This is a genomic window from Exiguobacterium sp. BMC-KP, from assembly GCF_001275385.1.
Lineage (GTDB): Bacteria > Bacillota > Bacilli > Exiguobacteriales > Exiguobacteriaceae > Exiguobacterium_A.
Map to the genome: position 1 here is coordinate 287183 of NZ_LGIW01000015.1, position 56553 is coordinate 343735.

At 46.6% G+C, this 56553-nt stretch carries 63 protein-coding genes (2 of these 63 only partly in view); 43 read left to right on the forward strand and 20 right to left on the reverse strand.

The features are described 5' to 3' along the window. The 7 genes from ADM98_RS06960 to ADM98_RS06990 form a co-directional block, all read left to right on the forward strand. Positions 1-378: the end of a class I SAM-dependent methyltransferase gene (locus ADM98_RS06960; protein ID WP_053452833.1), read on the forward strand. It extends 807 nt beyond the left edge of the window; the window shows 378 of its 1185 coding nt (coding positions 808-1185); its start codon lies beyond the left edge, outside the window; its stop codon occupies positions 376-378. 30 nt (positions 379-408) lie between these two features. Beyond that, the gene (locus ADM98_RS06965; RefSeq protein WP_053452834.1) at positions 409-834 is read left to right on the forward strand and encodes a BrxA/BrxB family bacilliredoxin; all 426 of its coding nucleotides are present in this window, start codon (positions 409-411) and stop codon (positions 832-834) included. 286 nt (positions 835-1120) lie between these two features. Then, positions 1121-1894, forward strand: coding sequence for a transporter substrate-binding domain-containing protein (locus ADM98_RS06970; RefSeq protein WP_053452835.1), 774 nt, complete (start codon positions 1121-1123; stop codon positions 1892-1894). A gap of 57 nt (positions 1895-1951) precedes the next feature. Continuing rightward, on the forward strand, positions 1952-2611 hold the full coding sequence (locus ADM98_RS06975) for an amino acid ABC transporter permease (protein ID WP_041255309.1): 660 nt from the start codon (positions 1952-1954) through the stop codon (positions 2609-2611). A gap of 13 nt (positions 2612-2624) precedes the next feature. Then, on the forward strand, positions 2625-3347 hold the full coding sequence (locus tag ADM98_RS06980) for an amino acid ABC transporter ATP-binding protein (RefSeq protein ID WP_053454500.1): 723 nt from the start codon (positions 2625-2627) through the stop codon (positions 3345-3347). Positions 3348-3413: 66 nt separating this feature from the next. After that, a complete protein-coding gene (locus ADM98_RS06985; RefSeq protein WP_053452836.1) occupies positions 3414-3950 on the forward strand; it encodes a GNAT family N-acetyltransferase in 537 nt (178 codons plus the stop codon). Next, positions 3932-4558, forward strand: a complete 627-nt coding sequence (locus tag ADM98_RS06990) for an HD domain-containing protein (protein ID WP_053452837.1) — start codon at positions 3932-3934, stop codon at positions 4556-4558. The genes ADM98_RS06985 and ADM98_RS06990 overlap by 19 nt, the downstream gene beginning before the upstream one ends. A 75-nt stretch (positions 4559-4633) precedes the next feature. Here ADM98_RS06990 and ADM98_RS06995 read toward each other — a convergent pair whose 3' ends face one another. From ADM98_RS06995 to ADM98_RS07010, 4 genes are all read right to left on the reverse strand, one after another. Further along, positions 4634-5347, reverse strand: a complete 714-nt coding sequence (locus ADM98_RS06995; protein WP_053452838.1) for a ZIP family metal transporter — start codon at positions 5345-5347, stop codon at positions 4634-4636. Positions 5348-5426: 79 nt separating this feature from the next. Beyond that, the gene (gene fadH / locus ADM98_RS07000) at positions 5427-6191 is read right to left on the reverse strand and encodes a 2,4-dienoyl-CoA reductase (RefSeq protein ID WP_053452839.1); all 765 of its coding nucleotides are present in this window, start codon (positions 6189-6191) and stop codon (positions 5427-5429) included. Positions 6192-6275: 84 nt separating this feature from the next. Further along, positions 6276-7211, reverse strand: coding sequence for a manganese-dependent inorganic pyrophosphatase (locus ADM98_RS07005; RefSeq protein WP_053452840.1), 936 nt, complete (start codon positions 7209-7211; stop codon positions 6276-6278). A 57-nt stretch (positions 7212-7268) separates the two neighbouring features. Then, on the reverse strand, positions 7269-8345 hold the full coding sequence (locus ADM98_RS07010; RefSeq protein WP_053452841.1) for an N-acetylglucosaminidase: 1077 nt from the start codon (positions 8343-8345) through the stop codon (positions 7269-7271). Positions 8346-8430: 85 nt separating this feature from the next. Between ADM98_RS07010 and ADM98_RS07015 the strand changes: the two genes are divergently transcribed. Together ADM98_RS07015 and ADM98_RS07020 are read left to right on the forward strand one after the other, a co-directional pair. Continuing rightward, the gene (locus tag ADM98_RS07015; protein ID WP_053452842.1) at positions 8431-9384 is read left to right on the forward strand and encodes an aromatic acid exporter family protein; all 954 of its coding nucleotides are present in this window, start codon (positions 8431-8433) and stop codon (positions 9382-9384) included. A gap of 229 nt (positions 9385-9613) precedes the next feature. Continuing rightward, positions 9614-10738: a M20/M25/M40 family metallo-hydrolase gene (locus tag ADM98_RS07020; RefSeq protein WP_053452843.1), complete on the forward strand. Its 1125-nt coding sequence runs from the start codon at positions 9614-9616 to the stop codon at positions 10736-10738. A 62-nt stretch (positions 10739-10800) separates the two neighbouring features. Here the strand turns inward: ADM98_RS07020 and ADM98_RS07025 are convergent, their stop codons facing one another. Then, the gene (locus tag ADM98_RS07025; RefSeq protein ID WP_023467629.1) at positions 10801-10980 is read right to left on the reverse strand and encodes a hypothetical protein; all 180 of its coding nucleotides are present in this window, start codon (positions 10978-10980) and stop codon (positions 10801-10803) included. 108 nt (positions 10981-11088) lie between these two features. On the opposite strand from ADM98_RS07025, the gene rnz reads away from it, so the two are divergent. Genes rnz through ADM98_RS07060 form a run of 7 tightly spaced genes read left to right on the forward strand, consistent with a single transcriptional unit; the run spans position 11089 to position 15839 of the window. After that, positions 11089-11994, forward strand: a complete 906-nt coding sequence (gene rnz / locus ADM98_RS07030; RefSeq protein WP_053452844.1) for a ribonuclease Z — start codon at positions 11089-11091, stop codon at positions 11992-11994. A 3-nt stretch (positions 11995-11997) separates the two neighbouring features. Next, a complete protein-coding gene (locus tag ADM98_RS07035; RefSeq protein ID WP_053452845.1) occupies positions 11998-12894 on the forward strand; it encodes a hypothetical protein in 897 nt (298 codons plus the stop codon). Beyond that, the gene (locus ADM98_RS07040; protein WP_053452846.1) at positions 12891-13295 is read left to right on the forward strand and encodes a DUF4430 domain-containing protein; all 405 of its coding nucleotides are present in this window, start codon (positions 12891-12893) and stop codon (positions 13293-13295) included. The genes ADM98_RS07035 and ADM98_RS07040 overlap by 4 nt, the downstream gene beginning before the upstream one ends. Beyond that, positions 13273-13992, forward strand: coding sequence for a hypothetical protein (locus ADM98_RS07045; RefSeq protein ID WP_053452847.1), 720 nt, complete (start codon positions 13273-13275; stop codon positions 13990-13992). Before ADM98_RS07040 ends, ADM98_RS07045 begins: the two co-directional genes overlap by 23 nt. Beyond that, positions 13928-14881, forward strand: coding sequence for an ATP-binding cassette domain-containing protein (locus ADM98_RS07050; RefSeq protein ID WP_235504845.1), 954 nt, complete (start codon positions 13928-13930; stop codon positions 14879-14881). Before ADM98_RS07045 ends, ADM98_RS07050 begins: the two co-directional genes overlap by 65 nt. Continuing rightward, positions 14878-15441, forward strand: a complete 564-nt coding sequence (locus ADM98_RS07055) for an ECF transporter S component (protein WP_152910959.1) — start codon at positions 14878-14880, stop codon at positions 15439-15441. Before ADM98_RS07050 ends, ADM98_RS07055 begins: the two co-directional genes overlap by 4 nt. A 26-nt stretch (positions 15442-15467) precedes the next feature. Continuing rightward, positions 15468-15839: a hypothetical protein gene (locus ADM98_RS07060; protein WP_053452849.1), complete on the forward strand. Its 372-nt coding sequence runs from the start codon at positions 15468-15470 to the stop codon at positions 15837-15839. A 44-nt stretch (positions 15840-15883) separates the two neighbouring features. On the opposite strand, the gene ADM98_RS07065 is transcribed toward ADM98_RS07060, so the two are convergent. Further along, entirely contained in the window at positions 15884-16699 is an 816-nt protein-coding gene (locus tag ADM98_RS07065; RefSeq protein ID WP_053452850.1) for an SDR family NAD(P)-dependent oxidoreductase, read from the reverse strand. Between the two features lie 145 nt (positions 16700-16844). Here ADM98_RS07065 and ADM98_RS07070 point away from each other — a divergent pair, with 145 nt between their 5' ends. After that, positions 16845-18305, forward strand: coding sequence for an MDR family MFS transporter (locus tag ADM98_RS07070; protein WP_053452851.1), 1461 nt, complete (start codon positions 16845-16847; stop codon positions 18303-18305). Positions 18306-18350: 45 nt separating this feature from the next. Here the strand turns inward: ADM98_RS07070 and ADM98_RS07075 are convergent, their stop codons facing one another. Further along, a complete protein-coding gene (locus tag ADM98_RS07075) occupies positions 18351-19247 on the reverse strand; it encodes a DMT family transporter (RefSeq protein WP_053452852.1) in 897 nt (298 codons plus the stop codon). Positions 19248-19282: 35 nt separating this feature from the next. Here ADM98_RS07075 and ADM98_RS07080 point away from each other — a divergent pair, with 35 nt between their 5' ends. The 5 genes from ADM98_RS07080 (at position 19283) to ADM98_RS07100 (ending at position 26373) form a co-directional block, all read left to right on the forward strand. Further along, entirely contained in the window at positions 19283-21409 is a 2127-nt protein-coding gene (locus ADM98_RS07080) for a DNA topoisomerase III (protein WP_326933866.1), read from the forward strand. Continuing rightward, positions 21409-21828, forward strand: coding sequence for a hypothetical protein (locus ADM98_RS07085; protein ID WP_053452854.1), 420 nt, complete (start codon positions 21409-21411; stop codon positions 21826-21828). Before ADM98_RS07080 ends, ADM98_RS07085 begins: the two co-directional genes overlap by 1 nt. A 71-nt stretch (positions 21829-21899) precedes the next feature. Next, on the forward strand, positions 21900-22352 hold the full coding sequence (locus tag ADM98_RS07090; protein ID WP_053452855.1) for a hypothetical protein: 453 nt from the start codon (positions 21900-21902) through the stop codon (positions 22350-22352). A 206-nt stretch (positions 22353-22558) separates the two neighbouring features. Continuing rightward, the gene (locus ADM98_RS07095; protein WP_053452856.1) at positions 22559-25114 is read left to right on the forward strand and encodes a sensor histidine kinase; all 2556 of its coding nucleotides are present in this window, start codon (positions 22559-22561) and stop codon (positions 25112-25114) included. 164 nt (positions 25115-25278) lie between these two features. Then, on the forward strand, positions 25279-26373 hold the full coding sequence (locus tag ADM98_RS07100; RefSeq protein ID WP_053452857.1) for an MFS transporter: 1095 nt from the start codon (positions 25279-25281) through the stop codon (positions 26371-26373). 50 nt (positions 26374-26423) lie between these two features. Here ADM98_RS07100 and ADM98_RS07105 read toward each other — a convergent pair whose 3' ends face one another. The 6 genes from ADM98_RS07105 to ADM98_RS07130 all read right to left on the reverse strand — a co-directional run bounded on the left by ADM98_RS07105 (position 26424) and on the right by ADM98_RS07130 (position 32335). Next, positions 26424-27596, reverse strand: coding sequence for an MFS transporter (locus ADM98_RS07105; RefSeq protein ID WP_053452858.1), 1173 nt, complete (start codon positions 27594-27596; stop codon positions 26424-26426). 114 nt (positions 27597-27710) lie between these two features. After that, complete coding sequence (locus ADM98_RS07110) at positions 27711-28739, reverse strand: ABC transporter permease subunit (protein WP_053452859.1); 1029 nt, start codon at positions 28737-28739, stop codon at positions 27711-27713. Further along, a complete protein-coding gene (locus ADM98_RS07115; protein ID WP_053452860.1) occupies positions 28739-29599 on the reverse strand; it encodes an ABC transporter permease subunit in 861 nt (286 codons plus the stop codon). The genes ADM98_RS07110 and ADM98_RS07115 overlap by 1 nt, the downstream gene beginning before the upstream one ends. A 28-nt stretch (positions 29600-29627) precedes the next feature. Beyond that, on the reverse strand, positions 29628-30695 hold the full coding sequence (locus ADM98_RS07120) for a DUF58 domain-containing protein (RefSeq protein ID WP_053452861.1): 1068 nt from the start codon (positions 30693-30695) through the stop codon (positions 29628-29630). A 6-nt stretch (positions 30696-30701) separates the two neighbouring features. Next, complete coding sequence (locus ADM98_RS07125; protein WP_053452862.1) at positions 30702-31625, reverse strand: AAA family ATPase; 924 nt, start codon at positions 31623-31625, stop codon at positions 30702-30704. Between the two features lie 17 nt (positions 31626-31642). Further along, entirely contained in the window at positions 31643-32335 is a 693-nt protein-coding gene (locus ADM98_RS07130) for a hypothetical protein (RefSeq protein ID WP_053452863.1), read from the reverse strand. A 183-nt stretch (positions 32336-32518) separates the two neighbouring features. Here ADM98_RS07130 and ADM98_RS07135 point away from each other — a divergent pair, with 183 nt between their 5' ends. Beyond that, complete coding sequence (locus ADM98_RS07135) at positions 32519-33133, forward strand: NAD(P)-dependent oxidoreductase (protein WP_053452864.1); 615 nt, start codon at positions 32519-32521, stop codon at positions 33131-33133. Between the two features lie 48 nt (positions 33134-33181). Here the strand turns inward: ADM98_RS07135 and amyS are convergent, their stop codons facing one another. Next, on the reverse strand, positions 33182-34705 hold the full coding sequence (gene amyS / locus ADM98_RS07140) for an alpha-amylase (RefSeq protein WP_442855421.1): 1524 nt from the start codon (positions 34703-34705) through the stop codon (positions 33182-33184). 355 nt (positions 34706-35060) lie between these two features. Here amyS and ADM98_RS07145 point away from each other — a divergent pair, with 355 nt between their 5' ends. Beyond that, the gene (locus tag ADM98_RS07145; protein WP_050678504.1) at positions 35061-35885 is read left to right on the forward strand and encodes an endonuclease I family protein; all 825 of its coding nucleotides are present in this window, start codon (positions 35061-35063) and stop codon (positions 35883-35885) included. 159 nt (positions 35886-36044) lie between these two features. Then, a complete protein-coding gene (locus ADM98_RS07150; RefSeq protein WP_053452866.1) occupies positions 36045-36629 on the forward strand; it encodes a YdcF family protein in 585 nt (194 codons plus the stop codon). A 53-nt stretch (positions 36630-36682) separates the two neighbouring features. Here ADM98_RS07150 and ADM98_RS07155 read toward each other — a convergent pair whose 3' ends face one another. Beyond that, positions 36683-37234 (reverse strand): hypothetical protein, encoded by a 552-nt coding sequence (locus ADM98_RS07155; RefSeq protein ID WP_053452867.1) that lies wholly within the window; start codon positions 37232-37234, stop codon positions 36683-36685. Between the two features lie 133 nt (positions 37235-37367). Then, positions 37368-37541 (reverse strand): YtzI protein, encoded by a 174-nt coding sequence (gene ytzI / locus ADM98_RS17245; protein ID WP_023467656.1) that lies wholly within the window; start codon positions 37539-37541, stop codon positions 37368-37370. Between the two features lie 126 nt (positions 37542-37667). Here ytzI and ADM98_RS07160 point away from each other — a divergent pair, with 126 nt between their 5' ends. Beyond that, positions 37668-38771 (forward strand): PP2C family protein-serine/threonine phosphatase, encoded by a 1104-nt coding sequence (locus ADM98_RS07160; protein ID WP_053452868.1) that lies wholly within the window; start codon positions 37668-37670, stop codon positions 38769-38771. A gap of 71 nt (positions 38772-38842) precedes the next feature. On the opposite strand, the gene ADM98_RS07165 is transcribed toward ADM98_RS07160, so the two are convergent. Next, positions 38843-39778, reverse strand: coding sequence for a magnesium transporter CorA family protein (locus tag ADM98_RS07165; RefSeq protein ID WP_029341164.1), 936 nt, complete (start codon positions 39776-39778; stop codon positions 38843-38845). A gap of 122 nt (positions 39779-39900) precedes the next feature. Here ADM98_RS07165 and ADM98_RS07170 point away from each other — a divergent pair, with 122 nt between their 5' ends. Further along, positions 39901-40269, forward strand: coding sequence for an Hpt domain-containing protein (locus tag ADM98_RS07170; protein ID WP_053452869.1), 369 nt, complete (start codon positions 39901-39903; stop codon positions 40267-40269). A gap of 48 nt (positions 40270-40317) precedes the next feature. On the opposite strand, the gene ADM98_RS07175 is transcribed toward ADM98_RS07170, so the two are convergent. Further along, complete coding sequence (locus ADM98_RS07175) at positions 40318-41196, reverse strand: chemotaxis protein CheV (RefSeq protein ID WP_053452870.1); 879 nt, start codon at positions 41194-41196, stop codon at positions 40318-40320. A gap of 218 nt (positions 41197-41414) precedes the next feature. Between ADM98_RS07175 and ADM98_RS07180 the strand changes: the two genes are divergently transcribed. The 11 genes from ADM98_RS07180 to ADM98_RS07230 all read left to right on the forward strand — a co-directional run bounded on the left by ADM98_RS07180 (position 41415) and on the right by ADM98_RS07230 (position 50882). After that, positions 41415-42854, forward strand: a complete 1440-nt coding sequence (locus ADM98_RS07180) for an NADP-dependent glyceraldehyde-3-phosphate dehydrogenase (protein WP_053452871.1) — start codon at positions 41415-41417, stop codon at positions 42852-42854. A 173-nt stretch (positions 42855-43027) separates the two neighbouring features. After that, complete coding sequence (locus ADM98_RS07185) at positions 43028-43999, forward strand: MBL fold metallo-hydrolase (RefSeq protein WP_053452872.1); 972 nt, start codon at positions 43028-43030, stop codon at positions 43997-43999. Continuing rightward, positions 43999-44757: an SDR family NAD(P)-dependent oxidoreductase gene (locus ADM98_RS07190; RefSeq protein WP_053452873.1), complete on the forward strand. Its 759-nt coding sequence runs from the start codon at positions 43999-44001 to the stop codon at positions 44755-44757. The genes ADM98_RS07185 and ADM98_RS07190 overlap by 1 nt, the downstream gene beginning before the upstream one ends. Before the next feature lie 19 nt (positions 44758-44776). Further along, entirely contained in the window at positions 44777-45973 is a 1197-nt protein-coding gene (locus ADM98_RS07195) for an ABC transporter substrate-binding protein (protein ID WP_053452874.1), read from the forward strand. Then, the gene (locus ADM98_RS07200; protein ID WP_053452875.1) at positions 45960-46718 is read left to right on the forward strand and encodes an ABC transporter permease; all 759 of its coding nucleotides are present in this window, start codon (positions 45960-45962) and stop codon (positions 46716-46718) included. Before ADM98_RS07195 ends, ADM98_RS07200 begins: the two co-directional genes overlap by 14 nt. After that, positions 46715-47461 (forward strand): ABC transporter permease, encoded by a 747-nt coding sequence (locus tag ADM98_RS07205; RefSeq protein ID WP_053452876.1) that lies wholly within the window; start codon positions 46715-46717, stop codon positions 47459-47461. The genes ADM98_RS07200 and ADM98_RS07205 overlap by 4 nt, the downstream gene beginning before the upstream one ends. Next, on the forward strand, positions 47433-48320 hold the full coding sequence (locus ADM98_RS07210; RefSeq protein WP_053452877.1) for an ABC transporter ATP-binding protein: 888 nt from the start codon (positions 47433-47435) through the stop codon (positions 48318-48320). The genes ADM98_RS07205 and ADM98_RS07210 overlap by 29 nt, the downstream gene beginning before the upstream one ends. A 1-nt stretch (position 48321) precedes the next feature. Then, positions 48322-48903: a CDP-alcohol phosphatidyltransferase family protein gene (locus ADM98_RS07215; protein WP_053452878.1), complete on the forward strand. Its 582-nt coding sequence runs from the start codon at positions 48322-48324 to the stop codon at positions 48901-48903. Then, a complete protein-coding gene (locus ADM98_RS07220; RefSeq protein WP_053452879.1) occupies positions 48900-49496 on the forward strand; it encodes an NUDIX hydrolase in 597 nt (198 codons plus the stop codon). Before ADM98_RS07215 ends, ADM98_RS07220 begins: the two co-directional genes overlap by 4 nt. 151 nt (positions 49497-49647) lie before the next feature. Further along, positions 49648-50184, forward strand: coding sequence for a PadR family transcriptional regulator (locus ADM98_RS07225; protein WP_053452880.1), 537 nt, complete (start codon positions 49648-49650; stop codon positions 50182-50184). A gap of 80 nt (positions 50185-50264) precedes the next feature. Beyond that, positions 50265-50882, forward strand: a complete 618-nt coding sequence (locus ADM98_RS07230; RefSeq protein ID WP_053452881.1) for a hypothetical protein — start codon at positions 50265-50267, stop codon at positions 50880-50882. 67 nt (positions 50883-50949) lie between these two features. Here ADM98_RS07230 and ADM98_RS07235 read toward each other — a convergent pair whose 3' ends face one another. Together ADM98_RS07235 and ADM98_RS07240 are read right to left on the reverse strand one after the other, a co-directional pair. Continuing rightward, positions 50950-51609: a type 1 glutamine amidotransferase domain-containing protein gene (locus ADM98_RS07235; protein WP_053452882.1), complete on the reverse strand. Its 660-nt coding sequence runs from the start codon at positions 51607-51609 to the stop codon at positions 50950-50952. Positions 51610-51676: 67 nt separating this feature from the next. Continuing rightward, a complete protein-coding gene (locus ADM98_RS07240; protein WP_053452883.1) occupies positions 51677-52531 on the reverse strand; it encodes an aldo/keto reductase in 855 nt (284 codons plus the stop codon). 167 nt (positions 52532-52698) lie between these two features. On the opposite strand from ADM98_RS07240, the gene ADM98_RS07245 reads away from it, so the two are divergent. The 5 genes from ADM98_RS07245 to ADM98_RS07265 form a co-directional block, all read left to right on the forward strand. Beyond that, positions 52699-53229: an NUDIX domain-containing protein gene (locus ADM98_RS07245; RefSeq protein ID WP_082318585.1), complete on the forward strand. Its 531-nt coding sequence runs from the start codon at positions 52699-52701 to the stop codon at positions 53227-53229. Positions 53230-53330: 101 nt separating this feature from the next. Then, positions 53331-53813: a ferric iron uptake transcriptional regulator gene (gene fur, locus ADM98_RS07250; RefSeq protein WP_023467675.1), complete on the forward strand. Its 483-nt coding sequence runs from the start codon at positions 53331-53333 to the stop codon at positions 53811-53813. A 124-nt stretch (positions 53814-53937) separates the two neighbouring features. Beyond that, complete coding sequence (gene xerD / locus ADM98_RS07255) at positions 53938-54822, forward strand: site-specific tyrosine recombinase XerD (protein ID WP_053452885.1); 885 nt, start codon at positions 53938-53940, stop codon at positions 54820-54822. A gap of 117 nt (positions 54823-54939) precedes the next feature. After that, positions 54940-56112, forward strand: a complete 1173-nt coding sequence (gene deoB, locus ADM98_RS07260) for a phosphopentomutase (protein WP_053452886.1) — start codon at positions 54940-54942, stop codon at positions 56110-56112. Positions 56113-56130: 18 nt separating this feature from the next. After that, positions 56131-56553, forward strand: partial view of a purine-nucleoside phosphorylase gene (locus ADM98_RS07265; protein WP_029341181.1) — the 5' portion only. It continues 390 nt past the right edge of the window; only the first 423 of its 813 coding nucleotides appear in the window; it begins with the start codon at positions 56131-56133; the stop codon falls past the right edge of the window.

Consider the following 56553-nt stretch of genomic DNA (forward strand, 5'->3'; position numbering starts at 1 on the left):
GCTGTCGACTGGAATGCATCGGTCATTCTGAGCGTACCGTGCTGCCAAAAGGAATTGAACCGTCAACTCGATTGTTCTCCACTTGACGTCATGTTGCAACATGGATTGATCAAAGAAAAATTTGCATCACTTGCTACGGATTCGTTACGAGCGGAATTACTGACACTTGTCGGTTATGAAGCACAATTACTCGAATTCATCGATCTTGAGCATACACCGAAAAACGTCTTGATTCGGGCATACAAACAAAACAAACGACCAATGGAAGAGAAAATCGACCGTTACATCGCTTTCCGTGATTTGTTACACGCGCGACCGTTTTTAGAAAATGAATTGAGCGACAGACTTGGACAGATTTCACCGAAACTCGTACAATAAGAAGGAGAACGAATCAAAGGAGGCAATACGATGGATTTCCAAATGTATTTTGAAGATGTCGTCCAAACAGCCCGCAAAGAAGCAAACGCTGCTGGATTTGAAGAATTAACGACGCCAGAGAGCGTTGATGAAGCAATGAAACGCGAAGGATTAACACTTGTTCTTGTCAACTCAGTGTGTGGATGTGCTGGCGGGATCGCCCGTCCTGCTGCAGCGTACGTCAACCGGAAAGAGGGCATTAAGCCTGATCATTTCGTTACAGTATTTGCTGGACAAGATCGCGAAGCAACAGACCGAGCACGAGAGTACTTCGAAGGATATCCACCTTCATCTCCATCATTCGCATTAATGCAAGATGGAAACATCCTCTCGATGGTCGAGCGGTTCGATATCGAGTCATTCACGGCAGAAGAAGTCGTCGAGAAACTCGAATCATTGATTGAAATTTACGCATAAGCGAAAAAGACTCCTGAAAAAGGGGTCTTTTTTGTACATTCATGAGATTAGCATAATAAATTTTATTTTTGAAAGCGTTTGCAAAAATGTATAAAAAGTCATTTATGCATGATTTATGAATAGAAAATAAAAAAATTTTATATATTTATGCTTTACAGTGAATAAATATTCGTATATCCTAAAAGCAATAGAACAGGTCAGGCTTTTCGGTATTGAATTGGACATACACATAAGTCATACTATTGTTAAAGTTCTGACAATTGAGCGTTGGAAGGGGAAAACTCGAATGAAAAAATTATTAGCAACGGCAATGGCAGGCATTCTGGCAGTCACGATGGCAGCATGTGGCGCGTCGGAAGAATCAACAGGTGGATCAAGTAACAGCGATAAAGTGTTGACGATGGGAACGTCAGCGGATTACTTCCCATTTGAATACATCGATACGAAAAAAGGAGAAGACATCGTCGGGTTCGACGTTGCGATCGCCAAGGAAGTCACAAAAAATCTTGGCTATGACTTAAAAATTGAAGACATGGAGTTCGGAAGCCTACTTGGTGCTCTTAGCTCAGGTCGTGTTGATTTCGTCATGGCAGGGATGACACCAACTGAAGAACGGAAGAAAAACGCCGACTTCACAGATATCTACTTCGAATCAAAGAACTTAGTCATGACAAAAGATAAGGCCATTAGTTCAGAAGATGAACTCAAAGGTAAAAAAATCGGTGTCCAGCTTGGTTCAATCCAAGAGGGACTTGCGAAGGATCGTTTCAAGGATAGTGAAGCCGTTCCATTAAACAAAATTCCAGAAATCATTCAAGAATTGAATACAGGACGGATCGATGCCCTCATCATCGAGGACGCGGTTGCTGTTAAATACATGGATCAAGATGCATCTCTGAAAACGTACCAGATTAAAGAAGATGGTCCAGCTGGTTCAGCAGTCGCCTTCAAAAAAGGGGACAAGATGCGTGACGACTTCAACAAAGAGCTGAAAAAGATGATCGACAGTGGTGAAATCGATAAATTAGCGGAAGAATGGTTCCAAAAAGAAGCAAAATAAGTCAAGTGCATGGGGGTGGGGGTAACCTCATCCCTTTTGTGCGACGTTAGGAGATTGATTATGATAGACTTTACAAAGATTCAAGATTCAATTCCATATATTCTCGAGGGGATTCCGGTCCTCTTCCAAGTTGTCATCGTAGCGGCTATCGCTGGGATGCTGATTGGAATCGTCGTCGCGGCACTAAAAATCACGAAGAGTCGTTTCCTCCGTTTCATCGGTCATGCGTATACAGCCATTTTCCGGGGAACACCATTGATCTTACAACTCGCGATCGTTCACTTTGGTTTACCGCAATTAACAGGGTATGTCACGACAGGGTACCAATCGGCGATCATCGCCTTCTCCTTGAACTCTGGAGCCTATATTTCGGAAATCATTCGGGCAGGGATTCAAGCTGTTGATCGTGGGCAATGGGAAGCAGCAGATGCACTTGGTATTTCGTATTTCAAACAACTACGTTCGATCATTTTGCCGCAAGCCTTTAAAAATATCCTTCCTGCGATCATGAACGAATTGATCACGTTGACGAAGGAGTCGGCACTCGTCTCGACGGTTGGTGTTCTCGATGTCATGCGTCGCGCTCAAATCGTCGGAGGAGAAAAGGCGATTTATTTTGAACCGTTATTGTTTGCCGGATTCGTGTATTTTGTTCTCGTCATGGGATTGAGCTTGATAGGCCAACAAGTCGAAAAAGCTATGAGAAAGAGTGGGTAATCAGATGGAACCTATGATCCAAGTCACCGATTTGCATAAGCAGTTCGGAAAATTAGAAGTATTAAAAGGTATCTCGACGACGGTTACGCGCGGAGAAGTCGTCGCTGTCATCGGACCGTCGGGGTCTGGTAAATCAACATTCTTACGTTGTATCAACTTACTTGAACAACCAACGAGTGGAACGATCATCGTTGATGGTTTCGAACTGACGAAACCAAAGGCGAATATCTCAAAAGCACGTCAGAACATCGGGATGGTATTCCAACAATTCAACTTATTCCCGCATAAGTCTGTCCTCGATAACCTGACGTATGCACCAATCAACGTCCTCGGTATCTCAAAGGACGAAGCAATCAAACGAGCGGAGACGTTACTGGATCGTGTCGGTCTAGCCGAAAAACGCGATAATTATCCGAACCAGTTGTCAGGTGGACAAAAACAACGGGTCGCGATTGCGCGCGCCCTTGCGATGGAACCGAACGTCATGCTATTCGATGAACCGACATCAGCCCTTGACCCAGAGATGGTCAACGAAGTGCTTGATGTCATGAAGCAGCTTGCTGAGAGTGGAATGACGATGGTAATCGTCACGCACGAGATGGGCTTTGCAAAAGAAGTCGCGGATCGTGTCCTCTTCCTCGATGAAGGAATTCTGATGGAAGAAGGTTCACCGGTTGAACTCTTCGACAATCCGAAAACAGACCGAGCGAAAAAGTTCCTCGAAAAAGTTTTATGATCACAGTGCGCTAACTCTGAAAAAGAGTTAGCGTTTTTCGGTTTTTAGTATAAAGGGGGAAAATCGATGAAAAAACTACTTGAAGGTCATCACACTCGTCTGACGCGCTTTCAATCGGAAGATACCGAAGTGATGCAACGGTTGCTTGACGATGCGACGTTTGCCCGCCAGTTCAGTGCGACACCATATCGTCATTTATCGACGGACAAGATTGAAAAGATGATGGCGACGGATGCACCGGAGACATTCCGATTTGCGATTCGTAATTTTGAAGATGAACGGATGATCGGCGTCGTTGCACTAGAAGATATTCTATTTACACATGGAACGGCCTGGCTGATGATTGGCATCGATCCGGATTGTGAAGGGCAAGGATATGCAACGGATGCGATGGAGACACTGCTTGATTATGCTTTCTTAGAGCTGAATCTGTACCGGATTCAATTGACGGTCTTTGAGTATAATACGCGTGCGATTGAATTATATGAACGGCTTGGATTCGTCCAAGAAGGGAGATACCGGTCTTTTTTACGACGAGACGGAGAGCGGCATGACATGTTACTGTATGGACTACTTGAACCAGAATGGAGGGGACGACAATGATTCAAGAAACGGAAGCGTTCGTCAAATCATTTCACGCGACAGACTTTTCAGGCCATGATTATGCCCACATTGAACGGGTTCGTCGTTTAGCGTTACATATTGCAAAACAAGAAGGTGGGAATACTCGGATCATCGAATTAGCAGCCTTACTTCATGACGTAGCAGATAGCAAACTCGGGGGAACGGTTGAAACGGTCGCAACCTTTTTACAAGGAAAAGTAACGGAGCAGGAACAGGAACAGATTCTAGCCATTATCACGAGTCTGTCGTATAAAGACGGTACACGTCCACCAATTGATACAATCGAAGGGCAAGTCGTTCAGGATGCCGACCGCCTTGATGCGATTGGGGCAATCGGAATTGCGCGAACGTTTCAGTTTGCTGGTCGGTTCGGGGAACCTATGCATGTACCTGGACTAGCACCGCGAGAGCCAGGTAACCGGACAGGGGAGACGAGTGCTTTGAATCATTTTGAAGAGAAGCTATTTCGACTCAAAGATTTAATGAATACGAAAACAGCACGTCAGTTAGCCGAGGAGCGCCACCGCTATATGCAGGAGTTCGTTGTTCGTTTTAAAGAGGAGTGGGACGGCGTTATATCCAGCTAAGACTTGTTTTCGAAGTAACTAAAAACAATGCGCGTTTCCGATGAAGCTTACGGAGAACGCGCATTCTTTTTGTCATTAACTAAGGATAATCGCTGTAATCAGACCGAGGGCGGCGAACAGACCAACGATCGCGCCACCTTCTTCATGGGCTTCCGGCATCATCGTCGAGGCGAGCATCGCAATGATTCCACCGCTTGCAAATCCACCAATCATCGCAAACTGCATGTCTGGTAGTTCGGCGAGGATCGTATAACCGGCAAGAGAGGCGAAAGCGGAGATTAACCAGACGATGCCCCACATCAGTAGGACTTTGTTCTTTGAGAATCCATCTTTTCGCAAGCCCGTCGTACTCGATAAGCCTTCCGGGATATTGCTGACGAAAATGGCTGCAACGAGTGCCGCGCTGACATTTCCGGATAACAGACTGGCACCGATCATGATGGATTCCGGAATCGCATCCAGAATCGTCCCGAAGAAAATCGCTGTTCCTGTGCCTTCATTCCCACCAGATGAGCGTTTCCGTTTACTCGCGCCGCGTGACGAAACGAATAGGTCGAAACCAGTGAAGACGAGTGCTCCGACGATAAAGGAGACCGCAACGACAAGCGTCGTTGACTTCTTTAAGGCTTCATCTAGTAATTCGAATGTCGCTGCTCCAATCAAGATTCCAGTCCCAAACGACATGATGTAACCGATTAGTCGTTGTTTTAGCGGTAAGTATAGTCCAAACAGAGCACCGATCACGACGGCACCACCTGCTAGTGCACCCCAACCGAACGCTTCCCACATACGATCACCTCCTTCTTGTCCTTTGTACCTGTTCTAGATAATTCATAAACATAGCAAAAGGAATGGAGCGATCAAAAGATTAGAAGGGTTGTTTATTTAACCAATGACCACCGTCAAGAGCGATACATTCTCCGTTTAAGTACCGTGCTTGATCCGATACCATCCAGGTAGCGAGTGTCGCGATCTCTTCGGGTGTACCAAATCGACCGAGCGGCACATTGCGACGAATCCGTTCTGCATGTTCCGGTGATAAAGCGAGTTTATCAGCACCACCCGTTCGTTCGATCGGTCCTGGACTGATTGCATTAACACGGGCTTGGTATTTATAACCCCACTCGACGGCTAGCGTACGCGTCAAGTTCAGGACGCCAGCTTTTGCAGCGGCACTCGGAGCGACACCAGCACCTGCCTGCCAGGCATAAGAGGCAACGATGTTGACGATTTGTCCGCCAACGACCTGATCTTCTTGCCAGCCTTTGACAAGCGCGTGACAGCAGTTGAATGTCCCGTTGAGGACGATGTCGATGACGGTCTTCCAACCATTCGGCGATAATTCATCCGTCGGACAGATGAAGTTCCCAGCAGCATTGTTGATTAATGCTTCAAGACGACCGAAACGTTCGCGTGCTTGATTAACTGCTGCGAGACAAGCATCTGCGTCACGGACATCCATCTGAATCGTCAAGTGTTCGCCTTTAATTTGTGCTAATGCTTCATCCATGAGTTGCAAACGTTCCGCGTCTCGTCCCGTGACGACAACATTCCAGCCGGCTTCCTTTAAGGCAAGCGCCATCGCTTTCCCCATACCGTTTGTTCCACCCGTTACCATGATTGTTTGTGTCATATTGCTTCCTCCTTTATGTAATGAATGAACAGCCATTCATATTCTTTATTCAAAAAAGAAGGAGCGAACTCCTTCTTTTTTTACTTATTGTGTTGCAAGAGCTGTATCTGTTAAAACAGGAACGACTTGTTTTTTACGTGAGACGACACCTTCGAGGTAGACAAGGTTATTCGTCGCTTCAAGACCGTAAGCACGCTCGACAAGGTTTGCTTCTTTACCGAGAACGAGTCCAACAGAGTTGTTCGTCAAGATATCTGTGACGATGAATACGAACAGATCAAGTCCTTTTGCAAGAATGACTTCGTTGATTGCGGTTTCGAGCTCTTCTTGACGAAGCAAGACTTCAGCCGTATCGACTGTGTTGACCTGAGCGATTTCGACTTTGAGTGTTCCCATCGTGAATTCTTTCGCGTCAAGAGAAATCAATTCCGGAACAGTTTTCTTCGAGAGGTCAGCTCCGGCTTTAAGCATCTCAAGACCGTAGACATTTGCATCGACACCAGCGATTTCTGCAAGTTCACGCGCAGCGATGATGTCTTGCTCCGTGCAAGTCGGTGATTTGAACAGGAGCGAGTCGGAAATGATTGCTGACAGCATCAGACCAGCAATTTCTGGTTTGATTGCAACACCATGCTCTTTGTAAAGCTTGTTAAGGATTGTTGCTGTACAACCGACTGGTTCTGCCCGATAGTAGACAGGATCTGATGTTTCGAAGTTTGCGATCCGGTGATGATCGATGACTTCCGTTACGGTAACGGCATCGATATCGTTCGCACTTTGTTGACGTTCGTTGTGGTCGACTAAGATGACGTGTGACGCTTCCGTCGCAACTTCTGTCACTAGACGTGGAGCTGTCACTTTGAACGTATCGAGCGCGAATAACGTTTCATCGTTCATCTCACCAAGGCGGATTGCTTCGGCATTGACACCGAGTGCTTTCTTTAATTCTGCATAAGCGATTGCCGATGTGATCGTATCGGTATCAGGATTTTTGTGACCAAATACTAAAACTTTTTCCATGACGTGTTCACTCCTCAATGATTGTTGTCTCGCCCTATAGTGTATCATATCTCTGATTTAGAAAGCGTTCATTTTCACCATGATACCAGCGATTTTTTCACTCCAGAAGGGGTCAGACGCGTAAAAGACGTTCATTCCTTTTTGTTTGTTTCCGAGGTATGCGCCACGGTAATAACGACCGTCCCGATTGAGATAGTCGTTTGCGATGAAGCGACCGGTTTGCTGGATCGAGTCCGTCAAGGATTTATAGACGGTCGCATCTTCTCCGGGTGCGGAATCGGTCGCATTGACGCCAAACAGGTTGTTTTTCTCGCGGGCAATCTCAGACCGTCCATAATCGGATTCGTGGATGGCGTGTGCAAGCAGATAAGCAGCGTTAACCCGATATTTCTTTTCAACGGATTTGAAAACTTTCCCTTTACCGATCAGAGGGCTATCCGGTGCTTGATCCTTGATGAATGCGTCGAGTTGTTTAGCGCTGAGCCGCGTCGGTTTCGTCAAATCACGCGTTAGTGTCTTCGATTCAACATATTTCGTCGTCCGAGACGTCGCGTTCGTCGCTTCACCAGCGACAATCAATCCACCGAGCCCACTGTCCGCAACGATATAGTGAAGGAGGCGATCACCCTTCGTCTGATAGTAGGATGCGTTCGAGACACGTTCTGCAGGGAACGGGCGTAAGCGATCTGTTGGTACATGACCCGTCACACCGGCAATGCTGACGCGACTCGTCTTTTCCCCGAACTCAAGCAACTGGACGCGTGTTCCGGAAGCGACGTAGGTGAGTCGTTTCTTCAAATCAGCATCGCGATGAATCGACAGAATACCGCGATCGTCGACGATTCCAGTCCCTTGTCCACCGAGGTAGACATAACGATCATCTGACGAACGTTTGACAGCACCGTTCTCTCCGGCGTGCGCCTTCGCTTCCGCAAACGTCTGGAAGTCTTGTTCGCTAATCTTACCCTTATCATATCGTTCTGCCGTGTACGGTGCCGGTGGTGTTAAGACGGTCTTCGGCTCATCACGGAGCCAAAAGAATAAGAGAACACCGATGAGGAAGAAGAAAAGTAATCCTTTTAGTGAACCGGTCCGGCGCACTGGGCGACCGGGACGGATAGTGCGTGTCGTCAAAGAAAATCACGTCCTTTAAAAAGCAATGGACATTCACGTCCAACGTAGGTAGTCTAACAAAGAAAAATAAAAGGGGGTGAACCTGATGCAAATCGGTTATCGTACACTGAAGACAGCGGTCGCTGCCGCGCTCGCGATGTGGATTGCGGAACGACTCAAACTTGATTATTACGTCTTCGCAGCTATCATCGCCATCTTGAGCATCCAGTCGACGCGAAAGAAGACGTTTCGGTCTTCTTACGAACGGATCATGGCATCGTTACTTGCCATCGTACTTGGATTCATTCTATTCGAAGTCATCGGCTACCGTCCGGTTACGTTATTGATCTATTTCATTTTATTCCTTCCATCCGTTCAACGCCTCCGACTTCAGGACGGTTTCATCACGAGTGTCGTCATTCTGACACATTTATACACGGAACGACAACTCAACGCACACATCTTGTTGAATGAATCCTTACTGCTTGGCATCGGTGTTGGTGTCGGAATGCTTGTCAACATGTATATGCCAAGTCTCGATTTATTGATCGATGATCGACGAGAAAAGATCGATCAACGGATCGCCGCCTTATTTTTTGAAGTCGCGGCTGCAATAGAGACAGGGCGGGTCAATCATCATGCGTTGACGCTTGACGAGACAGAACGTCTGCTACGTGAAGGAAAGGATGCTGCCTTAAAACGGATGGGGAACGCAATCGGTCGTCGCAATGACGATGAGGATTACGCCTATTTCCGGATGCGCGAGCAACAATTCGAACTTTTACGTGGCATCGTCCATCACGCTGAAGAACTTGTCCTTGTCGTCGAAGAAGGAAAAAAAGTCGCCGACTTCTTTCGGACGATTGGTGACAATGTCCGACCTGAAGCCGACGCAATGGTGTACATTTCAGAACTAGAAGCATTATTGACACGTTTTCGTGCCTCTGCCTTACCCGTCACGCGGGAGGAGTTCGAGGTCCGCTCCGCGTTGCTACACATGCTACAAGAAGCGGAACAATACTTGCGTCTCAAACAACGCTACGTCAATCAAAAGAAATAAAACATCGTCGAAGCGAACGTACCAATCAGAAAGATTGCTAAAATCCCGATTGTCGTCCATTTAATGATGCGTTGTTGTTTCGATGGTTTTGCCATATCCACTACTCCTCTCTTACATCAACTGATTACTGCCATTGTACAAACAACCTTTCAGAAGTGCAAATGACGATGGGGATGGTATACTAATAAAGCGCTAGTGGATTGATGAATATTAGAGGAGGGGTTTTGTCATGGTCAATGAACAACGAGTATTAGATACGTTTTTGGAGCTTGTCCAAATCGATTCGGAATCAAAAGAAGAAGCACGTATTTGTGCTCATCTGAAAAAAACGTTTGAGGATCTCGGATGTGACGTGTTTGAAGATGACGCTTCGTCGAAGACGGAACATAAAGGAAATAACTTGATCGTTACGCTTCCAGCAACAAAAGAAGGCGTCGACAAAATTTATTTCACTTCCCATATGGATACTGTTTTCCCGGGGCAAGGAATCAAACCAATCATCGAGAATGGTTACGTCAAGACGGACGGAACAACGATTCTTGGGGCAGATGATAAAACAGGGCTTGCATCCCTAATCGAACTCGTGCATGTATTGAATGAAACGAAACAACCACACGGGAAAATTCAGTTCGTCATCACAGTCGGTGAAGAATCAGGACTCGTTGGGGCGATGGTCCTTGATCCATCGAAAATCGATGCTGATTACGGCTTTGCACTCGATTCAGATGGAAAAGTGGGAGACATCATTACGGCTGCTCCAACGCAAGCAAAAGTCAATGCGAAGATTTTTGGGAAAACAGCACATGCTGGTGTAGCACCTGAAAAAGGCGTTTCAGCGATTACGATCGCGTCAAAAGCGATCGCGAAGATGCCGCTCGGTCGAATCGATGAAGAGACGACAGCGAACATCGGACGATTCAGCGGCGGTGGTCCGTCGACGAATATCGTTTGCGACTATGTAGAAATCTTTGCAGAAGCACGGTCGCTCGTCGCTCCGAAGATGGAAGCACAGACAGAGAAGATGAAAGCGGCGTTCGAAGAAGCGGCAGCAGAGCTTGGTGGTCGTGCTGAAGTCGAAGTCAAAGTCATGTACCCAGGCTTTAAGTTCGAGGATGGCGATCAAGTCGTTGAAGTCGCGAAAGCAGCGATCACTCAACTCGGGCGGACACCACGCCTCTTACATTCTGGTGGCGGATCAGATGCCAATGTCATCGCTGGTTTTGGTATCCCAACGGTCAACTTGGCTGTCGGATATGAAGATATCCACACGACGAATGAGAAGATGCCAATCGAAGAACTCGTCAAAACAGCGGAACTTTGCGTGACGTTAGTCGATTACATCACGAACAAATAAGCCGATGAAACACAAAAAAGAGTGTACCGCAACATTGCGGTACACTCTTTATCATTGTACGATTAAACTACTTGAGGACGATCAACATATTCCATAGACTCTAGAACGAGTTCTTCTGTACATAATAAGGTCGAAGCGATTTCATCAATTTGAATCGACTTTCCGTATTTTTGCCGGTAACTCTCGTTCAGTTTGCGGGCTTCCCGGACGATGCGGGCATAGGTCCGTTCAATCTTAGTCATGGAAAAAACCACCTTCCAAATCTGAATAGGTACAGTTTACCATGCTTCAACAGAAGAAAGGTGTATTTTGTGTATAAAAAATGCTAATTTTACGAAAAGGGGAAAAAGATGGAATTTTATTTTTTAGGGACAGGAGCCGGTATGCCGTCGAAACAACGGAACGTCACATCGATTGCCTTGTTACACCCCAAAATGACGTGGCTATTCGATTGTGGTGAGGCGACACAACATCAAATCTTACACAGTCCGATCAAACCACGCAAAGTCAACGCGATTTTCATTACCCACTTGCATGGGGATCATATCTTTGGGCTGCCAGGTTTCATCAGCACAAGGGCAGCGTTAGAAGGAACGACACCATTGACGATTTATGGACCGACAGGGATTAAGGAATGGATGGATGCAACATTGCGCATCACAGGAACGTATTTGCGATATCCACTGCGGATTGTTGAAGTCGAAGACGGTCAAACCTATGAACAAGATGGGTTCCGCGTGACGGCCCGATTACTTGAGCACCGTTTTCCGGCATTCGGATATCGACTAGAAGGACCAGAAGAGCGAGGCGCATTACGTGTCGATGCCTTGCAAGCGTTAGGAGTACCATCTGGTCCGCTCTATCGCCGAATCACACTCGAAGAAACATTTGAGTTCGATGGTATGACTTATGCATCATCCGACTTTTTAGAAGCACCAAAACCAGGGATCAAGCTAGCAGTTCTTGGTGATACGATGCCATGCGAAGCGGCGATTGAACTCGCGCGAGACGTCGATGTGTTAGTTCATGAAGCAACGTTTGCAGACAGTGAAGTCGAACACGCCGGACGCTTTGGTCATTCAACCGCCCGTCAGGCAGCCGAAATCGCGGATACGGCACAGGTGAAAAAACTTCTGTTGACGCATGTATCTGCCCGTTATGTCGACCAAGAAGAAGTACTCGAACAAGAGGCACGAGAACTATTCGCGAACAGTCATCTCATGTATGATCACCGGGTCGTCCCGGTCAAAGGATAGGCGATGGACTTTCTCATTTTATGGGCGCTCTTTTTACTGGCTGCTAGCGGCTTAGGCTTTTTACTCGAGCGTCGGACGGAAAAAGAAAAATATTTGTACATGAAGTTCGTTTTTTATGCGTGTCTTGGTGCCGTGTCGTTTCCCGTTTATGATATTCAGCTACCGCTCGGCATTATTATTTTCTTGATTGTCCTGCACCCCAAAAAGAACTCGCGTTATAAACGATATATGGCACTTTTTGGATTCTTGTTCTTCTTATTCCAACTCTTTCTCGGTCCGTTTGACGCTGGGATGTTGCGGGAAGAAACGCAACAGATTGGTCGCGTGACCATCACGGATGATTCATTTGACAGTTTTCTCGCACAAGTCGAACGACGTGTCGGAGAAGATGGTCTGCGTATGGAACAAAGTCAGTTGATGTTTGATCGCGGTGGAAATCTCCGGAATGCTTCGTTTGAGATGCTCGTTCAAACACCGAAACGTTTTATTCGATATGATGTCAGTTATCAAGAACTGACGGGAACGATCTCCTATCGACCGCGTGAAGAGTTGACGACAAAATCACTGACCTCGTACTATCAAAAGTTGATCGATGCTGAACAATCGTTTGAAATGTTACGAAAGCTCTCGATTCACGAAATCTTACATGATTCGAAAACACCGTACATCGAGATGGATCTCGATGGTCTATACGAAACGTTCAGTCTGCAAGATGCGACGGTCTTTTTGATTGATGACAAAGGGAAGTTGATTCCATACGTCAATACCGGAGACGATGTCTTAGCGAATGCAATCCGTCTGACATATTACCGTTCTGATGGTCAATCACTGCGAGATAAAACCATTCTTTTATACAATTACAGCTTTGAGACATCAAGGCGAAAAGGAGTCGTACGATGAAAAAATGGCTATTTGCCGCAAGTATCGTGTTACTTGCCGGTTGTGCAGAAGCAAAAGAGGAGCAACAAACAGCGTCATGTGATGCGGAAGTCAAAGTATCGGTCGTCGATCATGTTAAGGATAAGACGTTGTTTGATAAAGACGTTTGTCTTAATAAAGAAGACACGGCACTTGATGCGCTCGAAGATACGACACTCGATGTCGTCAAAACAGGTAAAGGTGAGATGGCATACGTCACGGCAGTCGATGGGATTCGTGAAAAGTCAGCCGGTGCAGGAAGTGGCTGGGTCTTCGGTGTCAATGGCAAACCGGGTGAAGTCGGTGCCGGAAGCTATGAACTGAAAAAAGGAGATCGTCTCGAATGGCGGTTTGAAAAAGATGCAATGGCTTATTTTGAGTAAACCAGAACGGGAGCGACTTCACCCAGTGAACGTCGCTCTCTTTTTCATCGGGATGATCATGATCCCGTTCGTCCTCACTCGTGACCAAACGACCATCGTCGTCTATCACTTCCTGTTATTTTTATTCGTTCAAGAACGAAGTGTGTTTCGTTACTTAGTGCTTCCAGCCCTTTATGCGGTCATGATGTGTGTACCACTTTTGTATGGAGCGAGTATCGATACAGTGGCGATTTATGAGACGACGATTCAGGTGACGCTATTCATCACCTCGAGTCAATGGATTTTCACATTGGTTCGACTCGATCAGATGGGACCGCTGTTTCGCTTCTTACCTCGACTGACACGATTGACAGGTATGGTACTAGCGTTAATTCCGTCTTTCTTACGAACTTGGCCGGAAGTCAAGATGAGTCATCCGGATGCGTCGCTTGCCGTTCGACTAGAGCGGATGGCAGCGTATCATATTTTACCGATTGAAGCAGCACCATCTCGCTTAAGACACGTCACGCGACGAGATGTGCAGACCGGAATGCTGCTTACAGTTGGTTTGGTGCTCTGTTTTACACCATGGGCAATCATTACAGCGGTTATTTTACCCGTATCGCTATTATTCACAAAAGGAGGAATCCGGGATGCCTATCATGTATACCGACACCGATCGAGAAGATCGATTGCGGAACCAAGCAAACGAACATGATCAAGCTGTTTTGACGCCTGAGCGACTACTACATGGACGTGTCCGGGATCTTCTTGCAACCGTCTCGTTATTTCGAGCTGGAGAACTCGCGACCTTACTTGGTCTAGAAGCTTTTTTTGAAGCGGAGTCGAGTGAACTCTCAGCCGGAGAGCAACAGCTCGTTGCGCTCGGTCATGCCTTGTCTTCGTCGCCGAGAACGCTTTTTTTGTCAGAACCGTTTCTTTTTCTTGATCATGTCCGGCGGAAGCGATTGATGGGGTTACTGGAAGAAATCGAACGACGGTTTGATTGTCAAATCCATTGTTCGATGACGAGACAATCCGACCTCACGTGTACAAGTGAGCCGGTCAAAACGACAGGACGTCTCCTAGACCAGATCGAAAACGTCCAGCATCGTTATCCGTTACAGGCGCGTTATGCGCTGGTGACAGGGAAATTATCGTTTCATCAAGGCGATCGGATTGCGATCGTTGGTGCAAATGGAAGTGGGAAATCGACGTTACTGCGACTTGTACTTGGAGTTGAGCGACCACTTTACGGCAAAGTCAGACGGTCGGGGGTCACGCAATATGTACCAGCTCATCCGATGCTCGCACCATTAAACGATCGAAGTGGTAGTTTTGCTATACAAAAAAAACGTCTTTTAGACGACATCGATTGGAGCAAGGATAGCTATTACTTTGATGAACCGACGGCTGGTCTTGAAGACACAGCGCGGATGGCTTTCATCGATTCGTGGAAGATGAATCCGGCGGCACTCATCGTCATGGCGACACATGATCCAGCCCTTATTCGCGCAGCGCGACGGATCATTTATCTCGTACACGGAGAAATTGCCTTTGACGGACCGACAGAGCAATTTTTACAGGAAAGTCGGCTATTTTTATGATCGTAACAACGATTCTGATTGTCTGTCTGCTCTTGATTCTCTTTGAGAAACTGCCGATGACGGATCAACGATTACGGTTCATCGCGATTGTTACGGCAGCGGCGATCGTCGGGCGGCTGTTGTTTTCTAGTTTGCCTAATATCCAGCCGGCAACGGCACTCATCTTATTATTGGCTGTCTTCGTCCATCCAATCGTCGGAGCGATCGCTGGAATGCTCGTCGTCGTGTTGACAAGTTTGTTCCTCGGAAGCGGTCCGTTCGTTCTTTTTCAGGCGCTAGCCTATGCGACGATTGCTAGTCTTGGCTTTGTACCGATTCTCCGCTACCGGATTTTATTGACGGGGTATGCCTTTTTTGCTGGTTTTTTATATGGTTGGGTGAGTAACCTAGGGTTCTTAGTGTTGACCGACTTTTCGTGGCAGGCTTTCTTCACCTTGCTAGTGACCGGAGGGACGTTTGATTTGCTTCACGGATTAAGTAACGCCATTTTCATTTGGATATTATTCCCGATTTTTTTGCGGATTTTGCATTCATTCGATGAAAAGAAGGGTACAGAATAATAACATACGAACAGGAGGGAAGGCATATGCTGGGATCATCGATTTCGCTTGCTTATGTCGTCATGTTGCTCATCGTCTCGAGTGTTGGTTTAGTATTCGGCAGTATTCTGTTGATGAAAGGTACGATTAGAGGACGTTATGCTGCTTGTTACTTACTCGCTGCCGCTATTTTTCCTAGTGCTATGTTGATTACCTCGTCAGAAGGATTGCTGTTTCAACATTTACGGTTCGAGAGCTCTTGGTTCCTTACGATTGTCTCCTGGTTACTCGTCTTATCGGCGGGTTACATCGTCTCGATTACGGGTGCACTGATCGTTCGTTATCTGTACCGGTATACGACGACGTTTGATCGCGTCAAACGTTACGCGACGCGACGATTCCGTCATCATGAAGCATAAACAAAAATCCGGAAGAACCAGGCATCTGGCTCTTCCGGATTTTTTTATGAGTTGGCGTACAGGAGATCTTCTTCGGTTGATCCTTCTTGTTGGCGAGTCGGGTCCTGGATCCGACCTGTCACTTCTGTTAGCAGGCGACGTGGTAAGAGACGAGACAAGGAAACCATTGCTCGGTTGCTTGCACCTGGAACGACGACGCGGCGACCTTTGAGCATGCCACGATATCCAGCAAAAGCTACGAGGTGAGACGGCATACTCTTGAACGGTAGCGTGATGTTCGCTCGATCGAAGAAGTTCGTATCAGTTGGTCCCGGACAGAGGCATGTCACGCTGACGCCAGAGCCGTCGACTTCCGTTGCAAGTGCTTCGGAGAATGAGAGGACATAGGCTTTTGTCGCATAGTACACACTCATGTAAGGTCCTGGCATGAAGGCGGCAACAGACGCGACATTCAAGATGCGTCCAAAACCACGTTCGACCATTCCCGGTAAGAGCCGTTTCGTCAAGTCCGTTAAGGCGACGACATTGACTTGGATTGAGTTGATATCTTCTGTTGGATCAATTTCTGCAAAGCGTCCCGATGTGGCGAAGCCGGCGTTATTGAACAGCAGATCAACCGTCAACTCTTGCTCCTCTAAGTACTGCACAAGGCGATCAACACTATCGTTTAGTGATAAATCAGCAGCAAATACATACACTTTAATCTGATAGCGTTTTTCGAGGACTTGTTGCAGTTCCTTCAACTTTTTTTCATTGCGGGCAACGAGGACACAATCAAAACCATCGCGCGCTGCAAGGACAGCGAGGTCGAGTCCGATTCCACCCGATGCACCGGTAATCAGGGCTGTTTTTCGTAACATAGGACATTCCTCCATTCGAAATCGTGAATCTGAGTCTAGTGTATACCATTCCATACCGTTCCCGCGAATCCTATCTCGTAAGCATTTACTTTTCTTATCACTGGTCCAACCAGTATGATAGAACAGGAGAGAGGAAGTGGAACAAATGAGGAAAAAAGTAACTGTCGCGCTGTTGCTCGCAACGTTTTTAGCCGCGATCGAGGGGACGATCGTCGCAACGGCAACACCTGTCATGGCGAGTGAGCTGAACGGGGCAAAATTAGTCAGTTGGATTTTTGCCGGCTTCTTGTTGTTCATGGCTGTCTCGACACCGATTTATGGAAAAATGGCCGATTTATATGGACGAAAACGCGTCCTGTTGTTCGGGATTGGTGTCTTTACGGTGGCTTCGTTAGCCTGTGGACTCGCTCAATCGATGGAGATGTTAATCGTCTTCCGTGCCGTTCAAGGGATTGGAGCAGGGGCCGTGTTACCGATTGCGATGACGATTATCGGTGATTTGTATACATATGAGGAACGCGGGAAAATCCAAGGGGTTCTCAGTGCAGTATGGGGGATTTCGGGTGTCGCCGGACCACTCGTCGGTGGGTTCCTTGTTGAATCACTCTCATGGCGCTATATCTTCTTGTTGAACGTGCCGTTTGCGTTATTGTCCTTTTTCATGATTGTCGTGTACTACAAAGAGACGGTCCGCGAAACGGAGCGGAAAATTGATTATCGGGGTGCGTTACTGTTTGCGCTCGGGATGAGTGCATTTCTGTATGGCTTATTATCAGGCAGTGAATCGGAGACATTCTTACGTCCAGTCATTCTAGCCAGCTTTTTCATTAGTTTCGTTTTACTGTTTACGTTTTATCGTGTTGAGAAAAAGGCAAGCGATCCGCTGTTGCCGCCAGCGGTCATTCGTCATCCTGTCATTCTTGTGATTAACTTGGCGGTCTTCTTTTCCGCCTGGGTGCTCGTCTCAATGTCGGCGTATATTCCGATCTTTGCCCAAGGCGTGCTCGGAAAGAGTCCGACCGAAGCCGGGTTCATGTTGATGCCACTGTCTCTTTTTTGGACGCTAACGGCAATCATTGGTGGACGCACGATTGGTGTCGCTTCACCCCGATACCGGACGATGACCGGGATGGGATTGCTGATCGTCGGTACGACGATTTTATCGTTGATTACGCGAGAGTCGAGTGATGTCTTCATCTATCTTGCCGTTTCACTAATCGGAATCGGCTTTGGTCTCTCGCAACCGGTCTTCATGGTTGTGCTCCAGACGTCCGTTGATTGGTCACTTCGTGGATCAGCAACAGCTGTTAACTCGTTCCTGAGTACGACAGGACAGACGCTTGGTGTAGCGATCTTTGGGACAATCTTTAACTTATCGATTCTCCGTTCGTTTGCAGCGTCGGATAAACTTTCCGATTACGCGATTGATCCCTTTTTCCAATCAAGTACGGCAAAAATGTTTGGACAAGACGTGCAGTATGCAGCAGAAATCGCATTGTCTCACGGTTTGCGTTACGTCTTCATCGGTGGAATCATTTGCGCTGTTCTCGCGTTCGCTATGACATGGCGTTTACCAAAAGTCCGACCTGAGGACCCACGATCATAATGAAAAGCGGACCAGGATTATGTTCATCCTGGTCCGCTTTTCATATTAGGAAGAGTGACTGCTCGCACTCTCGCGCTGAGCAATCTGTTCACGAATATCGCGTTCATTGCGTCGGAGGAACAATCCGATTCCGATCAACAGTAAAGCCGCACCTGTGATTTGAATCCATGTCAACTTTTCATCAAACAGATAATAACCAAAAATCATGCCCCAAACCGCTTCACCGAGGATCGTGATGCTGACGATACTGGCGCTGACGCGCGCGAGTGCCCAGTTGAACAAATTGTGACCGAGTAACGTCGGGAAGACGGCGAGAAGAATATAGAGCCACCAGTCCTGTTGGAACGAAGCAACAAGATTCGTCGATTGAATCAATGATAGTAAGAGCAAGACAATTGACGCGACGGCATAGACACCAAACGAATAGAGGTTCGTTGAGACACTCGTCCGAACGTGTTGTCCGAGCAGCCAGTAACCGGCGACGAGAATCGTTGCTAGTAAAGCAAGACCGTCTCCAATCAAGGCACGCATGCCGACAGCGATATCACCATAAGCGACTAGTCCGCCACCGAACAATGCGACGGCGACAAACAGAAGTGCTTTACGCGACGGATGTTGTTTGAAAAATAGCGCGTTACCAGCGAGGACGAAAATCGGACTTGCTGTCACGAAGAGCGTCGAGCTCGCAACTGTCGTATAATCAAGAGAGAGGAACCACAGCCAAAAATGACCGGCGAGCAAAACGCCACTTAGTAGCATGTGTCGAATCGTCGACGAACTGAGTTGCAAAAGTTCCTTCAATCGAATGAGCGGAAGCAACAACAAGGTCGAGAACAACATGCGGTAAAACGCGACAGCCTCAATCGGGGTCTCCGCCCACTTAACGAAGATTGCCGATGTTGAAATAAAGAATAAAGCCATGAATAACGTAAAATAGGGCATGGGTACCTCCACATGTCTGAAGTAAGGAAATGAGGGTGAAGCGTGTGCAATTGATTATTGCTGAAAAACCAAAACAAGCTGAAAAACTGGCGGCTCCGTACCCGTCCGTGAAACGAGACGGCTACATTGAAATCAAGCCCTGCGATCGGTTTCCGCAAGGTGCAAAACTCGCCTATGCGGTCGGACACTTGTGCGAACTCCAAGAGCCAGCGCATTACGACGCCAAATGGAAGCGCTGGAACTATGACCATTTGCCGATTATTCCGGAACGATTTGATTACCGACTAGCAAAGGGCAAGAGCAAACCGTATCAAGTCATCAAAAAATTATTAAACGAGCGGACGACGACTTCCATCATTATAGCATCGGATGCCGAACGAGAGGGAGAGGCAATCGTACGGTTGATTTTACGTCTTGCAAACAATGCGAAACCACTGCAACGACTTTGGATTTCCAGCCTAACGCCGCAAGCCGTCGATCATGGTTTTGCGAATCTACTTGATGGTAAGGAAACGGAAAACATTTTCCACGAGGCGATGAGTCGCGCTTGCGCTGACTGGTTGATTGGGATGAATGCGTCCCGTGCCTATACGACGTTACTGAAAAAGAAAGGCATTGCAGACGTCTTTTCGCTCGGACGGGTCCAAACACCGACGCTCGCTTTGATCGTCGAACGAGAAAAACAGATCGAGAATTTCCAACCGGAGACGTATTATGAAGTCGAAGCAGATTTTACTCGTTACAAAGGGAAATACATCAATGCGAAGAAACAGACGAAACTGAGTGATCGGGAGCTCGCCCAAGCGATTGTCGATCGGACGAAAGGAACAGGCATCGTCGCCTCAATCGAGAAAAAAAGGCAAACGGAACGTCCACCGTTTTGGTTCAGTTTGTCACTTTTACAAACGGAAGCGAGCCGACGCTTTGGACTCGGTGCCAAAGAGACGCTCGATATCGCACAAAAACTCTACATTCGCGGATGGATCAGTTATCCGCGAACAGACTCGTCTTTCGTGACGAAAGAGGAAGCAGGTCAGTTCCCGATCATACTCAATCGGTTACTAAAACAAGCCGAGTACAGCCCAATCAAAGATATCCTGACGAATAATCCGGCAAATGATAAACGCTACGTCAATCCGGCGAAAGTCAGCGACCACTATGCGATCATTCCGACAGAAGAGGCGGGTGCCGTCGCTAAGTTATCGGGTCGCGATGCCCAAGTCTACGATTTGATCGTTCGACGTTTTCTAGCAGCATTTGCACCAGACGCGGTCTCAGAGAAAACAGAAATCGTAACGACGCGTGAGATGGATCGTTTCCTGACACGCGGTAGTCGAACGATTGATCCGGGCTTTAAACAGGTCCTGCAAATCGAAGCGAAGGAAGTCGAATTGCCAGCTGTTGAACAAGGACAAGAGATGCCAATCAAAGGCTGTCGTCTGCTTGAGAAACAAACAGAACCGCCGAAACGCTATACGGAAGGGACACTGATCCTCGGTATGAAAACGGCAGGTAAACTGCTTGAGGACGATCTGCAAGCGATCATGAAGGAGATTGAAGGACTCGGGACGGAAGCGACCCGTGCTGGAATCATCGACGGACTAAAACGGCGAGAGTACATCAAACTCGTCAAAAAAGAGATTCATCCGACGCCAAAAGGTCGAATATTGATCGATGCCGTGACGGGAAGTATCCTTGCCTCACCGGAAATGACAGCGAAGTGGGAGAGCCGTCTTGAACAGATTGGGAAAGGCGAAGCATCTGCCGCCCAGTTCATTGAACAGGCGAAAAAATTGTCGGAGCATCTCGTCGTCGATGCGAAACAACGAATTGAACAACTCGCTGTTGATCCGACGCAAGTCAAAAGCAAATCACCGCGTGGAGCAACGAATCGCCCGGTCGGTCCATGTCCACTGTGCCAGTCAGCAGTCCTTGATCGTGGGAAGTTTTATGGGTGTAGTGGATATCAAAAGAACAACTGTGGTTTTACATTACCGAAAACGATTCTAGGTGCCCGACTGACGCAGACGGAAGTCAAAAAAGTACTCGCTGGTCAGAAGACAAAGCCGCTTGAGATGAAAAAGAATGCGCGTCAGTTTAAGGCGATGCTTTATCTCGAACGAGATCAATTAAAATTCGAATTTACGAAAGGAGAAGACTGATGCAATATGAATTGATTCAAAATCAAACGTTTCGTCCCGTCTTTGAACGACTTTTACAAGAGGGGCTTCGTTTGACGGTCTGGTTTCCGGACCACATCGAAGTGCAGTCGGCAGAAGGACTCGTCGAAGAAGCAGAAGAATTATTTGGTGTGACAGCGGAAGTAATTGACGATCCACAATCGTTCGGCAAGCACATTTTGCTTCCGTATTTGACGGAAGTCGAGCACCGAGAGGATGGATTCATCCGCTATGAAGCTGAATTGACGGAAGAGTTACGCCATCTCGTGCGGGAGTTGACGTTGCCGATGTTGACGGAAGGTGACTTCGAGGTGTTGTATTCGTACCAAATCGAGACAGATACAGAACGGTTCTTCGTCGAAGACTGGTTCCAAGCCGAATTACAAAAACTACCTAACTAGGTGAAACTTTCTTGAACAGGATGACGTAGTATGATTTATCGTTATCATCTTGTTCAAGGGGAGGATTCATTATGTTTACACTATCATTCATAGACGATGAGTTTGGAGGCGCAGGTTTTTTATCAGGCATACCGATTTTCATTGTCGGTTTTTTTGTTCTCATCATAGGTTTCATTCTGTTCGGAGTTATATCTGCTGCCTCAAAGGGGATCTCAACGAATTCTTTGACGACTCAACTGCGCGAACATGCAGCGCGTCTTGTCAGTCCAGTGGAATCAGATGCACTAAATTACGTCGCTTACTTAGAATCGTTAAGAAGTTTTCCGGTTGAAAAGTCGAATCTCGAACCGTTTCGGATTGCGACGGGTATTTTAAAGCTCGTTCAAGGAGCGGACGAGATTTCGGAAACGACAAAAAAACAAGTGTTAGCCCAGTATTTACGGCTTGGTATTTTGGATGCAGATCATTTAGCAGACGAACAGCCGGTCCGTAATCACAGTCATAGTCATCACCATCATCATTAAAAGAGTCCTGAGAGGCTCTTTTTTTATTGGAAACCGTCAAATCGTGACATCTAATTGTCATATACAACGATTTAGATTAAAGTTGTATGAAATTGAAATCTTTTTGAGCAGAATACTGTGTATCGATTGAAAAAAGTTTACAATGAATGGACGGGAATACCTTTATTGCTGGATATGGGTAAAGGGAAAGGAGTTGAATTCCTCCAATGAAAACATGGCTGAATCGAACGATTGGACGTCAAATCATGTCCGCGTTTTATGTGATTTTTTTGACACTGCTGTTAACGACTGGTGGTGTTTACCTATATACGAAACAACAGGTGGATGAATCACGACAAGAGTTGAAGATGCTAAATGAGCACCGGACACGGGCGACCGATTTATATGAGTCGTGGCAAAGCATGCAGTATGAAGTGCGTGGTTTCGTCTTACTAGGCGACGAAGAGATGCTAAAGGAAATCGAAGCGAAAAAGAACGGTATCAACCGGCAAACGACTTGGTTCGAGCGCAATGCACGTTTTAAAGAAGAACGACAATACGCAACGGACGCTCGGGAACTTTATACCGCCTATACACAACGTGTCATGCCAAGTCTCATCAACTATGTCGCGGCGAAAAAAGACGGTAAGGTGACGGAACCATTCTTACAGATGCCGACACTCGGGAAAGTTACGAAATCAAAAACACTCGATCCACAGCGGAAGTTCAATATCAAAACGAAAAGTGCAGCTGATATGAGTTCGAGTATCGTCGATATGGAGACGGTCTTTACGAAGTATCGCAATTCCTTAAATGATCAAGAGACGGTAGCACAAGAACGACTCGGCAAACAAGTCAACTCGTCACAAATCCTCGGAGCGGTCAATATCGCGATTTTATTATTGATCACACTCGTCTTCGTGCGACCGTTCGTTCGTCGCTTGACACGTCAGTTGCGTCAATTGAACCGCGAAAGTGGACGACTCGCGAATGGTGAGGATGCGACACCAATCGTCATCACGAACCGTCAAGATGAGATTGGTGAATTGACGACGACGTTTAACCAGATGGCAGCCGCTATCTCGGGTCAAAAATACCAACTCGTCTCAAGTAATGATGAACTGCAAAGTCAGCAGGAAGAGTTGATTGCGCAACAAGAAGAACTGCAATCGCAACAGGAAGAACTCGAAGAAGCGCTTGATATCACGTTACGTAACGAGACGCATTTGCGTTATCGAAACGAGTTGACGGAGACGCTTGCTTCGCGTGAAACGTTGACGGCGTACCCAGCGATCATCGAAAAGTTGATTACGATCACTGATGCTGAACTTGGCGCGATTGTTTTCTTAGAGCAAGACCGTTATACGGATATCGTCTCGTACGGGATGACGACAGCACAAGAGCATCAGTTACTGCATGCTTCGACATCGTTAATCGAACGCGCACGCTTGAACAAACGCGCCGTTCGCTCAAGTAAACAAGTCGCAAGTCATCATCCACTTCCATATCCGTACACAATGTATGAAATTGTCGTACCGGTCATGGACCCAGCAACGAATACGATGATTGCGAGTATCTATCTCGTTCGTTACCGAGATGCCTTCACGGAAGATCAGACGAACGAAATTTGGTCGTTCTCGCGTCAATTGGCACTCTCCTTGCTCCGGATGCGTGTCTTTGAGGAAGTCGAACGAGAACGCGAAAAAACGTCGAAACTCCTTCACTCGATTCGAGAGGCTGTCATTTATATCGAAGGGGAAACGATCTTTGCGAACAAACCGTTGCTCGCGTTGTTCCATCACCCTGCACATGATCAAGTCGCGGATGAAGGGTTGATGACGCTTGATGTTAAAATCGAAGAGCTAGCGGTACAGGTCGATCAACACGAGGCGTTCTTAACCTATATGGATCACGTCTGTAGCCAGGAAATTCCGACAGAAAGCTTATCGTTGTCCTTGAATAAAGAAGAACGATTCATCACGTTGTATGCAGAAGAAATTCATTATGGCGGTTGTTTCCGCGGCACAATGCTTGTCTTACGTGACGTGACGGCAGAGACAGCAATCGATCGGATGAAATCGGAGTTCGTCTCAACCGTATCACATGAATTGCGGACACCACTTGCGTCAATTTACGGTTATACAGAATTGATGCTTGCGCGAGACGTCAATGAATCCAAACGTCAGCGGTATCTCGAGACGATTCATGCTGAAACCGAACGGTTAACGAATCTCGTCAATGACTTCTTAGACGTACAACGAATGGAGTCGAGTCAGCAACAGTATGAATTCAAACCGCTCGATTTGATAAAAGTCATTCAGGAGACGGTCGAGTTCCATACGGCTTCGGCGAAAGATCATGAACTCGTCCTTGATTTCGAAGAATCAACGACAGGACGGATTCATGCTGATGAGCAAAAGATGCGTCAACTATTTACGAATCTCATTAATAATGCGATTAAGTATTCACCGGATGGTGGTCAGATTACGATCACGATGCGTCAAGTCGAAGATCGCGTTCAGTTAAAAATTGAAGACGAAGGAATCGGTATTCCCCGTCATGCGTTGCCACAACTATTCAGTAAGTTTTATCGCGTTGATAATTCCGATAGTCGGAAAATCGGCGGTACGGGTCTCGGGCTCGCGATTTGTCAGGAAATCGTTCGTTCACACGAAGGGATGATTCATGTCGAATCAACAGAAGGTGTCGGTTCGGTGTTCATCGTCGAATTGCCGATCGTTCAGTCCGTTGTCCCGGTTACAGAATCAGTTGACGAGTGTTAAAATCCAAAACGTCCGTTTGACTGTTCATGAAATCAAACGGACGTTTTTTGTTGATTTTACCTACGAAACGGGAATCGAGTTATATAAAAAAGAAAGGAAGTGAGGAGATGCGGCGTAGTAGATGGCCTTGTTAAGTCCGGCGATCGATCATTCTTTGGGCACTCATGGAAGGGAGTAGTGCGTTCATTCCGGCTTATGTGATTGAACGATTCTACTGGGAAGCACGCGGTATGAGTATTGCTGATGTCGTCATCGCTGAGGTTGTCTTTGCTTGGGTGATGTTGATTTGTGAGGTGCCGTTTGGTCTATTATCGGATCGATGGGGTAGAAAGCCATTCATTCTGGCTGGTTTTGTATGCGAGTGGTTATCGTTCACGGTGTTGCTTGAAGCCTATTCACTATCTGCATTCCTCTTAGCGATGGTATTTGCTGGTATCGGTAGCGCAGCACTTAGTGGAGCGCTTGAAGCACACGTCTATGAAACATTGCATATGCATGGGATAGCGGTGCGATTTGAAGTGATTTGGCGGATGATATCGATTTGTGGTTTGCTCACGGCAGGACTTGCAGCGCTCATAGGTAGTTATGCGGTCCGATTCGTCGACTTGATCTGGCATTATCAAGTATCTTGGTGGGTCTTACTCGGAACGGTGCTGTTATCGTGTTTCCTGAAGGAAGCACCTCGGATAACAGAGGAGAAGTCTCATTCATTTTTGGCATTGCTCAAAGCGTTTTCGATCCGGTGTGTTTATGTTCGAATCCTTTGCCTTGTCTTGTTATACGCAGCAACAATTGATTTCGTTGATGAGTTTTGGCAACTTTATTTACGTGACCAGTCGATACCGATGATCTATATGGGTCTCGTCTTCGTGTTGCTTCAACTCATGCAGGCAATCGGTGCGTCCTTGTCACGGGTTCGATCGCCCGTCGGGTGGGCGATGATCTACATCGTCTGCCTTGCTGGATTGTCAGTGGCGTCACCGCTGATCAGTATCGGGTTACTCGGTCTGTTGTACTTGTGTTACGGCTGGGTAGAGCCGTATGTGACGACAATTATTCAAGAAGTAGCACCAGAAAACGGACGCGCGACATTTACGTCGCTGATCTCGGTCATCGAACGTGTGTCAGTTCTTGGGACCGGAATGTTGTTCATCCTGATCGAACATACTTTCTCGCTTCAGATGACGTATGCTGCACTTGGTTTCGTCGCACTTGTGTTACTCCTATTGTATGGTATGACGCGAACGCGTCGGAACTGAATCAAAAAGAAGGACAAAGGTGCGATGACCTTTGTCCTTCTGCGTGATAATTACGATACTTGTTTTTGTGTTGGCATCGAACGATTTAATAACTGACGAGCTGGTTGCCACATCAATAGGGAGAGAACGCCTGCGAGTGCATAGACGAACTCAATCGCAAACAGATCAGCGAGCCAGCCGAATAATAAACTGCCGAGACAGAAACAGAGTGCGTAAACGGTTTGCTGAATGCTGTAGACATATGGTAACCGTTCGAGTGGTGTCGTCGTTTGCAACAACGTATTTAGCTCAATTGCCCGGACTTGACTGGCGAAGCCTTGAAATAGGCAGGCGATCACGGCAAGCGTGACGACCGGAGCGAAGGCGAACAAGAAAGTCGCCCCAATGGATAAGCCGATGCTGCGATAAAGCAAAGAACGCGTCCCGCGACGACGTAACATCATATAACTACCGGCAATCATACTGAGTAGATAAAAGGCGTTTAGAATACCCCACCAGCGTTCTGATAACTGGAAGTGGGTGTCGATGTAGACGAGGAACAATGCAGAAATCCAAGCCGTACTGACGAACGCATCGATTCCGACGAGGTACGTGTTGGCTTTCGCGTAAGGGTGTGCTCGTGTATAGCGAATGCTTGACCGGAAGGAAATATCTTCACCATCCATTGCTGGATCAGCTAAAGTACGGACGCTCCGGTAAAACAGATAACTGATGACACTTGCACTTAAAAAGAGACCCGCTGAGACGGACAAGACGGAAAGCGGCGATAACAGACTGACGAGAATGGCACCGAGCGGCCACATGACGAGCTGAATCACTTGATTCGAACCTTGTACGAGACTGTTTGCCTTTTGAACGTCTTGGCATAGTCGAGGGATGAAAGCACTCTCGATCGGACGAGCAAATCCGTCGAAGAAGGCGATACAACCAACGAGCCCAAGAACGAGTGGCAGTGATAAATCAAGTCCCCAGATGATGCCTAAAAGAATCGTCTTGAGGAGCTGGCTACTAAATAATAAAGATGCATGTGGGACTCGTTGTGCGACTTTAGCGAATAAAAAGCCACTTCCTGTCATCCCTGCTGTGACGAGAACAGGAAACAGGGCAGCGAGACTCGCTTGCCCTGTCGTTTGATAAATCATTGCGATCAGGGAGACGATATAGAGCGCATCTCCCGCATTCGCAATCCATTGACTGACCAATAAAAGCGTAAACCGGTTCATTCTGAATGACCTCCATATCGTACGTATTTAGTTAGGAGTGAGAATTCAGAATGATTTACATCGGACGCCCTCATTTCATGTTTTTTTCTAGTGTAAGAGGAAAAAAATGGATTGTCAATCAGAATCGTGATGGGATTTCAGTGCAACGGGTGTAAAGGGATCAACGATCGACGTTGCGGCTGCCTCGTCTTGGGCTCGAGATGCCGATAGCGTGATTGGTTTTAGTTGCTGGCGGAAGCGGAAAGCTCGTTCGAGTCGACTCATGAATAGATTGCTGAAAAAGACGACTAATGCTAGTCCAATGAGCGGAACGAGGAACATATGGTTGAGCCACGATGTTGCGGAAAACTGGTTGTAGTAATAGCCAAACATCGACGACCATTCAAAGATTGTTGGCATAACACCCTCATATAAAGCAACTGTTCCAGCGAAGAAAATACCTAAGAGTGATAAATGAATCAGTAACATCAACGTTTGAATGAACTGTTGCATGAAGACGATCGTCAACGTTGGAACAAGATGCGGCCAAATGTGACGTCTGAATCGATACCATGGACTGCCACCGAGTGTCTGAGCGACAATCATGAACTCTTGACTAAGCAACTGACGGGTCTCAGCAATCAGATAAAGCGATAAAGAGGGTAGACCGAGTAAAATCAAGATAGTTAATTCAAAGGATACGCGATTAAGTAATGGTGGAACCACAGTTGAGTCCGTAAAAAAAAGAGATGAAAATAGCAGCAATAAGGCAACGAGAGAGAGTGGTAAAACTAAAAAACCATCAAGAATAAGTTTCAAGTATCGATTGACACGAGCATTTCGAAAAGCCAATGGAATCGCAATGACTAATGAGAGAGTCATTCGACTTATAGCAACAATCATACAAATACCGATCGTCCATTTAAACCCTTCAATCATCAATTGAAAGAGATCATACCCGGAGCGATCCGTACCGAGCCATTGATCGCTCGATGGTTTTAGTGGAGATGTCGCAAGGAATGTACCGTCCTCAGCATAACGATTCGAGATTTGGTCAACTTGACCATCGCGGAAAATTGTATTACCGAAACTAAGGAGTAATAAGCCAATAAGAAGTGAGGCGCAGAGCCAAAAAATAGGATCTCGTATAAGTGTGCGACGCATCAAATCCCTCCTTTCCAAGCCTGAGGAATCAGCCATTCCGCCAGTAAATCAATGATAAAAATCGGCAGATAGATTAAAAATAAGATGACCATCAAAACCGGCATTTGTCCAAAATGAAGGACGAAGCGAAATAGACCCTGTACCTGGAAGGTATACTCAATGATCAGTAGACTCGACAATACTGTAATAATATTCGCTCGAAAAAATAGATAAAATCGATAAATCATCGTTGGTAGTAAATGTTTCCAGAAAAGAGCGGCAGGATGAATGCCTTTTGCCCGTGCTAGTTCTAGGAATGGGGCTGATTCTTGTTCAAGTACTTGAGTTGTCAACCATTTGATGAAGAAGAACAGTGTTGTCAACGTAAGCGTGAGAATTGGTAAAAAGCGAATCGAATCAGCATAAGTTCCTGCAATCTCAATTTTGCTATAACCCGTCATCTTAAATAAATAAATGACAAGGAATTGAGAAAGAATGATCCAGAACAAATCTGGAACCATCTCGAGAGTCCGTGTGATTTGTTTTAAGGTTGTCCGCATCCTTCTACCGCTTCGATAAAACAAATAGGCGTAGAAAATGGCACATACCGCGGAAACCACCATAGCTGTCGTGAAAATAATTAATGTTTCTTGAATAAAAGGATGCAAAGAAGAAAGTAATGGCACTTGTTTTTGAGCAGCTACGTTGAAATAGGTAATCTCATCGAGTTTCGTTAATTGCGCAAATTGCTGCTTGAGACCTTCCCAGTAGCTTGCTGGATGGAACTTCATTTGTGCGACAAGAGCCGGAAGGGCACTGATTGCAATCAAGACAAAAAATGCCACGATGAGCTGAATCGATTTTCGGGCGATAAAAGCCATGAATTGAGAAACTCCTTTCTTTGGATCCTCAGCCGATGGCGAGGATCCGGTCATTACCAATCTGGATCAACTGACTGTTCATATGCTTACGGCGAAGCACGTATCGTTCGAACTGTTGTGTCGCGATGAACGAATCACGCGTCGAGACCGTCGAGAGAGTCATTAAGACATGTTTTAATTGTGGTTGTCCTTCTTGTAACGAAAGATGCGTCATCCGGTTCGCTCCGTCGAGTCGATTGAGAAATAGTTCGATTTTGCAGCCTTCCTTGATTAATTCACTGATCAAGAACGCTGCTTGTTCGATGAATGTCTCGAATTGTTGATGGAGCCCGTAACCGCTTGGTGCTGATAAATTCAAAGCGATCGTAAACGTGTCCTGATTGCTCGTTTCGAACACTTTTGCCTGCAACCGACCGGTCTTAGCCGTCGCATACCAATCGATCTCTTTTGAGGGTTCTGCTGTATATGGTTTTGCACCAAGCTGAACGAGTTTGTTTTTGAGTGGCGAATAGCGGTCTGGTCGGTCGCCGATTCGTAAACGTTGTAAAAGCAAGGGTGTTGCTTGTGCCGTCAAGGATGGTAAGACCGTAAACGACGGATAAGTATCGAACGTAAAGAGATAGACACCCATCTTCCAAGGCAGGCGAATTGTCAAGATGATCTCATCGAACTCGGCCGGTCCACGTCGAACGGTCTGAATCGGGATCGTCACGTCATCTTCCGAGTCGATCACCGCATGAAATGTTGCTGGGTGAAGCGGGTCCATCTCTGGAAAGATGACACCACCATCCGTATGCAAACGAAGTGTCGCTTCGAGTCCGAGCTGACTTAAAGATTCGACGCCGAAGACTTGTAAGTGGAGCGATGTCTGTTCTTGATTAAACATTAACGATTCATAGTGTTTCCATTCGATTGCCACGTCCCGACGGAGCTGTTTCTCTGTTCGACCGACGACGAAATGAATCGTCGCCAAAGCTGCGAACAAAAAACCGAGGACGGAAAGACTTGGAATGAATAAGAAGATGAACGTCATTGTGACGTACAGTGGAAATAACCGACGCTCTAGCCAAAATGGAACGGAACGTTCAATCTGCATGACGTATCACCCCATTTCGACCGGAACTGGAACGTCATCGAGAATATGTGTTAACACACCGGCTTTCGTCGTTTTGATTCCGCCTTCGAGTGTCAGTGTCAGGCGGTGGGAGAGGACGTGTTTCGCAAGATGTTTGATGTCTTCTGGGATGATGAAATCACGTTGATTCAAGAAAGCATAACTTTGGGAAGCACGGAGTAACGCAATTGCGCCACGCGGACTAACCCCAACTTCAACGAGTTCATGGTTCCGTGTCGCTTGGACGATGTGTAATAGATAATCGAGTACGTCTTGTGATGCGTGGACACGACGTGCTTCTTCCTGCCAGGAAATCAAGTCTCCACCTGACGCGATCCCAACAGCTGAACGACGAACATTCGTTAGAATCTCAGACAACAAGCGGCGTTCGTTCTCGAAGTCCGGATAACCAACTTCGATTGCGACCATGAACCGGTCGAGTTGTGCATCTGGTAGCGGGAACGTTCCGGCTGACTCGATTGGGTTTTGTGTCGCGATGACGAAGAATGGGGCTGGCATCTGATAGGTTGTACCGCCGATTGAGACTTGGCGTTCTTCCATCGCTTCAAGCAATGCCGATTGTGTCCGAGGAACGGCACGGTTGATCTCATCAATCAAGACGACATTCGCGAACAGCGGACCACGTTTATTTTCGAACTCTTGGGTCTTTAAGTTGAAGAAGTCCGAACCGATGACATCTGACGGGAGAAGGTCCGCCGTGAATTGAATCCGGGAAAAGGCACTCTCGAAGCTTTGAGCGAGTGCTTTCGCAAGCATCGTTTTACCGGTTCCTGGTACATCTTCAAGAAGAATGTGTCCTTCAGCGATAAGTGCCGTCAGACAGAGATCGATGACGTCTGGTTTACCGAGATAGATGGAATTGAGTTGGTCTTTTAATTGTTGTAGTTTCACAGGAAATCCCTCCAAGGTTAAAGTGATGAGTAGCGTGCTAATTGTTGTTCAAAGCGTAGAATCTCATCGTCCGTGACGATTGTTTCCGACATGTCGCCGTAACGGATATTCCGGTACAACTGAAAATCGACAGGGATCTTAATCCGACGTAACCAGTCTTCAAGTGTCTCGTTCGGGCGTCGTTGTTGACCGCGAGGTAAACGTTTCTCAAAGTGGATGACGAGATCACGGACACGCGAAGATGAATACGATGTATAAAGATGATAAGGTGATTTTTTTAAAGAAGCAGGACGAAAGATCGATTGAGCTATTGGAACGTCATCCGTTACTTCTTCTGTAAGATTGCGTCGTTTTTTCACGCGATGTGACTGAGTAAGTTTCCAGACCATGAGACTAAATAAGGTGATTAAAATGATGTATTGCAGATAAGAAAGTGGAGAGTCAGATACATCTGCTTTGAGTGACGTCCATACTTCTTTCGAACGAGGAATACGTTCGATGTTGTCTAATTTCTTTCGAGTAATTCTTTGCGACATGATGATCCCGTCATTTTTATATACAGGAACCCCTTCAGAATGATTTTTGTCTGAAACGGGCTTAACAGGATCCGGCATGATGTAATGCGTATAGACGTAAGTCGTGACGGTTTGAAACAAGAATAGACCAATCAGAATGACACCAAGCGACATGATAAAGCGTTGCCGTAACACAAGCAATTCTCCTTCCTGTCTTTTTAAGGAAAAAATATCCATATGTACTTAGGAAGATTTTAGCATACACACTTAACAAATAAAAACAATTTTCTGAAAATAAAGACAAAGTGGGACGATTCATTTTCAAGCACTGAGGGTATGATTGAATCAGTGGATCTTAAAAGGGGAAGGGTGTTTTGTATGAAGTTAATTATTTTTGGAGCAACTGGTCAAACGGGACAAGAACTCGTCAAACAGGCGATCGATCACGGACATGAGGTCACGGCATTCGTCCGGAGTCCGGAAAAATTAACGCTACGCGACGAACGGCTACATGTTGTCAAAGGAGATGTTCTCAATCAAGAAGCGGTAACGGCTGCTGTTGCTGGACAAGATGCTGTATTGACGGCGCTTGGTACGGAGAGTCTTGCCTATAGTGGTTTTTTAGAGCGGAGTCTCGTCCGAATCGTAACAGCGATGAAAAAACAGGGAGTGGAACGGATTGGTTACGTCGCCTCTGCCGGTGTCGATGATGAGTTACCGGGCTTGCAAGGGATGCTTGCCCAACGTATTTTGAAAAATCCACTGAAAGATCACCGTCAAGCGATTGCGCTCCTTCAGCAAGCAGACGTCAACTATACAGTGGCGCGACCACTTCGTTTACTGAACGGTCCATTGACTGGACTTTATCGTCAAGCTGACGTAGGCGTACCGGAAGATGCGAAACAAATCAATCGAGCGGATGTAGCGCATTTCCTCTTACAGGCGATTGAGACGGAAGAGCATATCAAATCGAGTATTGGATTAGCTGAATGATAGATAAAGGTCTCTCCCGTATCATGCGGAAGAGACCTTTTTACGTGATTATTGTTGACGGTAGACGGAAACCGAACCACCGTTGACGAAGAATTGACCGTAGCCATCTTGGTTGATCGTGACGGATGCTGTATTGTTACCAGTGATGTCCGTCCAGACTTCTCCTTTGTTCTGAAGACCGACGTACATCCACTTGCTACCGCCTGGACCGTCTGAGAGGATTGTCGCAAGCCCGGATTTCGCACGATCTGAAACACCTTCTCGTGTCCAACCGATGACGTCTTGGTTATCGAGGTAATCATTTTGTTTTCCGAACGCGAAGTCTTTCCGTGCTTTGAGCAACGGATCAATTTTCGAAGCGAGTGCTGGAATTTCGCGGGTCGACGTGCCTTTTGTTCCATAGTAATCACCATAGAAGACCGATGGATATCCTTGTTCACGTGTCAGGATCATCGCGTAAGCGAGTGGTTTGAACCATGATTGAACTGTTGATTCAAGCGATTGTCCAGGTTGCGAGTCATGGTTTTCGACGAGTGTCACGGCTTGGACTGGATTACTCTTGACGAGTGTTCCGTCAAAGATCGTCCGCATATCGTAGTATCCGCCACCTTTACTTGCCTGTTCGAATTTATAATGAAGCGGGGCATCAAAGACGGATTGTTGATAATTCGTCCGGCTTAAGTAGTTTTGTAACGTTCCGAGATCGTTCTGCCAGTACTCGGCGACCGTGAATAGCGGTTTGCCCGTCGCCTGACGAACGCTCGCGAGCCAGTCCGCTAAATATCCATGTTTGATATGTTTGACGGCATCGAGGCGGAACCCATCAAGACCGAGTTCATTGACGTACCACTTGCCCCAGTTCTTCATTTCTTGTTGGACTTCTGGGTGATCGAAATCGAGATCGGCATACATTAAGTAATCGTAGTTGCCGTTTTCAGTTGAGACATCCGTATCCCATGCCTTACCAGTTCCACGGAATTTATAGATAGCACTTTTTGAGCGAGACTGATCCCAGTCTGTACCGTCAAAGTGATACCATTTCCATTTAAAGTTTGAGTAGAGATTATTCCGTGCTGCAAAGTTGAAGCCTGTCCACGCCTGGATTTGATAGTCACCAGAGACTTCTTGGTTGCGGTTGCCTGGATTGACTTCGACTGCCGTCACGGCTTCCGTGAAATCAGCGCCGCCCTTATGATTCATGACGACGTCACCATAGACGTCGATACCTGCAGTATGCAATTGACCGATCGCTGTCTTTAACTGTGCCTTTGTGCCATACTTCGTGCGAACCGTTCCTTTTTGGTTGAATTCACCTAAATCGTACAGATCGTAGGCACCGTACCCGACGTCATTTTGCGAGGTACCTTTGTAGGCAGGCGGAATCCAGACCGATGTGATTCCGAGTTGATCGAGTTTTGTCGCATCACTGCCGAGACGATTCCAATGATTGCCGTCATTTGGTGCGTACCATTCGAAGTACTGCATCATCGTACCATTGTCAGCTGTTGCACCGACTGCAATCGGTTGCGCAAGTGGCGCTAAAAAAGCAGCAGATGCGACAGTTGCTAAAATCCATCCTTTTTGTTTCACGTAAAGACCTCCTTATGATTTGTGAAAGCGCTTGCATAGTTTATTATAGTGAAGTCTTGAAGAGAAGGAATATCGTCCCGGATTCTTATTTGTCAGTCTCTTTTGTTCATGACTTTTGACCCTAGAATATTTCGTTAGCGGAAATATTCTAATGATATTGACGTATTAAATGAAAAAAATCAGGACCATCTAACCGTTGCCTTTCGACGAATAATCTGAATGACTGCTCAGTATCAAAAAAGCGGGTCTATCGTCCATCTTCCACCATGAATGGATTCGATGTGAAAATGAGCGTGTAACAACTGCTTTCATACATACCATTCGAGGGGGAACACACATGAACTGGAAGTCAAAGGTCACAGGTGCGCTTGCCGCTACACTTGCGCTCGGGTCAATCGTCTTTACACCGGTCACAGCAAAAACAGTCGATCCGAAACAAGTTTCGGCAGGTCCACAGATGGTCACTTCGCAATCGACAATCGATGCGTACTATCTACCAGCAGCAGGGAAAACAGGGGCAGCGTTGAAGGCATCGCTGCACGATATCATCGACAACCATACACAAGTGTCATACGACACGGTATGGACAGCACTGAAAGAAACCGATCAAGATCCAAACAATGCGAACAACGTTATCGAGTTATACACGGGGAAATCGATTTCGAAGAGTAGTAATGGTGGGAACGTTGGACAATGGAATCGGGAACACGTCTGGGCGAAGTCGCACGGTGATTTTGGTACGACAAACGGTCCAGGAACAGACTTGCATCACTTGCGACCAGAAGATGTCGTCGTCAACAGTGCACGGGGGAACCTTGATTTCGATAATGGTGGTACGAAGTACAGTGGTTGCGATTGCTACCGCGATGGCGATTCGTGGGAACCACCGAACCGCGTCAAAGGTGACATCGCGCGGATGATCTTCTACATGGCAGTTCGTTACGAAGGCGGCGGGGAAATCGATCTCGAGGCTTCAGAAAACGTCAATAATGGTACGAATCCACTCCACGGAAAATTATCAACGCTAAAAGCATGGAACAAACTCGACCCAGTCGATAGCTTCGAAATGCGTCGCAATGATGTCATCTTCGAGAAGTGGCAAAAGAACCGGAATCCATTCATCGATCATCCGGAATACGTAACATCAATTTGGGGAAATTGATGTCTGAACAGTAAATAGGAAAATGCGATGTTCTCAAATAAGAGAAGATCGCATTTTTTCATGATTCCGAGTGACTGGAATACCGGTAAAACGAAACCTTTTAAAAAGATTAGCCGTAGACTATACGGTAAGCCATTTTTATCAGAAAGGTCGTACGGTATGATCAAACGCATATTTAACAAACGAAATATCAAATGGGTAGTTGGAAGTGGAATCGTCGCTTGCGTCGCATTCTGGTATAGCGTTGGAATTTTCGTCAATAGAGGAGAACGACCACTTGCTGATGGCACGTCACCGTATGTCATTGTCCTCGGTGCTGGTGTCAAAGGAGAGAAACCGTCGCAAATCTTACATAACCGTATTCAGGCGGCAGCGACATATGGGAAACAACATCCTGAAGTCCGCTTTATTTTGAGCGGTGGACAAGGAGCGGATGAAGACATCTCTGAAGCAGAAGCGATGCGACGGGGGATGGTGGCATCTGGTATTGAAGAGGAACGCTTGATACTTGAGTCGAGCTCGACGTCAACGACAGAAAATCTGCAGTTCTCAAAAGACTTGTTACCAAAGGACGTTCGTCGCGTCTCCATCGTCACTTCAGACTTTCACCTGTATCGTGCGCGACAAGAGGCGAAACAACTTGGGTTGCAGACGGATGCAATTCCGGCTGAGACACCACTTTCAGGAGTCCTCCGCTTCGGGATGCGCGAACGCGTCGCAATCGTTGTACAGTTTTTACGCTAAAAACCCCGACGTGTTGAACACGTCAGGGTGATTTAAGAAGTGCACCGGAGTGATTAGATGCCTTCGCCTTTATGCTTTTCCTCAGAGTTTTGAGAAGAACTTGCTTGGTGATCAGAAGCATCATGCTCAGCGGGTGGTTCTTCTTTGCCGAGTGCAACGTCCTTCGCTTCGACGACTTTATTGCTGATCGCACTCAAGTCACCTTTCGTCTCATTGACAGTGTCTTTCACTGTCGAAGCATCTGATTTCACTGTTTCTAGTTCTGTGTTCACTTTGTCATAGACATTTTGAACGTCAGATGCAACTTCTTGAATGATACTTGAAGCACTTTTCACTTGATTGATGACTTGTGATGCTTTTCCTGACGGGTCTTCCTTGATGGAAGACGCGAGTGTGGAAACGGAATCCTTCGCACCACGTAAGCTCTGTTTTGTGTTTTGGCGGGACGAAGAGCTAAGTAGCGTCAATAGTCCACCGACAAGGGCACCGAGCAACATCCCTGTGACGAGATTGACTTGACGACCTGATGATTCTTCTTGATCAAACTGACGATTCGGATGTTCTGCGTGCGCTGCGTGTGGATCATGTTGAAGTTTCGGTTCCATGATGAACACTCCCTTGAGATAATATTTAACCATGATATGCATATACCCTTGTGAGTGAATCAAAAACATCTAAAAATAACATGTATTTGAAATGAATAAAAAAAGACCATCGTGATATGATGGTCTAAGAGGTTCATTTGTTGGATGAATCATCATCATTTTCGTGACGAAGTTTTCGGTTGATTTCATCATAATCGATTTCGATATCATCTTTGTTGCCCTTGTAGCCATATCCTTTCGAAATGACGATGATCGAGGCGACCAAGACGAATACGATGATGAGAATGGAGACGACATATAACCACATAGTCCACTCCTCCTTTCGTTCACTTTCTAGTATGACGGAAAACGCAGCTTCCGTCTAAACGAAATTGTAGGTTGTGTGCTAAACTGATGTCAGATAAACATGTTAAACGGAACGAGGTGACGGCGCATGAGTATTTTGGTCGTAGATGACGAATTAACGAATTTGATGCTCCTAGAGCGATTGTTAGAAAATGAAGGATATGACGTCGTCAAAGCGATGAGTGGGGAAGAAGCAATTGAGTTGATGGAGGATCCGTTATTCATTGAACAATTGGACGTCGTTCTCCTCGATGTTGAAATGCCGGGGATCAGCGGAATCGAGGCGACTCGTTTGATTCGAAAGCGATTCGGTCTCGATGAGTTGCCGATTCTAATTGTCTCCGGGCGATCAAATGAAGAAGATATCGTTGATGGACTTGATGCAGGAGCATCAGATTATACGACGAAACCAATCCGTAAAACGGAATTGCTCGCACGAGTTCGCAATGCAGTCGGCTTGAAGCAGGCAATCGATGCGCGGAAGCGATACGAAAAAGTCTTGCAAGAAGATTTTGATTTAGCGCAAAAATTACAACAAAGTGTGCTTAGTGCCAATATCGAGGATGATGAGATCCGGATCATGGCGACGTATATCCCGTCTAAGAAATTAGCGGGGGATATGTATGCGTGGTATCGCATCTCTCAGAATAAATACGGCATCATCTTGTTCGATGTTATGGGGCATGGTGTCTCTTCTGCCTTAATCACGATGGGAATGAGTTCGATTTTGTTCGAACTCGTACACCGAATCGGTGATCCGGCTCAAGTCCTTGAAGAGTTGAATCAACAGATGAGTCGATTGTTCCCAGGGGACGAGACAGAAATCTATTTCACAGCCGTCTACCTGTATATCGACTTAGATGAGATGAAACTCAGCTATGCGAACGCAGGGCATCCACCTGGTTTACTACGAATGAATGATCAAATCATTCCGCTTGAGAATACGGGACTTCCAGTCGGTATGTTCGAAGACTCCACATATTCGAGTAAGACAATCGATATCGTCTCGCCAGGATGTGTTTATCTCTATACGGACGGCTTCATGGAACTCTATAGTAAAGGCATTGATGAAGGGATCCACGCGATCCAGAACTTGATTGAACAACAAGGACCAAACATTCACCAGTTGATCCAACCGGATCAGAGCGATGAAGCGGATGATCTTTGTCTCGTGACAGTCGAGATTAACTAAAGTACACAAAAAGACCAAGCGACGGATCTTACCGTTGCTTGGTCTTTTGTTTCGTTTCGAATGAATGCTCTCTAGAAGAACCTTCTCCGCCATAAAATAAACGCAGCAAGACCAGAGAAAAAAATCATCATTCCGAAGACAATCCAGAAACCAATGACTTCACCTTCCCACGGAACGTGAACGTTCATCCCGAACATTCCGGAAATCATCGTTGGAATCGAGATGACGATCGTAATCGAGGCAAGGAACTTCATGACGAAGTTGACATTATTCGAGATGACGGAACCGAATGTATCCATCGTCGAGCTGATGATATCTTTATAGATTTGTGCCATTTCCATTGCTTGTCGGTGTTCGACGAAGACGTCTTCGAGTAAGTCCTCATCGTCTTCGTGTTTCTCAAGACTTGGTGTCTTGATGATCCGGTCGAGTACACCATCGTTCGATTTCAAGGATGTCATGAAATAGACTAATGATTTCTGGAGGTTCATTAATTGAAAGATTTCTTGATTTCGCATTGAACGTTGTAGCTCTTCCTCGAGTTCATCCATGCGACGATCGATTTGACGCAAGAAACGTAAATACGAGGAACTGACTTTGTAGAGAATCTGAAATACGAATCGCGATCGATAATTCGTTCGGAATCCACGCAACTTACCACTTGAGAATAACGTCAGCACGTCGAGCTGTTGCGAACAGACCGTGATGAAATGACGAGATGTCACGATGATACCGAGCGGAATCGTATTATAACGGCGTCCTGATGATTCTTCCTCGATGTAGGGAACGTCGACGATCATCAGTAAGCCTTCTTCATCTTTTTCAAAACGTGGCTTTTCTTCCACGTCCAAAGGGTCATAAATGAAATCCTCTGGAATTTTCGTAGCAGCGATGACTTGGTCGGCTTCATCCTTTGTCGGATTGACAAGATGGATCCAGGAACCTTTCGTGAACTCCTGTATCTCGTTGACTGCCCCGGTGACATCGCTTCGATAAATCGTCAACATATTGTCTATCCCTCCTGCTCTTCACTGTCTCATTATAGAAATAGAAGCGATGGTGTGTAAATGATTCTCCGATTTTTTTTTACGAAGATTAGTGATAAAATGAAAATAGAGGAGGGAAAGACATGCCTTTTTTTAATGCTAAAAAGCTCGAAGAACTTCAATCGATCGCAGGTGGGGACCATGCGTTTCTCCAAAAAATCGGAGAGACGTACATCGCACAATTCGATCGAAAGTTTCCTGAACTAAAAGATGCCGTTGCTAAACAAGACGCTGAGCAAACTGAAAAGTTAGCTCACTTGTTAAAAGGTGCTTCCTATTCCGTCGCTGCCGATGATTTAGCTGATGAATTCGAACTGCTTGAAAAAGAAGCAGAATCTGGTTCGATGACTGGAACCCAAGGAATCGTTGATCGGATTGAACAGGATATGGTCGAATTCCGAGTTGTCTGGCTCGATGTTTTTACTGGAAAAAATCTTGACGCATTGCGTTGAGGAATCGCATACATCAAAAAAGCCGACATCTCGTCGGCTTTTTTATTTTTATAAAACGAATGAATCAACTGTCTCGATCAGGCGACCGATTTCCGGTTTTGTGATTTGAGCGTTAACACCGACAGATTCACCTTTATGTCGTAAATCGTCGGAAATCAATGACGAGAAGACAATGATTGGTAACTCACCATAACGATCGTCTTCACGAAGCCGTTTTGTCAGATGAAGTCCATCCATCTTCGGCATTTCAATATCCGTGATGAGGAGATCACAATTACTTCCTTGTTCGAAGGCATCAAAGGCGTCTTTTCCGTTGATGAACCATTTCAGTCCGTGATAGCCGGCCTCTTCGAGTGTTTCGATGATTAATGTCCGCAGCATTTCCGAGTCTTCGGCAATCCAGATGACTTTATCAGTCCGATCACGAGACTGGACGCGACGTCCTTCTTCGCGGGCGAAGATATCTTTGCGTGAGAGCTCAAGGGCGATTTTTTCATAATCAAGTAAGATGATCATTTTGTCGCCCGTTTTGACGACTCCGTTCGTTAGTCCCTCGATCCCACGAGCGAGTTCGTTTGGTGTATCGATCTGCTCCCACGAAATTCGACGAATTTCTGTTACCGAATCGACACGTAGGACGCTCTTTTCTCCATTAAATTCACAGATAATCAGTCGATCCTCGGTTGCTTCGTCATGAGGAACACCAATAACTGTTGGCAAATCGATCACTGTCATGACCTCGCCGCGGAGTTCAATTAATCCTTTGACAGCATCCGGTGTACCCGGGAGTGGTGTCATCGGGAGCGGAACGATGATTTCCCGGACCTTCATAACGTTGATACCAAACGTATACGGACCGCAATGGAAGATGACGATCTCGAGTTCGTTCGTGCCGGCTTCTAATAAAATATCGTGCTGATTGTACATGTAGTTATGCCCCTTTCCATTACCTTCACTTCACTTCTGACTAGTTATCGGCATGCTACGCTGAAAATTCTAGTTCTGAATTGACAAAAAAAGTGTTGTAATCGCTTTCATAATATGTTAAGCAAAAAGTTTGGCATTTGTCTGACCAATTGATTACAATAAGCTATGCAGCCACACACTGAAATGAGAGAGATAAAAATAAATGGAGGTAGAGTGGAATGACTACAGCAACAACCTACACATTTTTACTAGATGGACAATGGCATGAAAGTGAATCAAAAGAGACGATTGAAATCTCTTCACCATATAAAGAGGAACTTGTCGGTCGCGTTCAAGCGATGATAAAACCAGAAGTCGACCGTGCCATCGCTTCAGCGAAAGCGGCGCAAGCAGAGTGGGCGAAACAACCAGCGAACAAGCGGGCTGAATTGCTTCATGCTTGGGCAACGGAACTTGAGAAACGTGCAGACGAAATCGGTGAAGTCATCATGCGCGAAGTTGGTAAAGGACGCGCGGATGGCGTTAAAGAAGTCAAACGGACAGCTGAAATCATCCGTTATACAGCGGAAGAAGGTCTTCGTTTTGACGGTCAGATGATGCAAGGGGACTCGTTCCCAGGCGGTAGTGCGAAAAAAATCGCGGTCATTAAAAAAGCACCGCTCGGCGTCGTACTTGCAATCTCACCATTTAACTACCCAGTCAACTTGGCAGCAGCAAAACTTGCACCTGCACTCATGACAGGGAACGCGGTCGTCTTCAAACCAGCAACACAAGGTTCAATCAGCGGAATCTTGATGGTCGAAGCGCTCGTCGCAGCAGGTCTTCCAGCTGGACTCGTCAACATCGTCACAGGTCGTGGATCAGTCATCGGTGACTATTTGACGGCTCACCCAGGGATCAACATGATCACATTCACAGGTGGCACAGGAACAGGACAACACTTGTCGCGTCAATCCGCAATGATTCCACTCGTCCTTGAGCTTGGCGGAAAAGACCCAGCACTCGTCCTTGAAGATGCAAACTTGTCGCTCGCGGCAGATCATATCATCAGTGGGGCGTTCTCGTACTCGGGTCAACGTTGTACAGCAATCAAACGTGTCTTCGTCCTTGATCATCAAGCAGATGCGTTGATTGAAGAACTCAACACGCGTATTGCGAAATTGACAGTCGGTTCACCTGAACAAGACAGTGTCGTCGTTCCACTCATCGATACGAAATCTGCTGATTTCGTCGAAGGATTGATTACGGATGCAACTGAAAAAGGCGCAACGCTCGTCACAGGTGGCGGTCGTACATCGAACTTGATCGAGCCAACACTTCTTGATAATGTGACGCGCGACATGCGTGTTGCGTGGGAAGAACCGTTCGGACCAGTCCTTCCGATTATCCGCGTCAACTCGGTTGACGAAATGATCGCGTACGCAAACGAATCAGAGTATGGTCTTCAAGCAAGTGTCTTCACAGAAAACATTGATGCAGCGTTTGCTGTAGCGGATGCGCTTGAAACAGGTTCTGTGCAAATCAATGGTCGGACGGAACGTGGTCCTGACCACTTCCCATTCATCGGTGTTAAATCATCGGGTCTCGGTGTACAAGGTGTCGGACGAAGCCTCGCTTCGATGACACGCGATAAATTAACAGTTCTTAACTTAAAATAAGTTCTTAACCGACCTTTCAATCTGCGGAAAGGTCGGTTTTTTGTGCATCCGTTTTTGAAGTGCTAACGTAAGCTAGACAACAAATATTATCCGTTGACGCACAAAGTTTGGCGCTATAGCTTCATTCTCTCTATAATGAAAGAAAATGGACGAGAGAAAAGAGGCGTGTAGGCATGATTGTATCAGACGAAATCATTTCGATTCCGATTCCGACACCATTTCCAGTAGGAGACGTGAATTGCTACGTATTACGAACAGAAGGGGAGAACATCCTTATTGATTGTGGACCCGATACACTTGAAGCGTGGCAAGCGATGCAACAAACATTGACACGACATGATCTTCAAGTCGAGGATTTAGATCGTGTCATCGTGACGCATCACCATGCGGATCACGCTGGGATGGCACATCGCTTTTCAGAGAAAGGCATTCCTGTCTATGGACATGCGCGTTTACGCCCATACTTGGAGCAAGATGAGTCCTTCTTAAACAATGGAGATGCGTTCTTGCAGCGATTGGCGACCTCGTTTGGTGTTCCGTCAGCCATTCAAGCAATGTTACCGAGCTATCAATCTGCCTTAAAATGGCTTGGAAAAGGTCAGCTCGATTTCACATTACAAGAAGGCGATGCCATCACACCGTCTGGGCGATACCGTGTCATCGAACTACCGGGACATGCAAGTGACCAAATCGGTATTTTAAGTGACGATGGCGTGTTGTTCGCGGCCGATCATCTACTCGACCGGGTCGAGCCGAACCCGTTGCTTGAACAACCGCAACCAGGGGATGATGCGCTCGTGAAACGACCTGTCCTTGCGTACCTTGACTCCTTAGAAAAACTACAAGGCGAACACATTCGAATCGCCTACACCGGACATGGTGCTCCGATTCGCGATGTTGCGACGCTCGTCGAAGAACGGTTGATGCAACGTAAGGCGCGTGGCGATCAACTACTCAAATATTTTTCAGGAGAGCATACGTTATTCGAATTAGCACAAGAGACGTACGGCAATCGATTAAAAAAATCATTCCCGCTCGTCATGAGTGAAATGAAGGCACGTCTTGATACGCTTGTCGCACGGGGTGCGATTACGGTCGAAAAACGATTAGGGATCCTCTACTATTCGAAAACGGAGGACATCTAATGCAACTTATCAATCGGACGATTGTCATCACAGGAGCTTCAAGTGGACTCGGGGAAGCGTTAGCCCGTACTTTACACAAGGAAGGGGCAAACTTGATCTTAGTCGCACGACGCGAGGAACGATTACAAACGCTCGCGTCTGAACTTCAAGCAGACTATCTTGTCTACGACTTAGAACAAGCACCGGAAGTACTTGCGCAAACATTGTCTGATCGCTACAAGCAAATTGATGTACTAGTTAACAATGCGGGGTTCGGGGAATTCAGTTTCCTAGACGATACCTCGATTGAGACGATCGAGTCGATGCACCGAATCAATGTCTTAAGTCCGGTCCGTTTGACGAAAGCCTGTCTGCCTTTACTGAAAGAGGGGGGTATGATCGTCAATGTCGCGAGTCAGGCGGGAAAGTTACCGACACCGAAGTCGACGATCTACTGCATGACGAAAGCGGCAATGTTGCAGTTTTCGAATGCACTACGTCTCGAGTTACGCCCCAAAGGCATCCACGTCATGACAGTCAATCCTGGACCGATTGCGACGGAATTCTTTGTTCGAGCCGATATCAGTCGGAAATACGAAAAAAACGTCGCATCAATTGTCTTATCAAAAGAACAACTATCACAGACCGTCGTTCGGGCGATGAGACACCGGAAACGAGAGGTCAATGCACCGTGGTGGATGGAGCTATCAGCAAAAGGGTACGGCGTCATGCCACGACTCATCGAGTGGTTAGGCAAATCGGGTTTCGATAAAAAGTGATGACGGAGGAGAACGACGAATGAAAACAAAAGTAATCAGCTTTCTTGCCTTAAGTACGCTGCTCGCAGGGTGCGGCACGCCGGCTACGACACCGCAACCGAAAAGTGTCTTAGGAACGAGCTATCAATCAATTGAAAAAGAAGCAGAAAAATCGACGGTCCGGATGTATATGTGGGGCGGCGATGACGGAATCAACGCCTATATCGATGAGTACGTGGCACCTCGCCTTAAAAAGGAACACAATATTACACTAGAACGCGTACCAATCGAGACGGCGGATATCATCCAAAAATTACGTGCTGAGAAGCAGGCGAATAAAGAGAAAGGTGTCATCGATGTCGTTTGGATCAATGGCGATAACTTCCTGAATGCTAAAAAAGATGACTTACTGTATGGCGAAATCACAAAAGTCCTACCGAACATGAAGTATGTCGATGCTGCCGCGCAAAGTTCAGATAGTGGTACAAAAACAGAAGATCTCGAAGCGGCTTGGGGAAAAGTTCAATACACGTTGCATTATGACGCAGCCGACGTGAAGTCGCCACCGACCGACTTGAAAGCGTTGAAGTCTTGGGTCAAGGAAAATCCGGGACGCTTCACTTATCCGGAAGTGACGGACTTTACGGGCAATGCCTTCGTCCGCCACGTCATGTATGGGGTCGAATCGAATGAAACGTTAAAGGATCCAAAAGCAGACTTTAAGAAGACGTGGGCTTATTTGAACGAAATCAAACCGTATCTTTGGAAACAAGGAAAGACGTATCCGAAAACATTGGCACAACTCGATCAGCTGTATGCAAAAGGAGACGTCGACTTCACGATGGGCTTCAATGAACGACGGGCAGAACAAGAAGTAACATCCGGAACGTTTCCGAAACAAACGCGACCGATCGTTCTAAAAGATGGTTCGATCGCGTCGACGCATTTCCTGTCCGTACCGTTCAACGCGCCGAACCCGAAAGGTGCCCTCGTTACAATCAATACGTTGTTGTCACCAGAAGCGCAACTAAAAAAATATGATGCGACATACTGGGGAGACGGAACGAGTCTTGATTTATCGACACTGAATACATCAGAACAAAAGCAGTTCGCTGACGTACCGGCTGCACCGTCGACACCGAAGCCAAGTGTCTTTGAAGGAAAGGTCCGAACGGAACTTGATCCATCTATCTTCGAGATGATTCGTAAGGAATGGCCGTCTCGTGTGGCGCGGTAACGCGTATCCTGCTGCCATCTTGATGGCAGGAATGGTTTTATACGGGGTATGGGTAAGTATCTCAATGACGTCACTTGCCGATTACCACGAGCTACTGACGGATGACGTTTTTTTAGAAAGTCTAGCTGTTAGTAGTTACGTGGCGATTGTCAGTACGGTGCTCGCGCTGATCATTGGAGTAGTGCTCGCACGACTCTTGAGTAGAACACGATTAGCAGCGTTACTTGCGATTCCTTTATTCATTCCTCATTTAGGAGCGGCGTATCTCGCGATCCTCTATTTGAGCGATGTGCCTGTCATTGGACCGCATGAAGGAAATTATTTTAGTGTCATCCTGACCTATCTATATAAAGAGATTCCGTTCGTCTTTTTTTATCTCTTACCGGTGGTCCGGCGTCTTGATCCACGTTACCAAGAGCTCGGTATGATGCTCGGTTTGTCGCCTGTGCGCCGCTTTTGGCATGCGCGAGGTGTATTTCTACTTGTACCGATACTTGAAGCAGCCTTTATCTTACTTGCCTTCATCTTGTTCGCGTATGAAATACCGGCGTTGCTTGGTGTGACCTATCCGAAGTTACTTGGAGTCTATGCGTTTGATTTGTATACACAAGGCGATTTATCAGAGCAACCACTCGCTTTTGCAATGAGTGTCGTCTTGACGGGAGGACTTTTTGTCCTGTTGTTGCTCATGACTGGTTTGACGCGCCCGCTTGCAGCGAAGATTAGTAGGGGGCGAAGTGAATGAAAAAAATCAGTGTGATCGTATTCGTTGTCCTTCTCTTCATCCTTCCTTTGATTGGATTGATTCCGGGAGAATGGAGCTGGAATCCGCGTCTTGAAGCAACGCTTGGCACGACCGTCACAATGATTTGTGTTGTCGTGTTGTTGAATCATCTATTCGGGTACATGGCAGGAAAAGCAATCGCCTTTCAAACGGGGAAACGTGTACGTGTAGCGGAGTTCTTGATTAGTTTACCGCTGTTCGTCCCTATCTTGTTGCTATCTTTTGGTCTTTATTTGACGTGGATTCGTCTTGGTCTAGCAGATCAGTTTTTGGGTGTCCTCCTCGTCTTGCTTCTGCCGACCTTACCGTATACGGTTCGCTTGTACACGAACGGATTTCAGGCGCTTGGAGAACGGATGCTCGAACAGATGGTCTTGATCGAGGGAAATCGTTTTAAACGTTGGTTTTATTTGACGGGACCGATGCTTCGATCGACACTACAATCGGTCACATTACTGGTCACGGTGATCACGATCAGTCAGTATGCGCTCGTTGCGTTAATCGGTGGCGGAATCGTCCGTATGATCGCACTGGAAGTGTTTCCGGCGTATTCCGGTAATTCTCAGGAGGCGGCTCGACTGGCAACACTTTGGTTAATCGGTTTGCCCGTTTTCTTTTATGCTCTACAAGCCGTTATTTTTTCTAGTTGGATACGAATCGTACGGAGGCGTTTAAATGGAAGTCACGATACAACAGGTCAATAAACGATTTGGAACGAAGCATGTATTATCTGATATCGATTTAAAGATCGCGTCTGGACAATGTGTAGCTTTAGTCGGACCGAGCGGTAGTGGGAAAACGACACTACTTCGCCTGATTGCGGGCCTTGAACGTGTAACGAGTGGAACGATTCAGTTCGGTGACCGAGACGTCACCGCCCTTTCACCGAATCAGCGAGGGGTGACGATGATGTTTCAGCGTTCATTATTATTTCCGCATTTGAACGTCGAACAAAACATCCGTCTCGGTGCGAAACAATTAACACCGATCGAGCTTGAGTCTTGGTTATATCGCGTTGGACTTGAGGGGAGAGGGAAAAGTGCGATCGACGAACTCTCAGGTGGTGAACAACAGCGGGCAAGCCTAGCTCGTGCGTTGGCAAGTCAACCGGACTTCTTGTTGCTCGATGAACCGTTCTCGAGTCTAGATGTACCGAGACGACGGGAACTTCGGACACTAATCCGAAAGTTGACCGAGGAACAAGATGTCACGACACTCCTTGTCACGCATGACCGGGAAGAGGCAATGGCGATGGCAGATATCGTGTATGTCTTAGAACAGGGGCAAATCGTCGATCATGGTCCACCGATCACGCTTAGTCAGACTAGCCCCTTTTTTGGTGAAGGCATTCAAATAGACGTCACATGGTATCCGTTGACGGCAGTCAACTTGGTCTCAAGACCGACGAAGGAAACAGATGAACGTGTTACGATTACGAAAGAACTCATTCAATACGGCGTTCGTTTCTACGAAGTAGAACGAGCGTCCGGAGAACGAATCGTGCTCTCTTCAGATGAGACGATTCATGAGAAAGAAGGCTATATCGTTAGAAAGGAGGGGTGACATGTTAGATACGCGTGCGCGTAAAATCGTTCAACCCCTATTCGACCAAGGGGCGACTTTATTTAAAAAAATTGGATTATCAGCAACACAGGTGACCATCATTTCCGGTATCATCGGTGGTTCGACGGGATTTTTCGTCTATAACGACATGATGGGAACAGCAATCATCTTGTTGTGGATTTCGGGGATGCTCGATGTCATTGACGGAACGATGGCGCGAAAAGAGAAGACGACTCCAATCGGCACAATCCTTGATCTGGTCCTCGATCGAATCGTAGAATTATCAGTTTTAATTGGTATAGCGCTTCGCTTTCCGGAAACGCAGGTCGTCATTCTTTTACTCGTTGCGTCATTCGTCATCGGAATGACAATGTTTCTTGCGATTGGAGCTGTCAGTGAAAACTACGGCTACAAGTCGTTTCAATATCAACCAGGACTCGTTGAACGGACAGAAGGATTCTTATTCCTGACAGCGATGATTTTATTCCCGAACGCCATCATCTGGATTGCAAGTGTTTTCTTGATCGCTGAACTCTATACGGTCGGAGAACGATTCCATCAAGCTTCGAAGGTGTTACGATGAGCGAACAAGAAATGATCATGACGGTGGACCGAACCGGGAATCCACTTGGTGCGCGTCCACGGTCGGAAGTCCACGCACAAGGTTTGTGGCATGAAACATTTCATTGCTTCGTCTATGATCCTACGCGAGACGTCGTGTTACTTCAGCAGCGATCCGAGCAGAAAAAGGATTTTCCGGGAATGCTCGATATCACGGCAGCCGGTCATTTGCTTGCGAATGAGTCTGTCGAAGATGGTCTTCGGGAACTTGAGGAAGAAATTGGACTAACGTGTACATTTGATCAATTGATACCGCTTGGCGTCCAAGAAGAGGAGTTTCGAGATGCGACACTCTGGGACTGTGAACGATGCCACGTCTTTCTCGTACAGAGCAATCAAGCGATCGAGTCATACGTACTTCAGAAAACAGAAGTCAAACGATTGATTGCTTTTTCGATCGAGCAATTTGAGAAAATCGCTGACGATTCCATAGAGCGGATTCAAGATACGGCAGGAGAATGGTTCGATCGTCGACAATTCGTCCCGCATCTTCCTTCTTACTGGATACATGTACGACAAGGCATCGAACGATTACGTGAACAGAGACAACAGTGAGGACATGACACACAAAGACTTGCGATCGAACATGATGTCGATCGCAAGTCTTTTTTCAATTCGTACATCCGTTCGACGCGAGAGTAGCGAAATTCAGGTATATTTGAGATAATTAAGTATATATACAAAAGAAGGAAAGAAGGTGCAGCCAGTGGCATTACGATTTGCACTACTCGGGCTGCTGACCCAAGGGGAAGCGACCGGTTATGATTTAAGCGCGACTTTTAAAAAACAGATGATCCACTTCTGGACCGCACATCATACACAAATATACCGAGAGTTGTTAAAAATGGAAGAGGCAGAGCTCGTGACGAGCGTTCATATCGTCCAAGAAGATTTGCCGGATAAAAAAGTCTATTCGATTACGGATAAAGGACGGACAGAGCTCGTTGAGTGGTTACGGACACCAAATGAGTTCAAACCGAAGATGAAGGATGAGAACTTGATGCGAGTTTCGCTCTTGCATCTACTACCTCTAGAGGAAGCCGTTGCTTATTTGGAAGAATCAAAACGGCACCATCAATTCGCTGTTGAGATGATGCAAAGCTGGCGTCACGATCATCTCGAAAATGGTGCGACACTTGGTGAAACATTGACGAGTGAGTACGGATTGCGTATGATGTTGAATTACTTGGATTGGTGCGACTGGGCAATCGCAGAAATCAAAAAGAACGAAGCAAACGTCTAACGAAACTGGCTCGACTGTCATGGAGATGGCGGATGCGAGCCGGTTTTATTTTGCGACGAGATGGAGTAAGGAGCGAACTAATGTACTTTAATGATTATGAAGACTGGATCGAAGAAGAAGCAGAAGCGTTATTTCAATTACACGAGGAATCGCTGATACGAGAAGCGACATCGTATTCGCAATTTACAGCGTACGTAGAAGAGGCACTTCTTGAACCATTGTTACTCAAACTACGCTGGCTTGGAGAAACAGAAGAAGAAGAGATTCTAGAACACGCAGATGCCGTCGTTTGGGAGAATGCGACAGGCAATTCGGAAGCAGCACTTCGTCGAGATGTTTTACGACGGGTCGTCCAAAGAGATTTTACTGTGCATATCCTTGAGCACCTCACACCGATACTTGAGGCAAAACAAACTGCTTATGAGTCAGAGTTAGAACAGCTTCAATTGGCGCATGCCGAACAAATGGACGAAGTGCAACAACATGAACAACAAATTGAACTTGGACCTCCACCTGAGAAAATCAAAAAATGGTGGTACCTCAAAGAAAAGGAAGTCTCACGTTCCTTTACGGAAGAAGAACGATCTACGTTGCAAGCGCAACAACAGCAACTCGAGGACGAATTAAAACGGCTTGAACAAAAAAAACGTGAGACAGAAGACCATCTTGAACAATTGGATTCACTTCACCATCTGTAAGTCACGACAAAAAAATGGAGCATGCGACATGACGTCGCGTGCTCCATTTTGTATAAAGACTGTCGTTTTAAGCTTGTGTAGCGAGTTTCGCAAGGACAAGTTTCGCGACCGCTTCACTTGAAGCCGGGTTTTGTCCAGTGACGACATTTCCATCAATGACAGCAAATTCTTTACCAGCATCTGAAGTGAGGAAAGTAGCGCCTTCGCCGCGAAGCGTCGTCTCGAGCAAGAACGGTACTTTATCTTCAAGACCCGTTGATTTTTCCTCTTCGTCCGTAAAGCCGTTAATTTGACGACCCGATACGAATGGTTTGCCATCAATCATGACATGCGCGAAGGCTGCAGGACCGTGGCAGACCGATGCGACGATTCCGTCTTTTTTAATGACAGCTTCAATAGCGCCTGCCACTTGTGGGTTGTTCGGGAAGTCGACGACCGCACCGTGACCACCTGGGAAGTAGACGGCGTCAAATGATGATGGATCCACTTCAGCGAGTGCTTTCGTGTCATGCAATGCACGACGGGCATCTTGGAATTTTGGCAAGATTTCTTTGACGATTGATGCTTTATCGATTGGAACATCGCCACCCTTGATCGACGTAACCGTCACCTCATGCCCTGCATCCTTGAACAGGTTGTAAGGTGCTGCGAACTCTTCGAACCATAATCCTGTTTTGTGCCCATTCATGTCGTCTGCGCTAGTTGATACGATTAAAATACGTGCCATAATAAAACTCCTCCTCTGTATGAACGTTACAAAGAAGGAGATTCCCGGAGAGGTGAAGAGTTAAACCTCACCGGTGTTCGGTATAGTGATGAACGGGCAATGAAGCAAGCGCTTGATCGATTTGTGCTTGCGAGATTGGCTCCTTCATCGCCTGGACGTTTGCTTGAAGTTGTGACACGCTTGACGCACCAGGAAGAACGATAGCTACCTGTTGATCAACCGCTTGTAGGGCAAGCGCCGGAAGCGGGAAGTCTTGTAACTGCTGCAGACTAGCTTCGAGCGTCTCCTTATCGAATTGTTCGAACCGGTCAACCGACTGCAGACGAGAAGCACTCTCGTGTGTCAAAAGTCCTTTCGCAAGCGGACCACGGGCGACGACTTGAACGTTTTTTTCCTTTAATCGCGGTAATAATTCTTCAATCCGCCGATCGAGTAATGAATAAGGTGTCATCAAGTAAGAGAAATTACTATGTTCGAGCCAGTATTCGATGACGTTCGGTCGAAGTGAAGAGAGACCATATTCTTTAATCTTACCTTCTGCTTTTAAGTCTTCCATCGCACGAATCGATGCGTCGATATCATCATCGATCGTACCACCGTGAACGTAATACAGATCGAGGTAAGGAGTTTCAAGACGATTCAAACTTTCAAGGCAAGCTTGTTTCAGATAGTCATAACTTGGGTCCCATGTCCAACCGGTTCCCGTCGCGTTCATCCGATTACCACCTTTTGAGGCAAGAAACAACCGACTGCGATCCTCTTGTGCAAAAGTTTGACCGATGATCGATTCGACTGCTCCATTTGCGTAGACGTCCGCTGTATCGAAGTGTGTGATCCCAGCATCAAGTGCCGTTCGCAGGATCGCTGTTGCTTCTTCTTGTCCGCGTTTTAAGATCGTCATCGTACCTAATCCTAATGACATGTTCAATTCCCTCTTTTCTTATATGAACTGTAAGTTTGGAACTTCTGCATTCTAGTGTATCATATCTGATGAAAAAGACGGTTTCGAAGTCTTGCGGCAATACGTCGGAAACGGCATACTAATCATGACAGAGAACGTAAACTAGGATAGAAGAGGGGCCACACATGATGGAAGAAAAAACGATTGAACGTGAAGTGATCTATGAAGGGAAAGTCTTTGATGTCGAGAAACATGTCGTCACGTTACCAAACGGCAATACGTCCGTCCGTGAACTGGTCTATCATAATGGGGCCGTCGCGATCATCGCTTTTGATGAACAAGGCGATCTGATCGTCGTTGAACAGTACCGAAAAGCATTCGAAAGTCTATCGATTGAGATACCAGCAGGCAAACTTGAGAAAGGTGAAGATCCACTCGATTGTGCCGGACGGGAATTAAAGGAAGAAACAGGATACGTAGCGAAAGAGTTACGACATGTCTTTGATTTTTACGGAGCGCCCGGTTTTTGTAGTGAACGCGTACATATTTATGAAGCGATTGATCTCACTGCCGGCGATCGTCAACTCGATGAAGATGAGTTTCTTGAGAATAAGACATTAAAGCTTGAAGAGGCGCTCGAACTTGTTGCAGATGGGACGATTGTTGACGCGAAGACGATCATGGCGATTCAGCATTGGCAAATCCGTACTTTAAAATAATTCTCATTTAAATGATTTTCAGTTGATAATCATTTTAATTTGAAAAAAGACTGATTATCAGCTATGATAATAGCATCAGTTCGAACAAAGGGGGCGTTATGATGGAAAGTCGTGTAGAACGCATCAAAAAACAGCTAAGCGGTAAAGGATATAAGCTGACTCCCCAACGTGAAGCGACTGTGCGTGTCCTGCTCGAACATGAGTCGGATCACCTCAGTGCCGAAAATGTCTTTCTCCTTGTAAAAGAAAAGAACTCCGACATCGGACTTGCGACGGTTTACCGGACGCTCGAATTATTGACGGAGCTCGAAGTCGTCGACAAGGTCAACTTCGGAGATGGCGTATCCCGGTTTGATTTACGACAAGAAGGTGCGAGTCATTCGCATCACCATCTCGTCTGTATCGAATGCGGATCCGTCGAAGAGATTTTAGACGATATGCTTGAAGAAGTAGAGAAAGAAATCGTGTCCCGATTCCACTTTAAAATTAAGGATCATCGCTTGACATTCCATGGCGTCTGCCGTGTCTGCCAAGAGCGTCACGCTCGGGAAGCGTTGGAACAATCACAAACACAAACAGTCTGACCGTCCGACAAAATTCGGATGGTTTTTCTTTTTCAATTTTTATAGGTCAGACCTCTTCACAACGGTTTACACCTTTGATATGATGGGAAAGTAAGCGATTTCGTAAACGAAGAGGATGAGTTCAGTGCGTGAACAACTGGAAGCATTTATCAACTATTTAGTGATTGAACGGCAAATGTCCGCGAATACGGCAGCTGCGTATCGAAATGATTTAAATCAATACTTACAGACGCTTGAAACAGCGGAGGTTTCCTCGTTCGAACAGGTTCACCGACATCATATCGTCGACCATATTGAACGATTGCTTGAAGCACGAAAGTCACGATCGACGGTTCGTCGGGCGACAAGCTCAATTCGTTCGTTCCATCAATATTTGGTCGAAGAGAGACTTGCGACGCATGATCCGTCTCGTCATCTTGATTTACCGAAACCGGAGAAAAAATTGCCCGTCGTCTGGAGTCAAACGGACGTCGAACGCTTGCTTGATTCGGTCGTCGGTGTCGATCCGCTTACGCGACGAGATGCAGCAATGCTTGAGCTTCTTTATGGAACAGGGATGCGCGTCAGCGAACTCCTCCAATTGAAGTTAAACGATTTGCAACTCGAACTAGGGTACCTGTCATGTCTCGGGAAAGGGAACAAGTCCCGTATCATCCCGATGAGTACGACAGCGATTGAAAACGTACGGGTATATCTCGATCTCGCGCGCAACAGTATCGGTGGTCAACAGACGGACGACGTCTTCTTGAACAGTCGCGGCGATCGTTTGTCACGACAAGGTTTTTGGAAGATGATCAAGCGACGGGCAAAGGAAGCCGGTATCGAGAAAGACATCACGCCGCACGTCCTGCGTCATTCGTTCGCGACACATCTGCTTGAGAACGGTGCAGACTTACGTGTCGTGCAAGAGATGCTTGGGCACGCCGATTTGTCGACGACACAAATGTATACACACGTCAACAAGGCACGACTCCATGACGTGTATAAGAAGCATCATCCACGGGCATGATGGTTCTATCTTTTAAAGGTCTGACTTCAGACAAATGATGCGTTTTGTCTAGTCCCTTTACGGGAAAAATCGTAACGGGAATCGCACAACTACAGCTCGTAATAGGAGGAACTGCAAATGGCTCAATCATTTAAACGTGTATTTTTAGTTGTCATGGACTCCGTAGGAATCGGAGAAGCACCGGACGCTGAACAATTCGGAGATCTTGGTTCACATACGCTCGGTCACATCGCGCGAGAGCGTAACGGATTACAGATGCCGAATATGGCAAAACTCGGTCTATCGCATATCGAACCGATCGAAGGCGTTTCGGCTGAAGAAGCACCGCTTGCGGCATACGGAAAAATGCAGGAAGTATCTGCAGGGAAAGATACGATGACAGGACACTGGGAGATCATGGGACTGCGGATCGATACACCATTCCGTGTCTTTGAGAAATTCCCGGATGATTTGATTCATCGTTTAGAAGAGTTCTCAGGACGGAAGATCATCGGGAATAAGCCGGCTTCTGGTACGGAAATCTTAGACGAACTTGGACAAGAACATGTCGAGACGGGCGCATTGATCGTCTATACGTCGGCAGACTCCGTCCTTCAGATTGCAGCACACGAAGAAGTCGTTCCACTAGAGGAACTGTACCGGATTTGTGAATATGCACGCGACATCACGCGAGATGACCCGTACATGCTCGGACGCATCATTGCACGCCCATTCCTTGGTGAAGCAGGTGCGTGGGTACGGACAGCGAACCGTCACGACTATGCACTCAAACCATTCGACCGGACGGTCATGAATGAGCTCGAGACAGCAGGACTTGATGTTATCTCGCTCGGTAAGATCGCTGATATCTATGATGGAGAAGGTGTCACGGATGCGATTCGGACGAAATCGAACATGGACGGGATGGATCAACTCGTGACGCAACTCGATCGTGAGTTCAACGGACTCTGCTTCTTGAATCTCGTCGATTTCGATGCGTTGTTCGGACACCGTCGTGATCCACAAGGATACGGACAAGCGCTCGAAGAGTTCGATGCCCGTCTACCGGAAGTATTTGATCGTTTAAACGAAGACGATCTCTTGATCATCACGGCTGACCACGGAAACGATCCGGTTCACGCTGGAACGGACCATACGCGGGAATACGTACCGTTGCTTGCTTATCACAAGAACGGTGTCGCAAAATCGCTTGGTATCCGTGAGACGTTCGCTGATCTTGGGGCAACGGTTGCAGAAAACTTCGGCGTCAAAATGCCGGCACATGGAACAAGCTTTTTAACAGAACTATAATTCGAGGGAGCGATTCAGATGACAGTCAACTGGAATGAAACACGTTCATTTTTAGAAAGCAAAATGCAGGCAAAACCGGAAATCGGATTGATTCTCGGTTCAGGACTTGGTGTCCTCGCGGATGAGATTGAAAACCCAATCGCGATTCCATACCATGAAATCCCGAACTTCCCGGTTTCAACAGTCGAAGGACACGCTGGACAACTCGTCTTCGGAACACTCGAAGGAAAACAAGTCGTTGCGATGCAAGGACGATTCCACTTCTATGAAGGATACTCGATGGATATGGTGACGTTCCCAGTACGCGTCATGAAAGCGATTGGTGTTGAAACGTTGATCGTCACGAACGCAGCCGGTGCATGTAACGAAGCATTCGAACCAGGTGATTTGATGTTGATCACGGATCACATCAACTTCTTCGGTACGAATCCGTTGATTGGT

What these genes read in the sequence shown, in the direction of transcription:
- ADM98_RS07120 (WP_053452861.1), bottom strand. Translation starts at nt 30,695, where the DNA reads ATGCAGATTGAACGTTCCGTTCCATTTTGGCTAGAGCGTCGGTTATTT.
- ADM98_RS06965 (WP_053452834.1), top strand. Translation starts at nt 409, where the DNA reads ATGGATTTCCAAATGTATTTTGAAGATGTCGTCCAAACAGCCCGCAAA.
- ADM98_RS07165 (WP_029341164.1), bottom strand. Translation starts at nt 39,778, where the DNA reads ATGTTGACGATTTATCGAAGCGATGTCACCGGGGCAGTCAACGAGATA.
- ADM98_RS07190 (WP_053452873.1), top strand. Translation starts at nt 43,999, where the DNA reads ATGCAACTTATCAATCGGACGATTGTCATCACAGGAGCTTCAAGTGGA.
- ADM98_RS07220 (WP_053452879.1), top strand. Translation starts at nt 48,900, where the DNA reads ATGAGCGAACAAGAAATGATCATGACGGTGGACCGAACCGGGAATCCA.
- ADM98_RS07070 (WP_053452851.1), top strand. Translation starts at nt 16,845, where the DNA reads ATGAGGAAAAAAGTAACTGTCGCGCTGTTGCTCGCAACGTTTTTAGCC.
- ADM98_RS07230 (WP_053452881.1), top strand. Translation starts at nt 50,265, where the DNA reads ATGTACTTTAATGATTATGAAGACTGGATCGAAGAAGAAGCAGAAGCG.
- ADM98_RS07210 (WP_053452877.1), top strand. Translation starts at nt 47,433, where the DNA reads ATGGAAGTCACGATACAACAGGTCAATAAACGATTTGGAACGAAGCAT.
- ytzI (WP_023467656.1), bottom strand. Translation starts at nt 37,541, where the DNA reads ATGTGGTTATATGTCGTCTCCATTCTCATCATCGTATTCGTCTTGGTC.
- rnz (WP_053452844.1), top strand. Translation starts at nt 11,089, where the DNA reads ATGGAATTTTATTTTTTAGGGACAGGAGCCGGTATGCCGTCGAAACAA.
- ADM98_RS06990 (WP_053452837.1), top strand. Translation starts at nt 3,932, where the DNA reads ATGGAGGGGACGACAATGATTCAAGAAACGGAAGCGTTCGTCAAATCA.
- ADM98_RS07095 (WP_053452856.1), top strand. Translation starts at nt 22,559, where the DNA reads ATGAAAACATGGCTGAATCGAACGATTGGACGTCAAATCATGTCCGCG.
- ADM98_RS07160 (WP_053452868.1), top strand. Translation starts at nt 37,668, where the DNA reads ATGAGTATTTTGGTCGTAGATGACGAATTAACGAATTTGATGCTCCTA.
- ADM98_RS07170 (WP_053452869.1), top strand. Translation starts at nt 39,901, where the DNA reads ATGCCTTTTTTTAATGCTAAAAAGCTCGAAGAACTTCAATCGATCGCA.
- ADM98_RS07235 (WP_053452882.1), bottom strand. Translation starts at nt 51,609, where the DNA reads ATGGCACGTATTTTAATCGTATCAACTAGCGCAGACGACATGAATGGG.
- ADM98_RS07150 (WP_053452866.1), top strand. Translation starts at nt 36,045, where the DNA reads ATGATCAAACGCATATTTAACAAACGAAATATCAAATGGGTAGTTGGA.
- ADM98_RS07185 (WP_053452872.1), top strand. Translation starts at nt 43,028, where the DNA reads ATGATTGTATCAGACGAAATCATTTCGATTCCGATTCCGACACCATTT.
- ADM98_RS07055 (WP_152910959.1), top strand. Translation starts at nt 14,878, where the DNA reads ATGATCGTAACAACGATTCTGATTGTCTGTCTGCTCTTGATTCTCTTT.
- ADM98_RS07105 (WP_053452858.1), bottom strand. Translation starts at nt 27,596, where the DNA reads ATGAACCGGTTTACGCTTTTATTGGTCAGTCAATGGATTGCGAATGCG.
- ADM98_RS07205 (WP_053452876.1), top strand. Translation starts at nt 46,715, where the DNA reads ATGAAAAAAATCAGTGTGATCGTATTCGTTGTCCTTCTCTTCATCCTT.
- ADM98_RS07155 (WP_053452867.1), bottom strand. Translation starts at nt 37,234, where the DNA reads ATGGAACCGAAACTTCAACATGATCCACACGCAGCGCACGCAGAACAT.
- ADM98_RS07005 (WP_053452840.1), bottom strand. Translation starts at nt 7,211, where the DNA reads ATGGAAAAAGTTTTAGTATTTGGTCACAAAAATCCTGATACCGATACG.
- ADM98_RS06970 (WP_053452835.1), top strand. Translation starts at nt 1,121, where the DNA reads ATGAAAAAATTATTAGCAACGGCAATGGCAGGCATTCTGGCAGTCACG.
- ADM98_RS07100 (WP_053452857.1), top strand. Translation starts at nt 25,279, where the DNA reads ATGGAAGGGAGTAGTGCGTTCATTCCGGCTTATGTGATTGAACGATTC.
- ADM98_RS07025 (WP_023467629.1), bottom strand. Translation starts at nt 10,980, where the DNA reads ATGACTAAGATTGAACGGACCTATGCCCGCATCGTCCGGGAAGCCCGC.
- ADM98_RS07085 (WP_053452854.1), top strand. Translation starts at nt 21,409, where the DNA reads ATGCAATATGAATTGATTCAAAATCAAACGTTTCGTCCCGTCTTTGAA.
- ADM98_RS07040 (WP_053452846.1), top strand. Translation starts at nt 12,891, where the DNA reads ATGAAAAAATGGCTATTTGCCGCAAGTATCGTGTTACTTGCCGGTTGT.
- ADM98_RS07245 (WP_082318585.1), top strand. Translation starts at nt 52,699, where the DNA reads ATGGAAGAAAAAACGATTGAACGTGAAGTGATCTATGAAGGGAAAGTC.
- ADM98_RS07240 (WP_053452883.1), bottom strand. Translation starts at nt 52,531, where the DNA reads ATGTCATTAGGATTAGGTACGATGACGATCTTAAAACGCGGACAAGAA.
- ADM98_RS07050 (WP_235504845.1), top strand. Translation starts at nt 13,928, where the DNA reads ATGCCTATCATGTATACCGACACCGATCGAGAAGATCGATTGCGGAAC.
- ADM98_RS06980 (WP_053454500.1), top strand. Translation starts at nt 2,625, where the DNA reads ATGATCCAAGTCACCGATTTGCATAAGCAGTTCGGAAAATTAGAAGTA.
- ADM98_RS07110 (WP_053452859.1), bottom strand. Translation starts at nt 28,739, where the DNA reads ATGCGTCGCACACTTATACGAGATCCTATTTTTTGGCTCTGCGCCTCA.
- ADM98_RS07135 (WP_053452864.1), top strand. Translation starts at nt 32,519, where the DNA reads ATGAAGTTAATTATTTTTGGAGCAACTGGTCAAACGGGACAAGAACTC.
- ADM98_RS07090 (WP_053452855.1), top strand. Translation starts at nt 21,900, where the DNA reads ATGTTTACACTATCATTCATAGACGATGAGTTTGGAGGCGCAGGTTTT.
- ADM98_RS07145 (WP_050678504.1), top strand. Translation starts at nt 35,061, where the DNA reads ATGAACTGGAAGTCAAAGGTCACAGGTGCGCTTGCCGCTACACTTGCG.
- ADM98_RS07035 (WP_053452845.1), top strand. Translation starts at nt 11,998, where the DNA reads ATGGACTTTCTCATTTTATGGGCGCTCTTTTTACTGGCTGCTAGCGGC.
- fur (WP_023467675.1), top strand. Translation starts at nt 53,331, where the DNA reads ATGGAAAGTCGTGTAGAACGCATCAAAAAACAGCTAAGCGGTAAAGGA.
- fadH (WP_053452839.1), bottom strand. Translation starts at nt 6,191, where the DNA reads ATGACACAAACAATCATGGTAACGGGTGGAACAAACGGTATGGGGAAA.
- ADM98_RS07045 (WP_053452847.1), top strand. Translation starts at nt 13,273, where the DNA reads ATGCAATGGCTTATTTTGAGTAAACCAGAACGGGAGCGACTTCACCCA.
- ADM98_RS07215 (WP_053452878.1), top strand. Translation starts at nt 48,322, where the DNA reads ATGTTAGATACGCGTGCGCGTAAAATCGTTCAACCCCTATTCGACCAA.
- ADM98_RS07020 (WP_053452843.1), top strand. Translation starts at nt 9,614, where the DNA reads ATGGTCAATGAACAACGAGTATTAGATACGTTTTTGGAGCTTGTCCAA.
- ADM98_RS07195 (WP_053452874.1), top strand. Translation starts at nt 44,777, where the DNA reads ATGAAAACAAAAGTAATCAGCTTTCTTGCCTTAAGTACGCTGCTCGCA.
- ADM98_RS07115 (WP_053452860.1), bottom strand. Translation starts at nt 29,599, where the DNA reads ATGGCTTTTATCGCCCGAAAATCGATTCAGCTCATCGTGGCATTTTTT.
- ADM98_RS07060 (WP_053452849.1), top strand. Translation starts at nt 15,468, where the DNA reads ATGCTGGGATCATCGATTTCGCTTGCTTATGTCGTCATGTTGCTCATC.
- ADM98_RS07065 (WP_053452850.1), bottom strand. Translation starts at nt 16,699, where the DNA reads ATGTTACGAAAAACAGCCCTGATTACCGGTGCATCGGGTGGAATCGGA.
- ADM98_RS07180 (WP_053452871.1), top strand. Translation starts at nt 41,415, where the DNA reads ATGACTACAGCAACAACCTACACATTTTTACTAGATGGACAATGGCAT.
- ADM98_RS07075 (WP_053452852.1), bottom strand. Translation starts at nt 19,247, where the DNA reads ATGCCCTATTTTACGTTATTCATGGCTTTATTCTTTATTTCAACATCG.
- ADM98_RS06985 (WP_053452836.1), top strand. Translation starts at nt 3,414, where the DNA reads ATGAAAAAACTACTTGAAGGTCATCACACTCGTCTGACGCGCTTTCAA.
- ADM98_RS07175 (WP_053452870.1), bottom strand. Translation starts at nt 41,196, where the DNA reads ATGTACAATCAGCACGATATTTTATTAGAAGCCGGCACGAACGAACTC.
- deoB (WP_053452886.1), top strand. Translation starts at nt 54,940, where the DNA reads ATGGCTCAATCATTTAAACGTGTATTTTTAGTTGTCATGGACTCCGTA.
- ADM98_RS07015 (WP_053452842.1), top strand. Translation starts at nt 8,431, where the DNA reads ATGCAAATCGGTTATCGTACACTGAAGACAGCGGTCGCTGCCGCGCTC.
- ADM98_RS06995 (WP_053452838.1), bottom strand. Translation starts at nt 5,347, where the DNA reads ATGTGGGAAGCGTTCGGTTGGGGTGCACTAGCAGGTGGTGCCGTCGTG.